Below are 55,632 nucleotides of genomic sequence, written 5' to 3'. Positions count from 1 at the left end.
AGTTGGGGTGGCTATTTCAACCTTCCAATGGACCGAAATCCAACCCCCGCCCAGCTGGATTCATTCAGGGCTCGCCTGTCTTCTCTATCCCCCGGGGCCAAGGTGCTCGTTCATTGCGCTTCCGGAAGCCGCGCGGGAGGAGCCCTTTTCGCTTACTGGGTTCTGGATGGAGGGCTATCCGTCGAGGATGCCCTGCGGCTCGCGCGGAAGGCCGGGCTAAGTCACCCGGAAACGGAAGCGGCGGTGAAGGCCTACATCAGTGCACGGCATCTCCGTGTTGGACACCCCCGATTCAGCACGGAGGACTCGGAATGAACCAAGGACTCACCGGTTTGCAGGGTCCACCCGGACGGATTACGGCTCGCCCAAGGCTGCTCCCTGGCTGCCCGCTTTGAGGAGGATGCCGTGACGGGAAACGAATCATCCACCAACAAGGCTTGGATGGCCCCAGCGCGGGGCCGGCTCTGGTTTGCCTTGTTGCTCGCCGCTTCGATTGCCGCAGCCCTGACCCTCTATGGGATCCAGCCCGTGCGAACCCCAACCTCCGGCACCACCGCCCAGGGCGGATGCGATCACACACCAGGGCCCAATGGTCCTTCTGCCTGTCCCCACGGTGTCAATGCCTCTGGGGGTTGCAACATGTCCGAGCCGGGAACGGATCTCGTCGCCTCCGGACCTCAAACACGATTGAGCTGGACCTTGCCCCGAGGCTGGACCGCCTCTCTCGAGGATGGGGGGCTGAGATATGCAACCTTGAAGCCCACCGTCGTTGGAGATGTCGAGGTTTCCGTCTCGTTCCTGCCTGGGGGTGCAGGCGGTGCATGGGCCAATCTGAATCGCTGGCGAGGACAGGTCGGCCTCCAGCCCATTTCCGAATCTGAAGTTGAATCCCATCGTGCCTGGATGAAGTCCAAAGCGGGCCAAATCGCCGTCTTCGACATCGACAATCCTGATTCACCCAAGGGCCGCATGACAGTGGGCATGGTCGAAGGCGGGACCCACACCTGGTTTCTCAAAGTGACGGGAACTCGAAGGGCTGTTCTACGGGCCCGGCCCGCCTTTCTAGACCTCTTGGGAAGCCTAAGAGCCGAGGACCATTCCTCCCCGGAAAGGTTCGCCGGATGAAAACCTTCATCGCGGCTCATTTCTGGGCACCTGTTCGGGGGCATCCCGCTCTCTCAGTGATCACCCCCTGATTCCGACGGGCCGACATTCCTGATCCGGCCACCGAACCTCCACCATGTTCTCCCCCCCACCCCGTCCCTAGGCGCCTCTGGGCGCATGACCCACCACAGGAGTCCTTTCCATGTCTCAGCACAAAGCCAAACAGGCCCAGTTCGTCCAACCGCAGAAGAAGAAAAACCTGCCGATCATCCTTGGAGCCGCCTTCGGGCTGGTCGTCGTGGCCATGCTGGGCTGGAACATCCTGGGGAGTGGGAACGGCAGCGGGAAGTACCCCACGGTCAAGGCCTCCCAAGGCCAGGTAAGCCTCCAGGCTTCGGGAATCGCCGATGGCAGGGCGCATTTCTTCACCTACCGGAGTGGGGACACGGACGTGAATTTCCTCGTGGTGAAAAGTGTTGATGGGCAGATCCGGGCGGCCATCGATTCCTGCGTGGTCTGCTTCCGCGGCCGCATGGGCTACCGGCAGGAGGGGGACTACATGGTCTGCAACAAGTGCAACCAGCGCTTCCACACCAACCTGATCAACGAGGTCAAGGGCGGATGCAACCCGGTTCCGTTGGCTCGGACTCTCGTGGGGGACCGCCTTCTCATTCCCGAATCGGAACTGATCCAGGGCGCGGCGTACTTCCGCCTTAACTAGGAGCAGGCATGAACCTCCGCACCATTGCATGGAATAACCTCTGGCGACGGAAGTCCCGCATGGCTTTTCTGGTGGCTGGTCTGCTCATCGGGGTCGCCACCGTCGTCACCCTGCTCTCGCTGACCCAGTCATTGACCATGGAAGCCGAGCACAAGCTGGAGAGCTTCGGCGCCAATATCGTGATCACCCCCAAGAGCGATGAACTCGCCCTGTCCTATGGAGGGATCACCCTGGGAGGCTTGTCGCTCGATGCCCAGGAAATCAGGGAGCAAGATCTCGTCCGTCTGAAATCCATCCCCAACCACCAGAACATCGCCGCAGTGGCTCCGAAGGTGCTGGGAGCGGTGACCATCGGCTCCTCCCGTCTGATGCTGATGGGAGTTGACCCCCGGACGGAATTCCGGGTGAAGGGTTGGTGGACTCTCGATGGCAGGCGTTTGGCTTCGGACCATGAGTTGGTGGCCGGACGACGTGCAGCCCAGAAACTCGGCCTGAGCATCGGCTCGCCGGTGACACTTGGGGGCGAGACCTTCACGCTTACCGGGGTCCTTCGCCAAACCGGGTCCCAGGACGACGATCTGTTGATCGCGCCACTCCCGACCGCCCAACGGATTCTGAAGAAAGACGGGGAAGTGTCCCTGGTCGAGGTGGCCGCTCTCTGCAGCGATTGTCCCGTGGAGGACATGGTCTCCCAAATCTCTGAGGCGCTTCCCGGAGCGAAGGTGAGTGCCATCCAGCAGGTGGTGAAGACCCGCCTACATGCCCTGGACCAGTTCAAGTCCTTCTCATTCGGGGTCGCCGTGGTGGTCCTCCTGATCGGCGCGCTGGTGGTTTTCGTTACCATGATGGGATCCGTCAATGAGCGGACCCGGGAAATCGGGATCTTCCGGGCCCTCGGGTTTCGCCGGAGCCATGTGGTCTCTCTGATCCTGATGGAGGCCATCGGCGTCAGTCTGCTGGCCGGAGTCCTTGGCTACCTGGTGGGCATGGGCGTCACGCGTCTTCTCCTCCCTTGGCTGGCGCAGGGCCATCCCCATCTCGCATGGAGCTCGTCTCTGGCCGGCGGCTCCACTCTCCTAGCCGTTCTGGTAGGCACTTCAGCCTCGTTCTACCCGGCGTTGCATGCGAGCAAACTCGACCCCACCGAAGCTTTGCGGGCTATCTGAACAAGGACAGATCCATGGCATTCATCGATATCAAAAATTTGAGAAAAGTCTACAACGGCAGCTTAAACCACCAGGTTACAGCTCTGAAAGGACTCAACCTGGAGGTGGAAGAAGGCGCCTTCCTGGGCATCATGGGGCAGTCCGGCTCAGGTAAGAGCACCCTTCTCTCGATGCTTGGGGGACTTTGCCATCCCACCGCAGGGGCGATCCATGTGGACGGCATCGATCTCTACGCCTTGGGAAGCGAGAAGCTCGCGGATTTCCGGCGGGAGTATCTCGGATTCGTGTTCCAGAGTTTCAACCTGGTCCCCTATCTTTCGGCCCTGGAAAACGTGATGCTGCCCCTGGCGGTCAAGACCATACCGAAGACCGAGAAGCGCGCCCAGGCGGCCAGGATGCTGGCGCGCGTCGGTCTGGAAGATCGCGGCGGACACCTGCCCAACCAGCTTTCAGGAGGCGAGCAGGAGCGGGTTGCCATCGCCCGCGCCTTGGTCAACCAACCGCCTCTGTTGTTGGCGGATGAGCCCACAGGCAGCCTGGACACCACCACCTCGGCAGAAATCATGGCTCTTCTCAAGGAACTCAATGATCAGGGCCAAACCATCGTCATGGTGACCCACAACGTGGAGAATCAGCCGTTCTTTGATCGAACGTTGATTCTGCGAGATGGCAAATCCGTCGATGAAAAGGCAAACCAACACGATTTCAATCTTTTAATGCCAAAAAGTATTGAATGTTGATGCGCGCAGGATTGGATAGAGGCCCTCCCGAAATGTAATTAATTGTAGTCATCATTCAGCTGCAATTAATTGCGACTAGCGTTGTTTATTTAAATTTCTATTTTTGAATTAAAATATTTTAAATTAATAATTAATAAAGAAATAAGTATTTATAAAGTTATTATTATGCCATTTGCATTTTGTCGAGAATTAACCATAACAATAAGCATCACAATCGGAGAGCAACATGAAAAAGATTTCGCATGTTTTCACTCTGGTCACCACCAGCATCGTGTGTGGTAGTGCTTTCGCACAGACTGGCCCGACGATCTACGGTGTAGCCGATCTGACCGTTGAATCCACGAAGGCAGAGGGATCGACCACTGCCCCAGGGACAAACGACATCCCCAGTCGCACCAGGCTTAACGCCAATAGCTCCTTGCTCGGGGTCAAGGGCAAGGTGTCCTTGGTCGGCAACAACGCCCTCATCTATCAGTTCGAGACCTACATCGATCTTGGAAATAACCAAGTCAGTTCCATGAATACTCCCGTGATCAATAACGATACAACCGTGCCTGTTTCTGGCCTTGGTGGGTCTGGAACATCGGTGTTTGGTGCCAGGCGGGATACTTTCCTGGGAGTGACGGGTGACTGGGGAACCTTGAAGGCTGGCTACCTCACCTCAGGATTCCGCGGGGCGACTGCCAAGGTTGATCTGGTTCCGGGTGCGACCGGCATCGACTCCTCCTACACCGTGTTTGGGTTTGCGGGTCCGGGGAAGTCCTACTTCCAGCGAATGCCTTCGATCATGTACACAACTCCGACGTTCAACGGGTTCTCTGCGGCGGTCAACTACATCGTGGATACTGCCAAGGCGAATGCGGCAGGTAATGTCGATCCAGGCGGATGGGATGTCCTGGCCCGCTACGAGACCGAGCTCTTCCATATTTCCTATGTCCACACAGATTTGAAGGATGTGCTCTGGGGGGGATACCGGAAGGAGACCAACAAATCTGATGCTCTCTTCGCTGGCATCAACTTCCCCACGGGCACCACCCTCAGCGCCATGTACAACACGAGCAAATCCACGCTCACGACCACTGCGGCTGTTCCTGTGGATGTGGAGGTGAAGCAGAACTCCTTCTATGTTGGTGTCAAGCAGGCGATCGGTAAGCATGAGTTCCTGGTGAATTTCCAGAAGGCTCCTGACTTCACGGGTACCAACCTTGCCTCGGCCGCGGGTGGTGCGCTCGCGACTACCGATACTGGTGCGACACAATTCGGCGCCCGTTACGCCTACAACATTCTCAAGAGCACCCAGATCTACGGGGTCTACTCCAGGATCACCAACAGTGCCAACGCGGCTTACAATTTCAACATAGGCTCCATCGGCGCATCGACTGGCCAGACGGTTCAGAAAGGGGCCGACCCAACTTCCTTTGGCTTTGGCATGCGCTTCACTTTTTGAACCGCGACTATCTGGAATCACCCGGAACCGATTGCTCCGAAAAAGTGATTCGAGCAAACTGCCTCAGGCCCCACCATTGCGGGGCCTGCTTAGTACATTTTTGCGCCACAAGAAGACACTCTCGACACATCAGGAGAAGCTCCTATTCCAGATGTCTTGACGCGCGACGTCAGGACGATCCGTCTTCCACACGTCCAAAGATTGATTGTGAAGCCCCTCATCGTGATCTCCGACCGGTGCCATATCCCGTGTGGGAAGGACGCGTGTTGTCGTTGGTAACCAAGTGGAGTAGGCCCCCCGCTTCGCGGGGGTGACAGTAGAAGTTTGACAATTACAGGAGTCCACCGCAGAACTCTTAAAGGTGAGCCGGCAAGCGCACATATGAGGAGAACTGAGATGGACCCAACGGAAAGTTTAAGCCACACGAAGTGGGAGTGTAAGTACCACATCATATTCGTGCCAAAGCGAAGAAGAAAAGTAATGTACGGGAAGTTGAGGGAACATCTTGGAGAGGTGTTTAAGGAGTTGGCAGGGCATAAGGAGAGTCGAATTCTCGAGGGACACCTGATGCCAGATCATGTGCATATGCTGGTGATGATTCCACCCAAGTATGCAGTGTCTCAGGTGGTGGGGTACATGAAAGGCAAGAGCGCAATTCATCTGGCGCGAGTGTATGGAGAAACGAAGAGGAATTTCACGGGCCAGCATTTTTGGGCGCGTGGATACCTGGTATCAACGGTGGGAAGTGACGAGCACCAGATACGGACGTATATCCGGAATCAGGAAAAGGAGGACGAGCGATTGGAGAAGCTGGAGCTTTGGCGCTGAAAGCCACCGGGAAGGTGGCCCCAATTAATTCGGGGCCGCGTTAGCGACCCCGCTTAGCCGCTTTGAGCGGCTCACCTAATAAGGCCTCCGGCTCTGCCGGAGGATCGTTACCTGCGAGCAGGACCATCTCCCCACGCCCTTTGGACTGGAATGGACCATGGATTCAGCGATTCCGCCTCTCCTCCGGGGAACACCAACGTCTCCCGTTGGATTGACCGCGTCCTTTTTGCATGGAAGGCTTTCTCCCGGCGTCGGACTATCGGCGAGGCCTCCTGCGTGTCGAACCCTGCCGTCTGCGCCTAGCATGAGATTTGATGCAAGAACCTAACCTGGGGGCCATCGGGCCAATCAACCCTGTCTTGCCCTCGTTTTTCGATCTTTGCGACCTCTTTGTGTGACGGCATGAGCAGCACCAATCCAGATCCCGTGCTTTCGACCCTTCTGGAGGCCAGGGAGCAGTTCGTCCGCTTCTTGACCGCGCAAACGCAGAATCGGGCGGAGGCGGAGGATCTTGTCCAGGCCTCACTCCTGAAGGTAATCCAGACAACCGCGCAACCAGATTCGGCCGATAGCGCGGTGGCCTGGTTCTACCGGGTGCTCCGGAATGCCTTGGCCGACCACCACCGGGCCCGCCAATCCCAGCTTCGCGCTGCGGAACGGCATGCCAGGGAGCTGGATGAAGCGGAAGAGCCTGAACTCGAACAGGTGGCATGTCAGTGCATCAAGGCTCTACTCCCCACCTTGAAACCAGCCGAAGCCAATGCCCTGGAAGCCATCGACTTGGGCGGACAGACCCTTGCTGAAGCCGCGACTCATCTGGGCATCACCCCAAACGCCATGGCGGTACGTCTCCATCGGGCCCGGAAAGCCCTCAGAGAGAAGGTGGAGCGGACCTGCCGCACCTGCGCCGCCCATGGGTGCCTCGACTGCCGCTGCCGGCCGGCCCTGCTAGAACCAAAAAACCTGTAAGCGGATCGGGATATCTCCGTCTTTCTCTGTGAAGGCCGTGGTCACGGCCCCTTCCACAGGAGATCCCATGTCCAGCACCATCACCCTGAGTGTCCCCGCAATGACCTGCGGACACTGCGTTTCGACCATCCGCAAGGCCCTGCAGGGCCTCGGTCTCACGGAGGCCCAGATCGACCTGAAGACCCGGGAGATCCGAATCGAAGCCTCGGCGAGTGCGGTACCCAGCATCCTGGCCGCCCTGTCGGCGGAGGGTTATCCCGCCTCTTCCCGCTGATCAGGACACGTCCGGCCGTGGCCAGAATCTCGAACTGGCCGCGGCCGCCCTCTCGCTACATCCCCGACTCGCCAGCATGAGGGGGGGGGCTTTCTTCGCCGAGCTAGACGCGTGACCCCCGTCACCCAAGGAGAACCAATGGAATCTCGGACCTTCCCCATCGAAGGCATGACGTGCGCTACTTGCGTGTTTCGGGTCGAAAAGGCCTTGAAGGCCGTGTCCGGTGTCGAAACCGTCATGGTAAACCTCGCCCTTAACGAGGCCACCGTGGCCTATGCCCCCGCGACCACGCCCAAGGCCCTGGCCCAGGCAGTGGCCGAGAAGGGCTACACGCTCGTCCTGGATCGCACGAACCAGCCCGAAGGCGCGGAGGCTCGGACCTTGGCCGTGAAGGCCGCCCTGGCTTGGGTCCTATCCATCCCGCTGCTGCTGACGATGGTACCTGGGCTGAACCTTCACCTGAGCTGGGAGATCCAAGCCCTGATCTCCGCTGCGGTGGTATTCGGCGCCGGCCAGTCCTTCTTCGTTCGCGCCTTGAAACTGCTTCGTCAAGGCGAGTCCAGCATGGACACCTTGATCGCCCTGGGTTCAGGCACCGCCTGGGCCTTTGGTATTTCGGAGGGTCTTGCCGGCCGCCACGATTTGTCCTTCGAGACAGCGGGGCTGCTGGTGGCCTTCCTGTTGCTCGGGAAATGGCTGGAAGCCAAGGCCAAGGGCAAGTCCGCCGACAGTCTGAAGGCCTTGCTGAAGCTGGCCCCGAGCACGGCCATGCGGCTCGAAGCGGATGGTTCGGAGCGGGAGGTTCCAGTGGCCGATCTCCATCCAGGCGACCGCATCCGCGTCCGCCCTGGGGCCAAAATCCCAGCCGACGGGTCTGTCCTCACGGGCGAGGCCGATGTGGAAGAGGCTCAGCTGACTGGAGAGCCACTTCCCGTTCCCAAGCGGTCAGGGGACAGAGTCCTCGCCGGCGCCCTGGTGCACGGAGGTGCCCTGGAAGTTGAAGTCCAGGCCGTGGGTGCCCAGAGCTGGCTGGCCCGGTTGGCCGCCCAGATCGCCGAGGCGCAGACCTCCAAGGCAAGTGTCCAAGCTCTGGCGGACCGTATTTCGAGCAGGTTCGTGCCCGCGATTCTGATCCTGGCTGCTCTGACCTTCTTTGGCTGGTACCTCTATACAGGCTCTGTGGCGGAGGCTTGGCGTCCGGCTGTCACCCTCCTCGTGATCGCCTGCCCATGCGCCCTTGGCTTGGCCACACCTGTGGCTATGACCACGGCCTTGGGCACCGCCGCCCGGCACGGGCTGCTGATCAGGGAGGCTCACGCATTCGAGCGCCTGGCAAACCTCACGGACTTGGCCTTCGACAAAACCGGCACCCTGACTGAAGGACGGCCGACCTTGCAAGAGGTGCGTACTTTCGGCGTGAGGACTTCGGACGATCTGGTGCGTCTGAGCGCTTCCTTGGAGCGGGATTCCGAACATCCGTTGGCTCAGGGAATCAGAGAGGCAGCCATAGGACAGGATCTGGAGGCGGTGGAGGGCTTCCGGGCCCACCCTGGAGGCGGCGTCACGGGCACTGTTCGAGGTCTCGCCTATCGCCTGGGCAACGCTGCTTTCCTCGGAGTGGACTTTGCTTGGCCCGACGCGGAAGGCACCCTAGTAGGGCTTCAGGAAGAGGGGCACCTCATTGGCATCTTCAGATTGTCTGACGCCGTTCGACCTGCCTCGATGGGCCTCGTCCGCGAATTGAAAGCCCAGGGCTTGAGGCTGCACCTTTGGAGCGGAGACCGTCCCGAAGCCGCGAGCCGGATGGCGGAATTCCTTGGCCTGTCCGAGAGCGTGGGAGGATGCACGCCTGAAGGGAAGCGTGCCAGAGTGTCAGGCCTCCAGGCCGCTGGCCGGGTGGTTGGGTTCGTCGGCGACGGAGTCAATGACACTGCTGCACTCGCCCAGGCTGACGCGGGCATCGCCATGGCGGGCCTTGAGGCTGCGCAGGCCGCCGCTCCCATCAACCTGCTGCGTCCGGGCCTGGAACCGCTTCGCTTGGGGCTCCGTCTCGCCCGAAGGACTCAAGCCATCGTTCGGCAGAACCTCGCCTGGGCCTTTGCCTACAACCTGGTGCTCATCCCCCTCGCCGCGACCGGAACCCTGGAACGCTTCGGCGGTGCCATGCTCGCAGGTGCGGCCATGGGCCTCAGCAGCGTGACGGTGGTCCTAAACGCGCTCCGCCTTCGGTACGTCCCCAATAGACACTGATGCGTTCCAAAGCGTGGCCGCAGAGGTAGTGACGTCCATCAAACTGCGCGGGAGTTGCTCCGAGATGAAAGAAATTCCTGTATTCTTGATCAATTAGGAGGAGTGCATGTCCCAGATGTGTTGAAGCGTAGCGCCGATCAGGCCCAGCTCGAACACGTCTAGAGGAACTTCCATGCGACATCCTTCAATACTTCTCCAGCCCAGCCCCTCCTCCAGTTTGGAAGCAGGCGGTTGTCGTTGTTGTCGGTCCATGTCTTCCATGGCTGTCAACACCCGACAACTTACGACTGGAGTGAAGTATGGATTCCGTGATTGCTCGCCTGTCCCGCCCGAAGACCGGCGCCCCTCAGTGGATTGATCCTATTCTGTTCGCCGGGAAAGCACTGTCCCGACCGAGAAGGATTGGCGCGGTGCTTCCTAGCGGCGCACCTCTGGCGAAGGTCATGACCCGGATGGTCAACGGGCAGACCGTCGTCGAGCTGGGGCCGGGGTCGGGCAGCATTACCCGGCATTTGCTGAATTCCCTCCCTCCAACAGGACGATTGCTCGCCTTGGAGCTTGATCCGGATCTGGCTCGCCGCCTTCAACATCACGTGAGGGATACACGTCTGGTCATCCGAACGGGGGACGCTGCAGGGCTTGAGGATTGCCTCCAGGCCCTCGGATGGAGTCCCGTGGATGCGGTTGTCTCGGGCATCCCATTCCAAGCCCTCCCGGTTAGCTCTCGGGATCGCATCCTGTCCGCTGCGCGCTCTGGGCTCGCTCCAGGGGGTCGATTCATTGCCTTCCAGTACGGCCTGAGGCTGATACCGCTTTTCCAGAATCACTTCCGACGTGTCCACGTACTCGGACCTGTCTGGCGGAACCTTCCACCTGCCTACGTCATTGTCGGCCTTCCCTGACCCTCGGAGAGCGCCTATGTATCCTTCATCATCGAACTCTGTGCTTGATCTCATTGGCCAAACGCCACTCGTGAAGGTTGGCCGCCTTGACACCGGCCTTTGCGAACTATTCCTAAAGCTGGAGTCCCAAAATCCTGGTGGCTCAATCAAGGATCGGGTGGCTCTGGCGATGATCCTTGAGGCCGAGCGAGAGGGGAGATTGGGCCCTGGAGGAACGCTTGTCGAAGCTACCGCCGGGAACACGGGTCTTGGTCTCGCGCTGGTTGGTCGAGCCAAGGGATATCGAGTTCTCCTGGTGGTCCCTGACAAGATGGCCGAGGAGAAGCTGATTCAACTCAGGGCCCATGGCGCGGAAATCCACCTGACACGCTCGGATGTCGGCAAGGAACACCCTGACTACTATCAGAACGTGGCAGCCCGATTGGCCTCCAGCATCCCTGGGGCCGTCTACACCGACCAGTTCTCCAATGCCGCGAATCCGAAGATCCATGAAGAAACCACAGGCCCCGAAATTCTGGCTCAGATGGGGCATGATGTGAATGCTGTGGTGTGCGGAGTCGGTTCTGGAGGGACCCTCGCAGGGCTCACCCGATGCTTCCGAAAGCAGGGACGCCCTGTTGAGATGATCCTCGCTGATCCCGAAGGGTCGATCCTCGCACCGTGGCTCCAGGATGGAACCATGGGTGAGGCAGGGAGCTGGGCGGTGGAGGGCATCGGTGAAGACTACCTCCCTCCTCAAGCCGATTTTTCTGCGGTGCGGGGTGCCTTCATCATCAGCGATAGAGAGAGTTTCCAGGCCTCGCGCCTGCTCCTGGAGGAAGAAGGCATCCTCGCGGGATCCTCGACGGGCACACTCGTGGCGGCGGCCCTGAAGTACTGCCGCGAACAGAAGGCACCCAAGAGGGTGGTGACCTTTGTTTGCGACACGGGTGCTCGGTACCTATCCAAGGTCTTCAATCCCGCTTGGACTCGCCGAAGGGGTTGGGAGACCTCCCCCTGCTTTGGCGATCTGAGGGATCTGGTGGCACGCCGGTTCGAGGATGGCTCCGCGCCTTCAGTGAGTCCGGAGGATCCTGCCCTCAGCGCGCTGAAGCGCATGGAGGCTGGTGGGTTGAGCATGATTCCCGTCATGGACAAATCCAGCGTGCTTGGCGGGGTGGAAGCCCGAGCCCTGCTCGCCGGTTGGATCTCAGATCCGGAGACCCGTGCTCAGCCCGTCGGCCCATGGATCCAAAGCGACCTCCCCTGGCTGGATTCAGGGGCGGATCCGGAGCAGCTCCACGAGCTGGCTATCCGGCATCCCATGGTCATCATCTTGCATGAAGGCAGACCCTACGGTTTCGTAACGCCTATCGACCTCGCCTTTTCTCACAAGGGTTCATGAGCCACCGCCTTCCCCAGAGGCGGGAATCGCACGACAAATCGGGCCCCTCCCTCGGATCTGTTGGTGGCTCGAATGGAAGCCTGATGCGCTTGGGTGATCCAGTGGACAATGGCTAGGCCAAGCCCCGCTCCGGGCGCCGTAGCGTGCGAGCGCGCACTGTCACACCGGTAGAACCGATCGAAGATACGCCTCAGGTCGGTCTCGGGGATGCCAGGCCCTGTATCCTCAACCATCAATAGTACGTTTTCAGCCTCTGGGAAAACCCCCAACACCACCCGGCCCCCGCGGGGAGTGAACTTCAGGGCGTTGTCCAAAAGATTCGCCATCAGCTGATGAATCCATCGTTCATCCCCGGTAATGATAGCCGGGGATGGCGCTTGGACCTCCAGGCGGATGCCCGCCTCTTCGGCTCGGGAGATAAAAACCTCGGCTTGGTATTGGGCAAGTTCATCAAGCCTTAAGCTCTCCATTCGGATGGGAAGACGGTCAGTGTCGGCGCGAGCCATCAGAAGGAGGTCGTCCACGATCTGACCGAGGCGGGTTACCTCCTCACCGATGCTGGCCATATCCTCTTGACACTCCTCGCGTGAGGGATCGCTTCGTTTTGCAACGTCCACAAGGCTTCGGATGTTCGCCAGTGGACTCCTGAGTTCGTGGGAGGCGTCAGCCGTGAACCGCTTCATCGCCTCGAAGGAGCCTTCGAGCCGGTTCATCATGTGGTTGAGAGTGTCCACCAGCCGACCGATTTCGCAGTCCGCCCCGGGATGTGGGAGCCGAAGCCCGAGATTCTTGGCTTCAATCTCCCTGGCCATCGCAGTGACTCTTTCCACGGGCGCCAGGGCGCGTCCAGCCAGCATGTACCCCCCGACAGCGGATATGGCTAGTCCGAGAGGAAAGAACAGCAGGAGCGTATCTCGAAGAGACGCGAGGATGGGTGAGACCTCCCCCAGATCTTCCACAACGCGGATGACTCCCTTCCGTCCCATCCGGGTTTGGTAGGGGACCGAGAACACGCGCCAAGGCCTTTCATTGTCTTCAAGGGTCTCGAACCAGGGTTCGTCCGCGGAATGCCATGTCGCTTTGCTTAGAAGCGCAACCATGGGATTGACCTGCATCTCGGGTGAAAGGAAGAAGGCGCTCCGCTGTCCCTGGTCTTCGTGGATAAGGAGGAGCCGCCCGACTTGGCCCAATTGGGCCTGCTGTTCCGGCGTGAGATGCTCACAATCGGCCTGCGCGGAGAGGATCTGGAGGGCCTGTGCAGCGATCTCCTTGAGGGATCCGTCATGATGCTGGAGTAGGCGTCGGTGGACCAGCCCATATGTGAGAAGGGTGAAGACCACCATGAAGGAAGCCAGAGCTGCGCTGTACCAGGCGGTCAGGCGGAATCTCAGTGTCTTATGGAACGTGGCCATCAGGATGGTTCCCGAAGGACATAACCGGCGCCCCGCAAGGTGTGGAGCAGTTTCTGATCCCGCCCGGAATCAATTTTCTTGCGGAGTTGCCCAACGTAGACGTCCACCAGGTTTGAGGCGTCCCCATAGTCCATGTCAGAGGCCCACACATGGTTGAGGATCATGCTTCTGGAGAGGACCAGGCCTTTCCTCCGCATGAAGAGTTCCATGAGCGCATATTCCTTTGCCCTCAGCGGGATGAGATGCCCGTCGCGCCGGAGCTCGCGGCTTCCCAGATTCAGTTCAAGGTCCGCGAAGCGAAGGATGAGCTGGGGCTCAGATGCAGGGCGTCGGGTGACGGCTCTGATCCGGGCGAGCAATTCTGGAAATTCAAAGGGCTTTGGGAGGTAGTCGTCCGCGCCAAGGTCTAGACCCTTGACCCGATCGCTTAAGCTGTTCCTCGCAGTGAGGAGAATCACAGGGACCTTGCATCGTTGCTGCCGTACTCGTGAGAGCACCTCGAACCCGTTCAGGTAAGGAAGCATGACGTCCAAAATCATCACATCGTGGTGACAGGTCAATGCCATCTCAAGCCCGCGGAGGCCGTCCACGGCCTTGTCCACGACGAAACCCTCGGCACAAAGCCCCTTCTCCAGGGCTCGAGCCAGTTTCAATTCATCTTCCACCAGCAGGACTTTCATGAGGCCTCCCATCTCGGAGCCTGGTACGCACTGGGGAGCATAAGAGAGGGGGGCCCCGGAAACCAGGGCCCCCGCAACGTGAGGTAGAGGATCAGAAGGCAATGATCAGATCGGCGATGAGCTGATCGTTGTTGGGGGTGATCCCATCCTTGTAGGTGGTGCGAGAGGCCTGTACCGTCCAGCGGCCACCGGCCTTTGCGCTCGAGAAAGCGAAGCCGTTGAGCCCCAGCGTTTTCATGGACTGGTCTTTGGTCGTGTCCGACTTGTCGGGCCGCACAAAGTCGTACCGCCCGAAGATGCCGAAGGTGGGAGCGAGGTTCACGTCGCAGAGCGCGAAATAGCCGGCGTTCTTGGCATCGGTCCCGCTCACATCCACTTGATGCCTTCCTTCGAAGTAGGCGCCCATCAAACGCCAATCGTCACGGATGAACCGGAAGAGAGCCCCGTTCCGGTAAAAGTTGTCGGTGAAGAGCGGCGTGCCGGGGTTGGCCGGATCTAGAACAGGATTCTGTCCATCCAGTCGGAATAGCGCGATGCCCGAAGCGTTGTCATCAAATCGGTAGAGAGCCGACGCATAGGTATCCTTGTGGTTCGTGGGGCTGGGGCCCGACAGGGTCGCTCCTGTCGCGTCCGTCGTGGGCGTCAGCGTGTCCAGGACACCGGCCGCGAGCTCAAGACGGCTCCAGTTCAGTTTCACGTCCACTCCCCGCCCAAAGGCATCCAGGGTGAAAGGGGAGGTGGTCGTCATAGGGGTCGAAAGCACGAGCGGCGCCCCGAGAGCACTGCCCGCTCCGAGGCCGAAGTCCCGGAGGATCTCAGGATTCAGCTGGCCTCCTCGGATCTGGAGAAAGGCCGATTTGCTGATAGGAAGGTTGTACTGGATGAATGCTTCTTCCATGCCGTCAGAGGGGGTGGCGCCCGTGTTGAAGTGGTACATCAGGGTGTAGCTGAACCGCTCCGAGAGAGCCCCTCCAGAGACAATCTGGATATCAGGCTGGGAGGTCTGAGTGGAGGGCTTGGCTCCTTTCACGGCCTGGGCGCTGGCGTCCACCGTGATGGATGCGTAGGTGTCGAGGCGCTGAGTGGCCGCATCGTATGAGGTCGGGTCAAGGCGTGCCCCGTTCCTTTGGAATTCCAGCCCCATAGAAGTGAGTTGAAGCGTGGGCACGGCATGGCAGTCCGCGCAGGACATGCCGGTCAGGCGCGCCCACGCAGGCACAGCGAGCATTGGAAGCCCGCTGCCGAGCAGCAGGAGAAGGGTTCGAACCAGTTTCATGTACGGCTCCAATGAGGGGGGGACCAGGAAGCCTCGGGGTCGCCCCCGAGATTGGTGGCCTGATGGTCATCAAACCGACTTGAAGCCTGGAATCCGAAGATGAAGGCTTGGTGAAAAGCTCTAAGGAATTTGAGTGGTATTGGTCACATCAAGGATTCGAACCTGAAGCGAAGGTGAAATGCCTGCTAGGCAGGCCGAAGGCCGAAGCGCTTTGCCGCACTTCCCATGTGGCTGAGTCATCTTGGTCGCTGAGACCCTATTCGGACCCTATCTAATTGTAATTTCAAGATATGGTTGGTCTTGAGCCCCCTGCGGGTAGCCTCACCGCAGCGTCGGGATCTTAACGGTTTCCGCTGTGTGATCATCCTCGGCAAGAATGACCACGACCCTCATGCCGGGCTTCACCTGGTCGGCGCCTACCATCTCGTTGCCTCGCATGATCATGGTGCTTTTGGCTAGGGGAATAGCCTGCGTCTTCCCGTTCTTGAGGGTCAGTTCGATCCGGGCGTTGTCCATGGCCTTCACGGTGCCCATGAGCGATTTATGGGTATGCGCCTGGAGGAAGGCCGGGATGGTGAGCAGGGTGGTGCAGAGAAGAAGGGATGGCTTCGTCATCGGTGCTCCTTTCGAGCGGTGGGTGTGGGGGTGCCCCCGACAGTGGGAGCCTCCGTCCCATTGAGGAAATCGTCTTCAGCCTTGGCCTCTTGACGCTCCATGGGTGAGATCGGATTCATGGTCCGCATCTGGTCGAGCTCTTCCTGCGTGGCCATGGGCAGGTGCCGAATGAAGAGGACAAGTTTCCAGGACTGCTCGTCCCCGGCACTGGAGTTGTCGCCCCAGGCGGGCATGCCCGTCAGGCGGACCCCGTTCTTGATGATGGAGAACAGTTCCCCGTCGTTTAAACCCTGGGTGGCCGCGGCGGTCATGTCCGGGGCCTTGGGGTAAAGGTTCCGACCGATCTCGGTCATGCCCTTTCCATCATTGCCATGGCATAGGGCACAGTGGTCCGCCCAGTGCATTCGTCCTTCTTCCAGCGCCACCGCGCTAAGGGGAACGGGATTCGCGAGATTACGGGCCGCTCTTGGCGTAGCCGCATGCCGAAGGGCCCTGGCCAAAATCGATTCTGCCGCGGTCGGTTGGTCGCGAGCACTGATCCCGTGAACGACGATCCATGAGAGGCAGCACGCCCCAAGGGCCACGAGCAGCACCAGGGCACCCAGGGCAAATGAGTGTCGACGCAGAAAGGTGGTCAAACGATTCATCGCGAAAACCAAGGACGAGATCCTCCGACGAAGGCGTGGACGCCTCCAGAATTCTGATTGGAGGACAGTATCGTCCCGAAGGATTAGGGGAAGATTAGAGTTGGACTGAAACTTGGGCTGAAGAGCCACCCGGAGACTGGGGAAATCCTGGAGGTAGTGGACCCGATAAGATCCTTGTTGAACGGCAGGTTGCACCATCCGCACCCCCCGGAACTTTTCTTGTCCACGGAGGCAGGGGGTTTTGTTCCGTGGATTGATTTGGGGCCAGTCGGTCCGATGCGCCAGAATCCAGACTGCCTCCGACCCACTTGGGTTCTTGGCGGATTTTCAGGAGGGGGTCCCCTGAGGTTGCTCTGGCCCACATTGGCTGCCGTGCTGACTCTCGCACTAGAACTCTCGGGCTTGCTCACGCCCTGGGAATGGCTGCTTCGTGACACCCTTCTCCGCCTTTCCCCCGAGCGCCCAGCTTCTGGGGTCGCGCTGGTTCTTATCGACGAAACCGCGCTGAGGTCAGAGGGCCCATGGCCCTGGGACCGGACGAAGCTCTCTCGATTGGTTTCAGGGATCTACGCCGCCGGTGCCAAGGGTGTGGCCGTGGATCTGCTCCTGCCCGAAGGCCGGGCGGGCGATGAGGCCCTGGCGCAGGCGCTCGCCGAGGGACCCTCTGTGCTCGCTGCGGGGGTGGATGATTCGGGGCACGGACTCTGGCCAGCCCCGCTTCTTCGGCAGACGGAGACGGGCCATGTCGGATTCGACCTGGACCAGGATGGCGTGGTCCGGCACTTCGCAGCCACCCGAGAGGTGGATGGGCATGCCCTTCTCGCCTTCCCCCTAGCCGCCGCCCGACTCGGCGATCCGGGCCTCCTGGTCCCCGTGGGCCTCACCCTGTTCCCGGCGTTCAAGGCTCGCACCGTTCCTACAGTCTATGCCGGCGCCCTGATGGCCAAGAATCCCTCGCCCCTGCTTCGAGGGCGCATCGTCTTCGTTGGCGTCAGTGCTGCGGGTCTGGGTGACCGAGTCATCACGCCTGTCACGCGTCGGGGGGCCACTGAACCTGGTGTGCTCGTGGAGGCCCAGGCGACGGAAGCCATCCTTTCGAAAGACCTGCTTCGTCCCGCATCTCCGCTTCTCAATGCAGCCCTGGCCTTCAGCCTTGCCTGGTTAGGCGCTCTCCTCGCTTCGGTAGCCAGAAGGGCCCTTCCGGCTCTGGCGCTGGTTTTCATCCTGGCTCCCTTGCCCTTATCCGCAGGCTCGCTCCATGCGCTTCATCTGGAACTAGCGCCTCTGGCCATGGCGGTGGCCCTTGGGATTACGGGTGGTGCCACGGTCTGGGACCACTTCCGAAAAAGCCGCCTGTCTGCGGCCGAGGCGCGTCACCGAATCACCGAACTGGAGGCCCTGCAGAGCCATCTCGCAGAAACTCAGAAGCAGGAGGCGGAGGCCCGAAGGGTGGTGGCCCACGAACTGAAGACCCCCCTCACCTCCGTCCGGGGACTGGCGCAGCTCTTGGCCCAGTTCGACCTCTCCGAGGCCGAACGGGCGCGGGTGGCTGGCATGGTGGTGTCTGAGGCCTCACGCCTCGCGCAGATGGTGGACGCTCTGCTGGATCTGGAACGCCTCCGGCTTCGTGACTACCGCGGTGATGCTCACCGTCTGGATCTTTCATCCCTATGTGAAGCGCGGGTCGCCTATTTGAAGGCGGGAACAGACAGGCCCTTCGAGGCGCACACTGCTCCAGGATTGCAGGTCCTGGGGGACGAGGGTCTGCTGGCGCGGGTGTTGGAGAACCTCGTGTCCAACGCGCTCAAGTTCTCCCCAGAGGGCGCGCCCGTGAGGGTTGGCCTCACGGCCGAGAGGGGACAGGCTCTTCTTGAAGTGGAGGATCAGGGTCCCGGCATTCCTGAGACTGAACGGGAGCGGATCTTCGGGCGCTTCGCCCGTGGGAGCACCCAGGGACTGGCACCTGGTCTGGGCCTTGGATTAGCTCTGGTAGCCGAGGTGGTGGCATGGCACCGTGGCACCGTGGTCGTGGTAGCGGGACGTCAGGGGGGCAGCCGGTTCGAGGTCAGGCTTCCCCTAGCAAGTGCCGATTAAGGGGGACATGGCGGAGATTCTGGTAGTGGACGACGACCTGGCCATCCGCGAGATGGTGGCGATGGCGTTGGAGAAGAGGGGATACCGCGTAATGCGGGCTGAGGGACTGACGCCGGCTGTGGCCGCTCTTCGGGACCGACGGCCGGACCTCGTCGTGAGCGACATCTACATGCCCGGGGGCACCGGGCTGGATCTCCTGAAGGCGCTCCAGGCCTTCGACGATCCCCCGCCCCTGATCCTGATGACCGCCAAAGGTACCATCGAGACCACGGCGCAGGCCCTGAAGGAAGGCGCCTTCGACTACCTGGCCAAGCCCTTCGACCTGGAGGTGATGCTGGCACGGGTGGAGGCCGCCCTCGCCGGGCGGCCAGCGATCCCAGTGCGAATCGAGGAGGATCCCGCCAGCATGATCGTGGGATCCGCCCCTGCCCTTGTCGCGGTCTACAAGGCCATCGGGAAGGTCGCGCCCATGCGGGTTCCCGTCCTCGTCCTCGGCGAGACCGGAACGGGCAAGGAACTGGTGGCCCAGGCGCTGCACCGCTTTGGATCGCACCCGGCGGGTCCCTTCATTCCCGTGCATTGCGGGGCGATCCCCGACACGCTCATCGAGAGCGAGTTGTTCGGCCACCGGCGCGGGGCCTTCACGGACGCTCACCGGGATCGGAAGGGGGTCCTGGCCCAGGCCCACGGCGGCACGGTGTTCCTCGACGAGATCGGAGAAATCTCGCCGGTCTTCCAGGTGAAGCTGCTGCGCTTCCTGGAGGACGGCATCGTCCAACCCCTTGGAGCAGAGAAGGGGGAGCCCGTGCAGGTGCGGGTGGTGGCCGCCACCCACCGCGACCTGAGGGCCATGGTGGAGGCCGGCGCCTTCCGGGAGGATCTCTTCTACCGGCTTGCAGGCTACGAGATCCGCATCCCACCCTTGCGTGAGCGGATCGAGGACCTGCCTGCCCTGGTGGCTCACTTCCAAGACCGGTTCCGCAGGGACCTGGGCCTGCCGGATCCGGGAGTTCCCTCGCCGACCGTGCTGGAGGTCCTGGCCGCCCACCCCTGGCCGGGCAACGTGCGGGAACTGGGCCACGTGGTGCGCCGGGTCCTCATCGAGGCCGGCACCCTGGGGGATCCAGCCCCCGTGCGACGGATCCTGGGGTCCTCGCTTCCCGAGGTTTTCCCGGCGCTGGCGTCTCCGGTCCCCGGCACGCCCCTGCGTTTTCCCGAGCCCTTCCTCCCCCTCGACGAGCTGGAGCGGCTGTACCTCCTGACCGTGCTCACGCGCTGTGGCGGGAACAAGACCGAGGCGGCGCGGATCCTGGGCATCGAACGGAAGACTCTGGCACGGAAGTTGAAACGGCCCGATGCTCCCGAAGTTGAAGATCCTGAAGGCGACGAACCATGAAACTCCTGCTGGCCCCCCTGACCTTCCTCCTGCTCCAGGTTCCCGCCCCGGCGCCCGCAGCTTTCACCTACCGGTTCGAGTCGGTCCAACACACGGTGCTGCGATGGCCCGGGGGCGACTCCCACCGCGAGGTGAAGGCCGCGGCCGGAGATCCGGCCGACGCGGGGGATATGGTGAAGACGGGCTGGTGGGGCCGCGCCGTGATCGCTGTGCCCGAGCGGGCCTCCCGGTTCGAGGTCTCCGGCAGCACCCAGGTCCGACTGGCCAGTGGCGAGCCGGGCGTCCTCATCGTCTTGGACCAGGGCCGACTCAAGGCCGTCTTCGACGCGCTGGCCGGGCCGCCGGTGGAGCGGCAGGTGGCCGTTCCCGGGGCCCTGCTGGCGGTCCGTGGCACACGCTACGGCGTGGAGGTGGACAAGGCCGGGAAGACGGTCCTGGCGGTCTTCAAGGGCGTGGTGGAGGTGATGCCCCGAACCCCGCAGGCGGCGAGTGTCTTCGTGAAGGCGGGTGAGTGGTCCACCTTCGGACCGGGGCTGCTGCCCAAGGTGGCGCCGATGCCCGAACGCGGATTCGACGAGCGGGGATGGGACCATGGCATGGGCATGGATGGGCTCATGGGCACGGGCACCATGCCCGCCGGCGGCATGCGCCCGGGCGCCATGCCCGGACCCATGCACTGAATCCGATCCGGGTCACCCCGACCCGCCCTGGACCAGAACGGCCCGACCCTACCAGCGAGAATCGGGTCAAGACGACCCGGAAGGCATGGAAATCCATAGGAAAACCGTTGGCACGGTCCTTGAGCTGTCCTTCTCCGAGTGGCGCGATCGCTGCGAACCCCTGGAGGATGAAATGGCTTTCCGAAATCTGAACAAAGTGGCCGCGGGCGGACTGGTCCTGGCGGGCGCGCTGGGGTTCGTCGCCTGTGGTGGCGGCAGCAACGCCGGGGGCTCCACCGCCTCCGCGCCCACCCCCTCGGCGACCCCCATGCAGGTGAGCCTTGGCGATGCGCCGGCGGACTGGATCATGGCCTTCGGCATGACGGTGAATTCCATCACCCTCACCAATTCGGCCGGCGCCACCGTGAACGTGATGCCAGCCTCCGCGGCCACGGAGATGATGCAGTTGATGGCCACGGTCCAGCCGGTCTCGACCCTCAGCGTGCCCCAGGGGACCTATACCCAGGCGAAGGTGACGGTCTCTTCCGTTTCCATGGGCTACATGGATCCCGTGTCCCACGCCTACACCCAGAAGACCATGGCCGGCCCCTTCACCGCCACCGTGCCCTTCAGCCCGTCCATGACCGTGGGGACCGCGCCTGCGGCGCTGAACTTCGACATGAACATGGCCTCCTCCGTCACCATCGACGGCTCGGGGAATGTCACCTTCAGCCCCGCCATGACCGCCGCGATGGCCACGGTGTCCGGAACCTCCGCGAACCCCTGGCAGGGTGGCATGCAGCACCAGGTGGGCAGCGTCTCCAGCATCTCCGGATCCACCTTCACCATGGGCTCCATGATGGGATTGCCGTCCGCCACGTTCACCACGAACGGCAACACCCAGTTCCCCGCCACTGGCCTTCCGGGCATGAACATGATGACCTCCGGGATGATGGTGGCCGTGGACGCCAGCCTGCAGGCCGACGGAACCTACCTCGCCCAGCGGGTCGAGTACATGGGCGTGGGATCCACCGGGGGCATGGGCGGGGGCCTGATCACCTCCATCACGGGTAATCCGCCCACCCAGCTCACTCTGGCCGCCAATGCGGGCCAGGGTGGCGGAATGATGGCCTCCTCCATCGCCGGCAATCTCATCATCTCCCTGCCAGCCACCGTGCCCTACAGCATCGACACGGATGGTGTGAACCTCACTGGGCTGCCCTTCGCGCCCTCGTTCGACGCCGGGAGCCTGGTCAAGGGCCAGCGGGTGAATGTGGTGAGCGCCACCGGCATGATGAGTGGCAGCGGTGGCATGGGCGGCGGCATGACGGGCACCCTCGGCACGCTCACCGCCAGCCAGGTGCAGTTGGAGCCTCAGGCTCTCCATGGCACCGTGTCCGCCTACACCGCCGGCGGCTCCCTGACGACCTTCACGCTGAACCTTCCTTCGGATTCCGCCTTCACCACCCTGACGGGTGTCACCACGGTGCAGGTCTACCAACAGGCAGGCACGCAGGCGATGGGAACGACCGCGGTCGCCAATGGCGCCGACGTCCAGGCCCGCGGGCTCCTCTTCTACGATGCCGGCACCTACAAGTTGGTGGTGGGCTGGCTGGCGGCCCACTAACCCCAACGTTCCCATGGATCCAGACCGGCGCGGCCCCGCCCCTTCGGATGGGGCCGCGCTGACCTCCGGGTTTCCCCTTTCCTCCGTCAAGGCGCGCCCCACACTGGACCCACCTCAGGGGCTGCCCAGGTATTTTCCCTCCCAACCATCATCCCTTCTCAACCACCACACACCTAATCCAGGAGGATCTCCATGTCCCGCACCACCCGATTCCTGAGCACCTCCGCCTTCCTGGCCTTCACCACCGGGGCCGCCATGGCCCAGATGGCTGGTGGAGGCATGAACGGTGGCACCTCATCCGGCAGCATGATGACCGGCCAGATGGGTGCCCAGATGATGGGCAGCCAGATGATGACCGCTGAAATGATGCACGGCATGGCCGGCACCATGACCCAGATGCACCAGATCATGGAGACGATGGCCGGTGCCATGGGCCCGGCCATGGACATGAAGACGATGTCGGGGATGTCCACTGTGATGGATGACATGGCCGCGATGATGAAGGACATGGCCGCCCGCATGCGCGCCGGGCAGATGGACGAGGCCATGCTGAAGCGCATGAACACTCGCATGGCCGACATGGCCAAGACCGCGGAGGGCTTCCGGCCCAAGGGAGCCTCGAAGTGATCTCCCATCCAAGCCGTTCGTTCTATCGGCTTCTACTGGCGATAGGGCTGGCCGCTCTGCCGTCGATGGCCCACGCCGGCGATCCCGCTCTATACCTTGAGGGAGGCCTGGGAGCTAAGCAAGGCGACTTCGGTTCCCCAACACTCAGCCGTCTAGGACTCGCCTACGGGACCATCGGCTACGCCAGTGACCGGTTCGATGTGAACCTCAGTGTGCCCTACCTCCGGCTCCAGACAAGCGGCGGGGGTCAGGATGCCACGGCCAATGGGCTGGGGGATGTCCTTGTCCGGGGGATCCGACGCCTCGTTCCTGAGACGGAATCAGGTTTCTCCCTAGATGGCGCCCTTGCCGTCAAGTTCCCCACCGCCGACCAAGCTAAAGGCCTCGGGACCGGCCAGCTCGACGTGGGCGGATTCCTTGGCCTCCACCAGCGGTGGGACCAGATCCAGGCCACCTTAATTGGCGGCTGGATCCAAGGCCAGCCGGGCAGTGCCCTGTCGAACGCCGCGACCGCCAACGGGGTCTACACGGCCGGCTTCGGCCTCACCTACCTGGCGGCGCGGGGACGTTACTCCGTGGCCTACGAGGCCCGCGGGACCCAGTACGCCGGGGTCCCGGCCCCCCGGGAGGTCTCCCTGGGCATATTCCGAATGGTCACGGATCGCTTGGCCATCCGAGGGTCGTTCATCGCGGGCCTCAACGATGGAGGCCCCAGAACGAGCGTTGGAGTCGGCATCGTGTACTGGCCCAAATAGCGTGCGAAACAGGGAGAGTTCTCAGAATGATTGCGTGGAAGGTCAAGGAGGCGGACGACACAATCACCAGAAAGAAGCAGCTTCCCACCGAATGGTTTCAGAAGCGGCGAGCAATGCGATCGAGCACTGTTTGGTCGCTTCCGAACCTGCACAGAGCGTCACAATGGGCCTCAAGATCGGTGAACGTGATGAGCGCCGGTCTATTGGCCAACTGACGGAAAGCGGGGCGCAGCAGTTGGGCCCTGACCTCGCCCTCCCGCCCATCTGGCGCGATGAGAAACAAGCTAGGTCCGAGGTCTGAGAGCGATTGGCTCAAGTCCTGCAAACGGAGGATGCCGGAGTAGATGGATGTGCTCTTCTCCACTTCGAACGCCGAAACCACGCGGCTCTCATGGAGCCAGAGCACGTCGATCAGCTCCACAGTGTTGAGCACCTCCGAACTCAGCCCCAGAGGTGGAAGGGTCGTCAAAGCACCTTCTCCGAGTCTGCCGCCGTCATGGCAATTCGGAGCCTGGCGGTCATTACGTGCGATCCATACCTGGTATCCCAGAGCCTGGCCAACTTTCATGAGATGAGCCTGCATCCGGGCGTGGAGGGAGGACTCCTTGGCGTCATCCAGGACTTCCTGGTGCCGTTTCTCCAGAGTCTTTCGCAGTTTCTTCTCTTCGAAGGCAAGGGCCGTCTCTACATTGGAATCCATGGAGATCTTGCCGATGCCGAGGTCGAACAGAAATCCTGATACGGCACCCAGGTCTTTGGAGAACCGATCAGCAAATCGCCTGTTGAGAGCCTGAATGCCTTCCCGCATGACCAGGTAGTCTCGCCATGAGCCAAGTTTCAAGGTGCTTCCAGTGAGGGCATTGAAACCGTTCAGGATGGCCGTATTGAAGGGAGGCATCAGCGTGGGGTGGAGAAAGTAGAGGAGGTTGGCAGCAGCCGGCCCCATGCCCTTGATCTTCAGCCCATCCAGTCGATGGATGGCGTCCAGGATTTGATCTTCCCGGCCAGCTTTGAAGGCCTCATCCAGGAATCTGGCGAAACCGAGCTGGTTCTCCCGGTGCTCGTAGATGTCCGGGATCCGGAGCTTCGGCTTCCAGTAGAAAGCATGGGCCGCCCCCTGAAAGACCTGTTTCTGCTCCGTCACGGCGGCCATCACGAATTCCAGGCTGGACCCGCGGTAGTCGCAAGGAAACACTCCCCTGAAGATGTCCTCAACCACTGTTTGAATGCCCCGCCGAATGATCCGGAAGGCTTTCAAACGATCCTCGCCCAGAAACCATGTGTGGTAGACAGACTCTGGATCAGCGCGGTACCTGCCAACAACTTCTTCTAGGGCGGAGGCTGTCTCGGCATTGACGAGTTCCATGAATGACCTCTTTCGACCTGTGGACTTTGCTATCTAATCGGTGTTGTAGAGAGGGTCCGTCAACTTGGACGGTGGCCGAATCGAACAGTGAACACGGCGCCTCCCTCCGGTCGGTTTGCCGCAAGGATCTCAGCACCATGAATACTTGAGATCCAGGCCGCGATCGCCAATCCCAGTCCTGTCCCAGGTAACCTGGCGTTGGATCGGGCTGGGTCGGATCTGAAGAATCGATCGAAGACTTTCTCCAGATCCCCTGGGGGGATCCCAGGACCGGAGTCTGAAATGGTCAGGTTGGCTTCTCCATCAGCGATACCAACCCGTGCAATGATTTCTCCGCGAGACGGGGTGAACTTCAGGGCATTTCCCAACAGGTTACCGATCATCAAGTGAAGCCATCGCTCATTCCCTATGATGGTGACTGCCTCGGTGGATCGGACCTGCAAATCGATACCTGAAGCTTCCGCCTGTTCCCAAAAGGCCTCGACTTGGGCAGCCAAAATCTGGTCGAGTCTCACCGGCTCCATGTTTACGACGAGCCGCCCAGAATCTGCTCGGGCCAGAAGAAGAAGGTCTTCAACGATGCCATTCAGGCGGTCGACCTCGATCCCGAGGGTCTTGAGGGTGGCCTCATGCTCCTCTGGGGTGTGGTGCCGCTTCAGAGTGATGTCGATGGCATTTCGCATAGTCGCCAACGGGGTTCTGAGCTCATGAGAGGCATCCGCGGTAAACCTTTTCATGGATTCGAAAGAGGCATCCAGGCGACCAAACATGCGGTTTAGGGTTTCCACCAGGCGCCCGATCTCAGAGTCCTTGCCCGGATGGGGGAGGCGCCGATGGAGGCTGCTGGCCTCAATCTCCTGGGCCAGGTCCGTGATCCGCTCCACAGGCGCGAGTGCCTTCCCGGCAAGCCAATAGCCTCCGAGACTGGACGCGAAAACTCCGATAGGTGCGAGGATCAGGAGGCCCATACGTAAGGCTTTCAGGGTTTCCTTGATGTCGCCCATGTCTTCGACAACGCGGATGACTCCCCTCCGTCCAGAACGGACCTGATAGGGAAGGGAGAGAACCCGCCAGAAGGCGCCGTCTCTTTCCAAAGCTTCAAACTGCAGTGTCGTCGGGTGTTTGAGGGGAAGCTCGGTCAGGACCGGCTCAAGTGGACTTCCGCTGAGTTCTGGCGAGTCAAAAAACACTTGCCGCTCTCCCTGGCTCTCGTGGATGAGGGCCAGCTTCCCGACCTTTCCGAGCTGTTCGATTTGGCGGTCAGTCAGGACATGGCAGTCGTCTGTCTCATCGATGATTTTCAGGATGGTGTATGCGCTGGCACGAAGCGGCTCGTCATGGTGGTGCAGCAGGTGGTGATGAACCACGGCGTAGAGCAGAGCGCCGAACACGAGCAAAACCGTGGCCAGAGCGAGGCTGTACCAGGCGGTCAGTCGAAAGCGGAGTGTGCCGGTCATTTTCACGGGGCGGGCTCCCGGAGCACATATCCCGCCCCACGGATGGTATGGATGAGCTTGACCGGGTGACCATGGTCCACCTTCTTGCGAAGGTAGTTCACATACACATCGACCAGATTGGATCCACCGTCGTAATCGTAATCGGAAGCCCAGACGTGATCCAAGATCATGGCCCTGGTCAGCACCAGGCCCTTCCGACGGGCTAGGAATTCGAGCAGGGCAAACTCCCGGGAGGACAGGTCGATTGCCTTGCCTCCACGGCGGACCTCCCGGGTCCCCAGATCGATTTCCAGATCCGCGATCCGAAGCCGACTCTGAGGTTCCACTGCGGGCCGACGGGTGATCGCCCGCAGACGCGCCATCAGTTCCTTGAAGGCAAACGGTTTCGGGAGGTAGTCATCTGCCCCCAAATCCAATCCCCGGACACGATCGTCCAGCCCGCTCCTGGCTGTGAGCATCAGGACGGGCACCTTGGATCCCTCAGCCCTTATCCGTCGCAGCAGTTCGAACCCGTTCCGCCCGGGTAGCATGACATCGAGAACCACCGCATCGTAACTGCCGGATAGGGCCATCTCCTGGCCACGAAGGCCGTTCTCGGCCCACTCGACAGCAATTCCCTCCTCCCGCAGCCCTCGTCGGAGGACCTCCGCTAGCCTGGATTCGTCTTCCACGATGAGGATCTTCAAAATGGCGCCCTCTCACTTCCATCTCTAAGGATGGTGAGAGCCCAGGGATAGATCGGGCAACTTACAATTAGGTGTGGTGCCGGCTGGGGCGGGGAATCTGGATCCTCGTGGGCGGCAATGGATCGTTCATTCTGAATACCTGCGTTGAGCCGCAAACCTGACGCATTTGTGCGTCTTGATCCGTCCTGGTTCAAACCACGGGTTTTGCTGATGGTTTGCTGATGGTTGCGGATTGAGTCATAGAAACGAAAAGCCCGAACTTTTAAGTTCGGGCATCTCTTGTTTTAGCTGGTTGGCGCGGGCGGTCTCGAACCGCCGACCCCTACCGTGTCAAGGTAGTGCTCTACCCCTGAGCTACGCGCCAGCGCGAAGCTCTATCTTAGCGGAACGGGGGCGGCTGTCGAGCCTCCAGGCGGGGCGGGGGTCAGCTGTTCCAGTACCAGAGCAGCAGGGCGGCCAGGGTGCCGAGGATCACCAGGGTCCATTCGGCGGCGTAGGGATGATCCAAGGTGAACCGGGCGAGGGGCACCTGGGGGTGAAAGTGGGGATGGCCATGAGGATGGGGGTGGGCGTGGGTGGTCATGGGAACCTCCGATCCTGAGGACCACGGTCCATACCCAACATCGGTCGCGAACCAGCCCAGCGCCATCCAAACCCCCGGGAAAGGGTCAATGGTGAACGTGGGTGGCCGGCCAGAAGAGCCAAGCGAACAGGGCCCCGATCAGGATCAGCAGCCAATCGATCGAGGGGTCGTGCGTGAAGTCGTGGCGGCGGAGGAAGTGGGCGGCCATGGCAGCCTCCATCCAGGGGACACCCGTCCACAGTTGAGGATGGGTCCGGGCCTTGGCGGGCGCTGTGACTTTCCTGGAACTTCGGGTCCGGCTATTCGACCGTTACGCTCTTGGCCAGGTTCCTCGGCTGGTCCACGTCGCAGCCGCGCAGCACCGCGATGTGATAGGCCAGGAGCTGGAGGGGCACTGCGTAGACGATGGGTGCCAGCCAGGGGTGGACGGCGGGCAGCTCCAGGACGTCCTCGGCGATGCCGGACAGGCCCGTGTCGCCCTCGGTGACCAGGGCCAGGATGCGGCCGTCGCGGGCGGCGGCCTCCTGGAGGTTGCTGAGGGTCTTCTCCCGGTGGGCGTCGTGGGGCATGAGGGCCACCACGGGCAGGGTCTTGTCGATGAGGGCGATGGGGCCGTGCTTCATCTCGCCGGCCGGGTAGCCCTCGGCGTGGATGTAGGAGATCTCCTTCAGCTTCAACGCTCCTTCCAGGGCGATCGGATAGCAGGGACCGCGGCCCAGGTAGAGGAAGTCCGTGGCGTCCTTCCAGCGCTGGGCCCACTGGATGATCTGGGGCTCCAGGCTGTTGAGGCGCTCCAGGTGGGCGGGCAGCTCCCGCAGGCCCTGGAGCAGCTCCGCCTTGAGCACGGCATCCACGGTGCCCTTGGCTTCGCCCAGTTTCAGGGCCAGCAGGGTGAGCACGGCGAGCTGGGTGGTGAAGGCCTTGGTGGAAGCCACGCCGATCTCCGGGCCCGCATGGGTCAGGATGGTGGCTTCGGCCTGGCGGGTGGCGGTGGAGCCCATGACGTTGCACACCGCCAGGGTGCGGGCGCCGCGGGCGGCGGCCTCCTTCATGGCGGCCAGGGTGTCGGCGGTCTCGCCGCTCTGGGTGATGCCGATGAGGAGCGTGCCCGGCTGGATCACGGGCTCGCGGTAGCGGTACTCGCTGGCGTAGTCCACTTCCACGGCCACGCGGCTCAGCTGCTCGATGAGGAACTTGCCCACCAGGCCCGAGTGCCAGCTGGTGCCGCAGGCCACGATGTGGATGCGGTTGAGGTCCGCCAGCTCCTGGGCGCTGAAGGGCAGGTCCAGGGGGATGGCCTCGGCGTCCAGGGGGAGGCGGTTCAGCAGGGTGTTCGAGAGGGCCTGGGGCTGCTCGAAGATCTCCTTCTGCATGAAGTGCTTGTGTCCGCCCTTCTCGGCGGCGATGGGATCGTAGGGGATGGTGTGGACGGGGCGGTGCGCCTCGCTGCCGTCCAGGCGGAAGATGCGGGCGCCCTCGCGGGTCAGCTCCACCAGATCGCCATCCTCCAGGAAGATCACGCGGCGGGTATGGGGCAGGAGGGGCACCACGTCCGAGGCCAGGAACGTCTCGCCCTCGCCCAGGCCCAGCACCAACGGGGGGCCGCTGCGGGCGGCGAGGATGCGGTCCTGGTCCGAGGCCTGGAGGCAGGCCAGGGCGTAGATGCCCCGCATGCGGCCCACGGCCTCGCGGAAGGCCTCGGGAAAGCTCATGCCGTGCTTCATCAGGTGGGACACCATGACGGGGAAGCACTCGGTATCCGTCTCGGAGCGGAAGGTCTCGCCGGCGGCCTTCAGCTCGGCCCGCAGTTCCAGGAAGTTCTCGAAGATGCCGTTGTGGACGGCCACCACCTGCCCGTCGCCGCTGCGGTGGGGATGGGCGTTCTCCTCCGTGGGCCGGCCGTGGGTGGCCCAGCGGGTGTGGCCGATGCCCAGGGGCGTGGGATCCGACAGATCCACCTTCTGCGCGAGGTTGGCCAGCTTGCCCGAGGCCCGGATGACGCGGAAGCCATCCTTGGGGTCCGACAGGGCCACGCCCGCGCTGTCATAGCCCCGGTATTCCAGGCTCCTCAGGCCGTTCACCAGGATGCCCGCCGCGCCCTGCTGGCCGATGTATCCGACGATGCCGCACATGCCGACCTCCGTTCTTGTCCGCGTTCACCTTAGCGCGCACGGTCACCCGGACCAATGTGGTGGGAGGGCCACGGGCTGCGGTGGGACGGGGACCACAGGCTGTGGCGCCGGCGCCACGCCGGGCGCCGTCACCCCCGGATCTGCTTCTCCAGCAGCTTGCTGCGGAGCTGCAGCATGGCCTTGGTGTGCAGCTGGGAGACCCGGGATTCCGTGATATTCAGGAGGATCCCGATCTCCTTCATGGTCAGCTCATCGAAGTAGTAGAGCTGGACCACGAACTTCTCCTTCTTGGGACGCCCCTCGATGGCCGACTGGAGGATGTCCTTGATCTCCGCGGTCTGGAAGACCTGATGGGGGTCCTCCGCGTCCGGATCCGGCACGAAGCTGATGAGGCTTTCGCCTTCGCCGTCCTCCCCCGCCTCCACGAAGGTGCCGAGGGTGACGCCCTTGAGCTCATCCAGGTTCTTGTGCAACTCGTCGAGAGGGATGCCCAGGTGGCGCGCCACCTCCTCGTCCGAGGCCGCCCGGCCCTTCTGCTGTTCGATGAGCCGGTAGGCGGTCTCGATGTCCTTCTTCTTCCGCCGGAGGCTGCGGGGCACCCAGTCCAGGTCCCGCAGGCCGTCCAGGATGGCGCCCTTGATCCGCAGCTCGGCGTAGGTCTTGAACTTGATGTTGCGGGTGGGCTCGAACTTCTCAATGGCATCCATCAAGCCCAGGATGCCGCTGTTGATGAGGTCGTCCAGCTCCACGTGGGAGGGCAGGCGCGAGGCGATGCGGTGGGCCACGAACTTCACCAGGGGCACGTAGTCCTTGATGATCTGCTCGCGGTTGTTCCGGTCGAAGGGTTCGGATTCGCCGTCGTCCTCGGCGGGGGCGGATTCGGCTTCCTTCGCCCGCTCGCTGGCCGCCAGCAGGGCCGCCCAGGGGCGGAGGGCGGCCGGAGCCGCCGACACGGCATGCGCCAGTTCATCTCCAGTCGATGGACCGGAATCGAAGGGCTCATGGTCAGGACTCACGACCATCCAGGTTCCTAGGGAGCGTCACCGGGCGCGGGCAGCTTCCAGAATGCCGCAAAGTCATCGACCTGCAAGGACGTTTGGCTCAGCAGTTGCCGGACGATGACGGCGAAGGCCCGGGCGGCGGGACAGTCCGGGAAGAGCTCCACCACGCCCCGCTGCTGGCGAACCGCCTGGAGGATGTGGGGATCGTGGGGGATCATGCCCAGCACCTGGAGCCGCTTGCCCAGGAACCGTTCCGTGGCCTCCTGGAGCTGGTCGATGGTCTCCCGGGCCTCGTCGGCGCTGTGGCCGTTGTTCACCAGCAGCCACAGCGGTTTCGAAGGCTCGCGCAGGTGCAGCACCTTCACCATGGCGTAGGCGTCCACCAGGCTGGTGGGCTCGGGCGTGGCCACGAGGATGACCTCCTGGGCCGCCAGGAGCAGCTTGAGGACCGATTCGTGGATGCCGGCGGCCGTGTCGATCAGCAGCCAATCCACCGTCTCCGCCACCCGCTGGAGGCCCTGGACCAGGCGCAGCTCGCTCAGGGTGTCGAGGCGGGTCAGCTCCTGGAGGCCGCTGCCTGTGGGCAGAATCTGCACGCCCATCGGTCCCTCGACGAGGATCTCCTCCAGCACCTTCTCGCCGCGCAACACATGCTCAAGCGTGTATTTAGGTGAGAGGCCCAGGAGGATGTCCAGGTTGGAGAGGCCGAAATTGGCATCCATGACCACCACCCGCTGGCCCTGCCGGGCCAAGGTCATGGCCATGCCGGCGGTGACGTTGCTTTTTCCCACCCCGCCCTTGCCGGAGGTGATGGCCACGACCCGGGCGGCGAACATGGGCGCCTCATTCCCCTGGCCCAGAGGAAGGCTGCGGAGCCGGGGAACCGGGTGGTCGCTCATGCGGACGCCCCGGCCTGCTTCGGCGGGAGGCCGAAGGGGGCTGAGCCCGGCCGACGGGCCGAGCGGGCCCGTGATGGAAGCAGACAGTCCTGGAAGGTCAACATACCGACACCCGGTGGGTGTGGGGCGAGGGTTGTGCCACGCGGAGCCGGCTCCGGGACCGGTCGGCCGGGGACGAGGGTTCCGGGTGGCCTCAGGGGCGGAGCTTGAGGGCGTCCCAGCGTTCCGGGGGATGGAAGCGGCACCGCAGGCCGGCCCAGCTCACCCGCTGGAAGGTGACCCGCCCGGGCCAGGGCACCCGGTCGAGCCAGGCGCGGAAGGCCCGCTGGAGACGGAGGCGCTGCTCGGGCTCCAGGGCCGTGTCGGCGCCCACCCAGGCGCCGGGGCGCCGGGCCTTCACCTCCAGCAGGCGCAGCTCCGGCCCGCGGCTCAGGAGCAGGTCCAGTTCATAGCGGCCGAGCTTCTGCCGCCAGGCCACCAGGTCCCAGCCCCGGGCCCAGAGCAGCCAGAGCGTCAGCCGTTCGGCCCGCAGGCCCAGGCGCCGGGCCGCCTCACCGCGACGCACGGAGGAGGTCCAAGGTGTAGAACACGGTATCCACGGCCATGCGAGGGAAGTCCAGGGGCAGTTCCTCCGGCTCCACGCGCCGGAACCCGTTGCGCTCGTAGAAACGGTGGGCGGCGCCCATGTGGGGGAGGGTGCCCAGCCAGAGGCCCGGGAGGGCGTGGTTCCTGGCGTGGTCGAGCGCGGTGTCGAGGAGGGCCTGGGCCAGCCCGCTGCCGCGATGGTCCCTGCGGAGGAACATCTTCCGCAGGGCGCCTCCGCTTCCGAAATCGATGAGGCCGAGCGTCCCCACCACATGGCCCTCCGCGAGGCCCACCCAGAATCCACCCCGGCCCACTTGGTAGACCTCGGGGATCCGCGCCAGGTCCGGCTGGTCCCGGGCGGTGATGGGCACGCCGAACTCGATCTGCTGGATGGGGAGGATCAGGTCGAGCACCTGGTCCTCGAGGTCCGGCTGGAAGGGCTGGATCAGGAAGGACATGGCGCTGCTACTCGTCCCGACGGGGCAGCAGCAGGCTGCGCTGGACGCGCTCGAGGTTGCCGTGGAGGCGCACGATCTTCCAGGCGAGGATCATGGCGTAGCCCAGCCAGACCCAGAGGATGCGGGGATCCACGGGCGTGCGCTTGAGCACCTCCGTGCCCAGGTCCAGGCGCAGGCCCTGGAGGAACCAGGTGACGGCCCCGAAGGCGATGATGAGGTGCCCCCAGCGGATCCAGAAGGGGCGCAGCCCCTCCTTCACCTTCCAGCGCAGGAGCAGCCAGCGGTCGAAGCGCTCGCTCTTCTCCTCGGCGAAGTGCAGGGCCAGGAGCTGGTCCACCAGGGGCGCGTAGCGGTGGACCTTCAGCTCCTGGACCTCCTCCTCGCCGTTCAGCTTGCGGAGGAAGGCGCTGCGGATCTTCCCGATGCATTCCTCCCAGGGCGCCTCTTCCCGGTGGAGGGAGAGGTGCAGGCGCACCAGCCCCACCCAGAGCAGGGCCTGGGCCAGCAGCACGGCCCACAGGGACCAGCCCTGCCAGCCCTGGGTGCGGACGAGATCGAGGAAGCGGGTGAGATCCATGCGGGGAGTGTACCGCTATCCTTCGGGAGCCGGCCCGGGGGCCGGAGGGAGGCTTCCATGCCGGAGGATCTGAAGACGGCGTCGGCCTGGGCCAAGGATCTGGGCGTGCCCGAGAAGAAGCTCAAGGAGGCCTTCAAGGCCGCCGGCATCGCACCCGACGCCAAGAAGGGGGTCTGCGCCTACTACGCCAAGGCCTCCGCCGAGAAGGCGAAGAAGATCATCCCGTAGCGCGTCAGACCTTGTTCCAGGCCACTTCGCCGGCTGCGAGGAAGGCCTCGCCGTCCATGCCCCGGTCCTCGGCGCGCTGCAGCAGGTGCTGGAGGACTTCGGCGGTGGCCTCGGCGTCCTGGAGGGCGCGGTGGGCGCGGGTGTTGGTGATGCCCAGGAACTCGCAGAGCTCCGCCAGGCTCCGCCGGGGCAGCTCGGGGATGAGCTTCTTGGCCAGCAGGCGCGTGCAGACGAGGCGGTGGCGCCGCCAGATGCCCTCGGGCAGCCAGGCCTTGAGGAAGCTGCCGTCGTAGGGCGCGTGGTGGGCCACCCAGACGCGGCCTTCCAGCCTCGGCGCCAGCTTCAGGGCCACCTGCTCCCAGGGGGGCGCGCCCGCCAGCATGGGCAGGCTGATGCCCGTGAGGCGCTGGATCTCCTCCGGCAGGAAGCCCTGGATGGCGGCCAGGCTGGAGAAGCGGTCCTCCACCACCGGGCCCGAGAGACGCACCATGCCCACCTCGGTGATCTCCGAGGGCTGGATGAACCGCCCGTCCTTACCCCAGCGAGCCTTGGGGCTTCCGCCCGTGGTCTCCAGGTCCAGCACCGCGAAGCGCAGCTCCCGCAGCGCGGGCGAGCTGGTCTCGAGGAGGGCCTCCTGGGTCATGCGCTGACCAGCGTCTTCAGGCCGTCCTTGAAGAGCACGTCCACCTTGCGGCCCATGCGCCGCTGGACGCGCCCCAGGCCGAAGGCGGGATGGTCCATCCAGGCGCCCTCCTCCCAGCGTTCGGCCACCGAGTAGGGCTGGGCCAGGGCGCCGCCCTGTTCGCGGGCCACGGCCTCCTGGAACTGGGCCACCAGCGAGCCGGGCCGGGGTCCGCCGACCTTGGCGGCCGCGGGGATCCGGGGGGCGCGGGGCAGGGGCTCCGGCTTGGCCGCGCGGAACTTGTGCACGGACCGGCAGTTTCCGCAGATGAGCTTGTCGGGGACGCCATTGGTCACGGTCAGGACCTGGTGGCGCGTCTCGCCGCCGCAGCGCCCGCAGGGGGCATCCACATCCTGGCCGGCGTAGTAGATCTTCGTCATGACACAAGACTAGCACCCGGGAAGCGGGACAGAACGAATGGGGCCGGGCCGGTAGGCCCAAGGTGCTAGGTGCGGTTCGATAGTTGTAACTATATAATAATATGTGATTTAAGTCATATGGCGCAGCCGTGACGCAGGTCGTACCGTCGGTCATCCCGGCGTCCGCGGCTTTTCGTTTCCTGGGCGTCCATCCCCATCACGCTCCACCTCTTCCTGGGAGGACCCATGACTCGGACTGCCTTCAAGACCCTCGCCGGCGCCGCGTCGGCCCTGGCGCTCGCAGGCCTCATCGCCGCCTGCGGCGGCTCGAAGCCGGACGCCCCGGCGACCTCCGCCGCGCCGACTCAGGAACAAAGAGCCCTGCCCAACCGGACCGGCTCCTCCGGGTACGTGGTGCTGGCCTGGAACGACCTCGGCATGCACTGCCTGAACCCCAGCTATGACGCCGCGGTGATCCTGCCCCCCTACAACACGGTGGTGGCCCAGGTGGTGAAGCGGGGCAACCCGCCCCAGCCCGTCACCTCCGGCGTCACGGTGAGCTACCGGATCCTCAACAACACCAAGTCCTCGACCAAGGGGAGCTTCGGGCAGTTCTGGACGAACATGCAGAAGCTGTTCGGCGTGTCCCTTCCCGCGGACAAGGGCCTCAACCTCGATGATCCGACCGTGAACAATGGCCTTTCCGGGACCATGCTGGCCAAGGGCGACCACTTCCTGGCCTCGGGCATCCCGCTGACGCCCATCGATGACAAGGGTGTGTGGAACCCCTATCAGGTGGGCGAGATCACGGTGAAGGACACCAGCGGCAAGGTGGTGGCCCAGACCACGACCACGGTGCCCACCTCGGATGAGATCAGCTGTTCGAAGTGCCACGGCAGCGATGCCCTGAACGAGGTGCTCCGGAAGCATGACGCGGCTCACGGCACCCAACTCTTCGCGAGCAAGCCTGTCCTGTGCGCCAGCTGCCACGGCAGTCCGGCCCTCGGCACTTCAGGGCCGGGCTCCTCGGGGATGTACCTCTCGCAGGCCGTGCACGGGTTCCACGCCACCCGCGGCGCCGCCTGCTACGACTGCCATCCCGGCGCCACCACCAAGTGCAACCGGAGCCTGGCCCACACCGCGGCCGACGGGAACTGCACGACCTGCCATGGGGACATGGCCAACGTGGCGAACACCATCAAGAGCGGCGCCCGGGTGCCCTGGGCCAGCGAGCCCAAGTGCGTGACCTGCCACAGCGGCGTCGCCGAGGTGGACACGGGTTCCGCGCTCTACCGGAACGCGCGGGGCCACGGCAATCTCTACTGTTCCGCCTGCCACGGCAGCCCCCACGCGATGGTGCCCACCTCCCAGCCTTCGGATAACGCCCAGGCCATCCAGTACCAGGGCAAGGCCAAGGCCATCGCCAGTTGCGCCGCCTGCCACAGCTCCAACCAGGGGGGCGGGTTCAGCGAATTCGCCCACAAGCACACCGCCGCGGGCGACAACCAGCCTTCCGCCTGCAACGTCTGCCACACAGGATTCCAGGATGTCACCCAGCAGGCCAAGTGGCCTCACCAGTTCCAGTGGAAGGCACGCGGGGGCTCGGGCGGCGGCAACTGAGCCGGTCCCTGGGGTACGTCACCGCCCTCCGGTCGGGAGGCGGTGCCGTGCCTCAGGAATCGTTTCAGCCCAGCAGCGCCTTCACCTGGGCCAGGCGCTGCTCCCTCTCCTCGGCCTGGCCGCGCAGCTTGGCCACGGCGGCCTCGGGGGCCTTGGTGACGAAGCTCTCGTCGGCGAGGCGCGCCCGCAGGGGTTCCAACTCCTTCTCCAGCTTGGCCAGTTCCTTCTCCAGCTTGGCCTTCTCGGCGGCGGGATCCTTGAGGCCCGCCAGCTCCAGGGCCACGGCGCCGCCGGCCACCACGGCCACGGCCCGGGTGGGAGAGGCGAGGTCGCCCTGCGTGAAGGTGACGGACTCCAGCCGGGCGATGGACTTCAGGGCCTCGGTGAAGGGCGCCAGCTCGGAGAGCGAGCAGAAAGCCGCCACCCGCTTCGCGGGATCCACGCCCTGCTCGGCCTTGAGGCGCAGGAAGGCGGAGAGCACCTCCTGGAGGCGGGGGATGAGGGTGACGTCCCCACCCTTCGTCTGGAGGAGCGTCTCACCGATGGGCCAGGACCGCTGGGCCAGCAGCTTCGGCTCCCCGGTGGACAGGCGCTCCACCATCACCGCCTCGTGGATCTCCTCCGTCAGGAAGGGCACGAAGGGGTGCAGGGCCCGCAGCAGGATGTCGAGGAAGTGGAGGATGGCCGCCTTCTGGGCCTTCGTGCCGCTCTGGAGCTGCACCTTGGCCAGCTCGATGTAGGTGGCGCAGAAGTCGTCGTAGACCAGGTGGTAGAGGCGCTCGGCGGCATCGTGGAAGCGGAAGGCCTCGATGGACTCGGTGACCGATGTGAGCTCCTCACGCAGTCTTCCTGCCATCCAGAATTCGGCTTCGCCGAATTCTGGATCCGTCGCCAGCGTGACCTCCGCCCCGAGGTTCATCTGCACGAACCGTGACGCGTTCCAGAGCTTGTTGCAGAAGTTCCTGGAGGCCTCCAGCCGTGCGGGACTCATGGCGATGTCCGTGCCCGGGGCGGCCATGATGGCCAGAGCGAAGCGGAGGGCGTCGGTGCCGTACTCCTCCATGACCTCCAACGGATCGATGACATTGCCCTTGGTCTTGGACATCTTCTGGCCACTGGCGTCGCGCACCAGGCTGTTGAAGTAGACCTTTCGGAAGGGAACGTCGCCCATCCAGGTGAGACCCGCCATGGCCATGCGCGCCACCCAGAAGAACAGGATGTCGTAGCCCGTGATGAGCACGCTGGTGGGGTAGTAGCGCTTCAGCTCCGCAGTCTGCTCCGGCCACCCGAAGACGCTGAAGGGCCAGAGCGCCGAGCTGAACCAGGTGTCCAGCGTGTCCGGATCCTGGATCAGTTCTCCTGCTCCGCATGCGCGGCAGGCGGAGGGTTGCTCCAACTCCACGTGAAGCTCCCCGCACTTGGCGCAGGTCCAGGCGGGGATGCGGTGGCCCCAGACGAGCTGGCGGCTGATGCACCAGTCCTGGATGTTGGTGAGCCAGTGCTCCCAGACGGCGGCGTGGTGCGAGGGCGTGAACTGGATGCGGCCGTCGCGGACGGCCTCCAGGGCCATGGCCGCGGCCTCCTTCACGTCCATGAACCACTGCTCGCTGACCAGCGGTTCCAGCACGGCGCCGCTGCGGTCGCTGAGGCTGATCTTGTGGACGTAGTCCTCCACCTTCAAGAGGAAGCCCTGCTCCTCGAGGTCGGCCACCACGCGCTTGCGGGCCTCGAACCGGTCCAGCCCCGCGTAGGCTCCGGCGGCGGCGGTCATCTTCGCGTCGAAGCCGATGATGGTGATGGAGTCCAGCTTCAGGCGCTGGCCCGCGGCAAAGTCGTTGGGGTCGTGGGCCGGGGTGACTTTCACGCAGCCGGTGCCGAAGGCCGGGTCCACGAAGCTGTCGGCCACCACGGGGATCTGGCGGCCCGTGAGGGGATGGTTCATGAGCTTGCCGATCATGCCCTGGTAGCGCTCGTCGTCCGGATGCACCGCCACGGCCGTATCGCCCAGCATGGTCTCGGGCCGCGTGGTGGCCACCACCACCTCGCCGCTGCCGTCCGCCAGGGGATAGCGTAGGTACCAGAGCTTGCCCTTCCGCTCCTCGTATTTCACTTCGAGGTCGCTGAGGGCCGTCTGGAGGGCGGGATCCCACTGGATCATGCGGGGCCCGCGGTAGATGCGGCCGGCCTTGTAGCTCTCCACGAAGACCTTGCGCACGGCCTTGTTGAGGGCGGGGTCCAGCGTGAAGCGGTTGCGGGTCCAGTCCACGGAGCAGCCCAGGCGCTTGAGCTGGTGCTCGATAGCGCCCTGGTTCTTCTCCTTCCACTCCCAGATGCGCTGCTCGAAGGCGTCGCGACCCAGCTTGTGACGGTCCGTTCCTTCGGCCTTGAGCTGGCGCTCCACCATCATCTGCGTGGCGATGCCCGCGTGGTCCGTGCCCGGAACCCACAGCGCGTCGAAACCCTGGGCCCGCTTGAACCGCGTGAGCACGTCGTGGAGCGTGTTCACCAAGGCATGGCCCATGTGCAGGTTGCCCGTGATGTTGGGCGGCGGGATGACGATGGACCAGGGCTCCTTGCCGCTCTCCGGTGCCGCCTCGAAGGCGCGGGACTCCTCCCACACCTCGTACCAGCGCGTCTGCGCCGTCCTGAAATCGAATGCCTTGTCCATCTCTCGCATTGCCATCTTTGCCTTGCCTTTCCCGGATCCAAATCGACTTCGTCGATTTGGATCGATATGAACGACTGCGTTTGGAGCGGCCAGCCCAATGGATCAGTTTACCCGTGGGGACACGGGCCTTCCAGGCAGGGGGCCGAGGGGGAAGGCCCTTGAATGTAATGCGATATCATGGTCATCATTTGCATCGCGGCATGGATGAGGGGGCTACATGCGTCTTCTTCGGATGGGGATCCTGGGGCTGTCGGGACTGCTGGCGGCCGGGATCGGCTTGGCCCAGGAGCGGCCCCTGCCGGCCCCCCACGTGAAGGCCAAGCTCATCTGCCACGACTGCCATCAGAAGGAGAAGCCCACCACCGCGGCGGTGCCGGACGAGGCCTGCATGGTCTGCCACGGGGACTACCCGGCCATGAAGGCCCTGACGAAGGACGCCAAGCCCAACCCCCACGCCCCTCCCCAGGCCTCGCCCCACGAACCCTACCCCTGCACGGATTGCCACCGCCAGCACAAGACGCCTGCGGTGAAGTGCCTGGAGTGTCACGAAGGGAAGTTCACCTTCAAGATCAAGTGAGCCCCCGGGGCCCGTGGTTGCCGGTACCCTAGGAACATGGGCCCGAGTCTCCGCTTCCTGTCACTGCTCCTGTTCGGCCAGGTGGCGCTTTCCGCCGGAGGGTTGGCCCTGGAGGGCCAGGTGCTCCCCTATCGCCAGGTCGAGGTCAGCGCCCCGGTCTCGAGCCGGATCGTGGACATGCGCGTGAAGGAGGGGGAGGCCGTGAAGGCCGGCCAGCCCCTGGCCCTGCTCTACGGGAAGCTGGAGGAGCTCGAGATGCAGCGGGCCAAGGCGCTGCTGGAGCGGCGGGAGTTCGAGGCCAAGGGCGCCAAGCGCCTCTATGACAGCAAGATCATCCCCGAGGCGCGCGCCCTGGAGTCACGCATCGACCTGGAACTGGCGCGGCTCCAGTACGAGACGGCGGCCGAGCAGGTGCGGCTCCGCACCATCGTGGCCCCCATGGACGGCATCGTGGTCGAGCGGTACCGCGACGAAGGCGAGGCGGTCTCCGGAGCCCAGCCCATGTTCCGCCTCATGGACCTGAGCCGCGTGGTGGTCCAGTGCGCCGCGAGCCCTAGCCTCCTGTCCGCCTTTCCGCCAGGCCGGAAAGTGAAGGTGCTCTTCACCGAGCCCGCCGCCGGAAGCGCCGAGGGGGAGGTCACCCTGGTCGACCCCTGCGCGGACGCCTCGGGGAGGGTCCGTGTGCGGGTCGTGGTGCCCAATCCCGAGGGGCGCTTCCGGGCGGGGCTCAAGGCTCAGGTGCTGGCCCCGGAGTGATCCGGCTGCTTTCGGGAGCCCGGGATCAGAGCTTCTTGTGGGTGCCGTCGCACATGGGCTTGGTGCCGCTGTGCTTGCAGCCGCAGAACCACTTCGTGCCCGTGATGTCGGCGGTGTAGGCCAGGGGCACGAACGGGCCGCCCTTGTGGGAGCCGTCGCAGAACGGCTGCTTCTTGCTGTTGCCGCAGGCGCACCAGTGGTAGGTCTTGCCCGCTTCGACCTCCACCTGGTACGGGCCCTTCTGGGCGATGTGGGGCGTGGGATCCGTCATGGCGTGCCTCCTGTCGGGGTGCCTGTGGATGGAAGACCACTATAGCCCCGTCGTCGAGGAGGGACCCTCAATCGTCCCGGCGCTCCTCCGCCTCCTCCCACTCCAGCTCGGTCCACCACTCGTACTCGAGACCCTCGCAGGTGACGCCGAAGGAGGGGCAGGCGACGCAGCCGTCGCCACGGTGGACCTCGGCATCGTGCATGGGCGGGTAGGCCGCGAGCAAGGCGAGGGCGCCTTCCCGCGCCGCAGCCTCGGAGTCGGTCATGGGACGGGAGGGCAGGTCCCGCACATGGAAGCGGCGCAGGCGTTCCTCGCCCTGGGGGTAGAGCACCGAGTTCTCGGCGTCGATGTGCCGCCACAGGGAGCGGCTGTAGTCCACGGCCAGCGCCTCCACCTGGGTGCGATCCTCGCTTGCGGCCAGGGTGGAGCCCAGCAGGCCTTCCAGGCCATCCAGCAGGCTGGCCATGCGCTGGTGCTCCCCGGTGAGGGCCGCGATGGGGCCCCGGTGGGCGGGTAGCTCGGCGCGCTCCGCCAGGGCCCGGAACAGGATCTCCTCCTCCTTGTGGTGGTGGAAGTCCCCGGCATAGCGTCGGAAGAAGGCCATGAAGCGCACGCCATCCGCCGGATCGCCCAGGCCCGCCAGTCGGACCTTTACGAAGGTCCGCAGGGAGCCCAGTACCTGCTCGATGAGGTCGTGTTCCGCGCGGAGGTCGTCGATGAGCTTCATGATGCCTACAGGATAGAGTGCCTAACAAAACCCCGACAGGGCCGCGAGAAAGCCAGGTGGGATGCACCGCAGATATCAGTTTGTCTCGCGTATCGCCGAAGGCGATACCGAGAAGGAAGGGCCCGCAGGGCGATGTGGTTCATCGTTCAAGGGCGCTGACACGGCGGGGCGCCCACCTGGCTTTCTCCCTCCGGGCGAGGACCGGCGGGGAGGCTCCGGCTCCACGAGCCGCAGGCGAGTGGGAGGCACGCAAAGCGTGCCGTCAGACGGAGGGCGTAGCGGCATCGCCCTCCGTCTGACGGGCCCTGCCCCGCAGGGCCCTCCCGCTCGCAGGCTCGCGGAGGCGGAGCCTCCCTCGCGTTCCTCGCCTCGCTCGCCCGGCGGCCCTCGCGCGGCCCCGTGGGGGTTTTGTTAGGCACTCTTAACGGCGGCGCCCTCCACCCGCATGCCCAGGGCGTTCAGGAGCCAGTGGTCGTGGTTGCCGCCGGGGTTGGGCGTGGTGAGGAGCTTCTCGCCCGTGAAGATGCTGTTGGCGCCCGCGAAGAAGCAGAGGGCCTGCAGTTCGTCGCTCATCTGTGTGCGGCCGGCGCTGAGGCGGATGCGGCTCTTCGGGAAGAGGATGCGGGCGGTGGCGATCATGCGCACGAGTTCGAGCGGGGGCAGGGGGTCCACGTTCGCCAGGGGCGTGCCGTCCACGGCCACGAACTGGTTGATGGGGATGCTCTCGGGGGCGGGTTCCAGCTCCGTCAGCTCCTGGAGGAAGTGGATGCGCTGGTCCACCGTTTCGCCCATGCCCACGATGCCGCCGGAGCACACCTCCAGGCCGGCGGCGCGCACGGCGGCGATGGTCTCCAGGCGCTCGTCGAATTTGCGGGTGTGGATGATGGTCTCGTAGAAGTCGCGGCTGCTGTCGATGTTGTGGTTGTAGACCTGGCAGCCGGCGGCCTTCAGTCGCTTGGCCTGGTCGGTGTTGAGCATGCCGAGGGTGACGCAGACCTCCATGCCCATGCCGGAGACGCCCTGCACCATGTCGAGCACGGCGTCGAAGTTGGCGTCGTCCTTCACCTCGCGCCAGGCGGCGCCCATGCAGTACCGCGTCGAGCCGTTCGCCTTCGCTTCGGCGGCGCCGGCCAGGACCTTCTCCACGTCCTTGAGCGGCTCGACCTTGAGCGCGGTCTGGTAGCGGGCGCTCTGGGGGCAGTAGGCGCAGTCCTCGGGGCAGGCGCCGGTCTTGATGGAATCCAGCGTGCAGAACTGGATCTCCTCGGCGTTCCAGTGGGCCCGGTGGGCCGTGGCCGCCCGGTAGAGCAGCTCGGGCACGGGCAGGTCGTGGATGGCGCGGATCTCGGAGGGGGACAGGGGCATGGGCCACTCGCAAAGGGCCCATTCTATCCATAAGGCTCGGAGGCGCGGTTTATGACCATTGCATCCCTTATTGATCTGCACTGGTCTGTGTCGATGCCTCAAATGACACCAGATTGGCCCGGTGATCCCCCTCGTAGACGGGTGATCTGTAGACGGCTGGCCTCCGTGCTAGATTGAGGGGCCCCAGATGGCTCAGAACCCCTTGTGAGGAGTGCCTTTGGCCGCCCGTTCCGACCTGTCCGCGCCCGCCACGACCCTGACCCGCGAGCAGCGCGTCCGTCTCTTCCGCACGATCTATGCAGCGCGCCGCATCGACGACAAGGAAATCACCGGCAAGCGCCAGAACAAGGTCTTCTTCCAGATCAACGGCGTGGGCCACGAGGCCATCCAGGCCGCCGCCTCCATGGTGTTCAAGCCCGGCCACGACTGGTTCTTCTTCTACTACCGGGACCGCGCGCTGGCCTACGGCCTGGGCTACTCCGCCAAGGAGATGTTCCTGGGTTCGGTGGGCTCCGTGGAGGACCCCGCCAGTGGCGGCCGGCAGATGCCCAGCCACTGGGGGAACCAGCGGCTCAACATCTTCACCACCTCCAGTCCCACGGGCAGCCAGTTCCTCCAGGCCGTGGGGGCCGCGGAGGCGGTGCTGCGCGCCGAGCAGGGGGGACTCCAGGATGTGCTCGGAACGGCGCCGGACCAGCTGGTGCTGGTCACCACCGGGGATGGCACCTGCAGCGAAGGCGAATTCTGGGAGGGCATCAGCAACGCCGTGAACCTGAAGGCGCCGGTGGTCTTCCTGGTGGAGGACAACGGCTACGCCATCAGCGTGCCCAGCGAGGTGCAGTACCCCGGCGGCAACGTGGCGGCCCTCCTCAAGGGCTACGAGCCCCATGGCCTGCTGATCCTGGACGACGTGGACGGCTGCGATCCCCTCGCCAGCTACCAGGCCATGAAGGCCGCGGCGGACCATGTGCGCGCCCGCAAGGGCCCCGCCCTGGTGCGCGCCCGGGTCATCCGGCCCTACAGCCACTCGCTGTCCGATGACGAGCAGCTCTACAAGTCGAAGACTCAGCGGGAGGCGGAAGCGCTGCGGGATCCCGTGGCCATCTACGCCCATCAGCTGGTGGCCTGGGGGGACCTCAGCCCCGAGCAGCTCCAGATGCTGAAGGAGGAAGTCCAGGCGGAGATCGACGCGGCCTGGGAGGAGGCGGACGCGGCCCCGAAGCCCGAGCCCGGAAGCTTCTACCAGCACCTCTACAGCGAGGAGGTGGATCCCACCTCGGCGGCCTTCGACACGGAGGACGCCGCGGGCGACCAGGCCACAGGCACCAAGACGATGATCGACCTCGTCAACGCCACCCTGAAGCACGAGATGGCGCGGGACCCGCGCATCCTCCTCTTCGGCGAGGATGTGGCGGACGCCAGCCGGACGGAGATCCTCGGCGAGGTGAAGGGCAAGGGCGGCGTGTTCAAGGCCACCCACGGCCTCCAGAAGCAGTTCGGCAGCCACCGCGTGTACAACTCGCCCCTGGCGGAGGCCACCATCATCGGCCGCGCCATCGGCCTGGCGGCCCGTGGCTTCAAGCCGGTGGTGGAGATCCAGTTCTTCGACTACATCTGGCCCGCCATGCAGCAGCTGCGCGACGAGCTGGCCACCATCCGGTGGCGCTCCAACGGGGCCTTCAAGGCGCCCGTGGTGGTGCGCGTGCCCATCGCCGGCTACCTCATGGGCGGTGCCACGTACCACAGCCAGTGCGGCGAGAGCACCTTCACGCACATCCCCGGCCTGCGGGTGGTCTGCCCCAGCCGGGCCCTGGACGCCGCGGGCCTGCTGCGCACGGCCATCCGCTGCGACGATCCCGTGCTCTTCCTCGAGCCCAAGCACCTCTACCGGCAGACCCACAACAAGGGCAACGATCCGGGCCCCGACTTCATGATCCCCTTCGGCAAGGCCCGCACCGTGCGCGAGGGCACGAGCCTGTCCGTCATCACCTTCGGCAACACCGTGCACCGCGCGGTCCAGGCCGCCCGGGAGGCGGAGAAGGAGGGGCTCTCCGTGGAGATCATCGACCTCCGCACCCTCAGCCCCTATGACTGGGCAGCCATCGAGCGGACGGTGAAGAAGACCCACCGCGTGCTGGTGGCCCACGAGGACACGCTGAGCTGGGGGTATGGTGCGGAGATCGCCGCCCGCATCGCCGACGAGCTGTTCTTCCACCTGGACGCGCCGGTCCGCCGTCTGGCCGCCAAGGACACCTGGGTGGCCTACCACCCGGCTCTGGAGGACGAGATCCTGCCTCAGCCCAAGGACTTCCTCGAAGCCTTCCGGAAGCTAGCCGCCGTCTGAATCGGGGAAGGAAATCTCCGCGAGAGACCGGTAGGATGGGCCATGACCGGAGGGTCCATGCGCCTGGCTCCAATCCTGCTCTTTCTCCTGGGCGTTCCGGTCTTCGCCCAGCTGGGCCGCGCCGATGGCGGGGCCGGCGCGCCTCTGACGGGCTGGACCTTGGGATTCCAGCGGGTGCAGCCCTCGCTGTCCGCGAGCCTCGATGGAATCCGCGACGGGAAGGCCTCCCTGGTGGACACGGATTCGGATCTCGGGCTGGGGAGGGACGGCACCCCCTTCGGCGCGCTCCTGGAATACCAGGGCGAGGGCCACGGCTTCCAACTCACCTATGATTCCGCGCGCTACCGGGGCGATCGGGTGCTGCCCCGCGCCATCCTCATCGACGGGAGGTACTACGCGGCGGGCACCCCGCTCCAGACGCAGGCGAAGGTCGAGGTCCTGGAGGGCCTCTGGACCTACAAGTTCGTGCGGCGCCCCGATGCGTGGCTGGGCTTCGACCTCGGCGCGCAGGTCTTCCGGGTGGATCTCCAGGCCCTCACCCTCACATCGACCCCCCGAAGCCAGTCGGAACACTCCAGCTGGATCGTCCCCCAGGTGGGTCTCACGGGCTGGTCTTCAGGCGTCGACGGCCTTCTGGAGTCCCGGGTCTTCGCCCGGTACATCACCTACCGGGGGGCCACTTCCTTCCGGTACGGCGTGGACGCCCGGGCCTACCTCTATCCGAAGTTAGGGCTGCGGGTGTTCTTCGAGGATGGCCGCGCTCATATCCCCCGCGGGTCCGTAGAGGGGGACCTGGACCTACGGGCTGACCGACGGATCACGGGTCTGGGCCTGGTGATCCGCTTCTGAGCGCCGAGGGGCGCTCCCCGGGGCGGTGCCCGAAAAGACCAGCCGCAGAAAAAAGCGGTGGACGGCGGCAATCCTGTCATGCTGTTTTGCGTGACCCGCCAGGGGCGGAATTCACATCAACGCAATGACGGCCTTGTCTGGGGAAAGTCATCGCTACATCATCACCAGACGTTCTGCAGGAAACAGTTATGGCTCAAGGCACCGTCAAGTGGTTCAACGCCGAGAAGGGCTTCGGCTTCATCACCCCCGATGAGGGCGGCGCTGATCTCTTCGTCCACCACACCGCCATCCAGGGTGGCGGCTTCCGCACGCTGGACGAAAATCAGCGCGTCAGCTTCGAAGTCGCCCAGGGCCAGAAGGGCCCCCAGGCGACCAACGTCCAGAAGCTCTAGTTCTTTTACCGTTCAACAGGAAAGGCGGCCCCTCGGGCCGCCTTTTCTCATTCAGGTTCCAAGCCGGCGGCGCGGCTCAGTGGTGCCCGTGTTCGTCCATGACCGTGGGCTTGCCGATGAACTCGGCCTTGCGGCCCAGGAAGACCACCCAGAAGGCGAACAGGATCAGGACGCCGAGGCCCAGGTAGAACAGGGGCTGGAGGAGGGCCGCCAGGCCGGTCCAGCTGAAGCTCGCCAGGCCGACCAGCGTGCCCAGGAGGCCCAGTCCGATGAGCAGGATGCCCCACCGGGCGGAGGCCACGGGGGTTTGACCCACTTCTTCGGGCACAGTGCCGAGGGGGTTCTTCACCTCGCCGGCCACATGGGTGCCCTGGAAGAGGAGGATGGCGAACAGGATGAAATAGAAGACCAGGAAGAGCATGGGCGTACCTCGTCTTTCTTCCTATCACGATTTCCCGGCCCCCGGGCGGAATTCGGTGCATGGGTCACAACCTGCGCGGGTTGCTCCGATGGCCTTCAGCCTTCGTCCAGGATGGTCCGGCCGGCCCGGATGGCTGCCTCCTTCTGGCTCAGCCACTGGTGTTCACGCTGGTAGAGCCGCAGGTAGACGGTCAGCCCCATCCCGGCCAGAAGCAGGAAGAGGACCGCCAGGCCCAGCAGGATGGGCGCGGCTCCCCTCGGCGCTTCGGGCCAGAGGGTGGGAAGGCCGGTGGTCCCGGCCAGGCAGGCCAGGCCGAGGATCGTGGCCTGGATGGCCCGCAGGCGCCAGGGGCGGATCCGCTTTTCCACGGCGACTCGGGAGAGATCCCGGACGAAGTCGATCTGCTCGTCGGGGTCGGGGGCCCCGTGGGCCGCCTCGAGCTCGAGTTTGGCCAGCGAGAGGGCGAGTTCTCCCGAGGCATCGTCCAGCCGCGCGGTCCGGCTCCGGATGGTCATGGTGGGGCTCCTTTCGAAGAGAAGTGGAGGACCGGCCTCAGTGCAGGGAGAGGCCGCCTCCTTGGGGATTGCGGAGGGTCAGGACGAAGGGAAGGGCCAGGAGGAAGACCACGACGAGAAAGCCGAAGACGTCCACGAAGCTCATGAGGAAGGACTGGCGCGTCACCTCGGCGCCGATGATGCCCTGGCTGAGGCTCCGCACGGACACGGGATCCAGGCCCGCCCGGGGGAAGAGCCCCTGGTTGAGGCTCACGTAGCTGGCCTGGAGCGTCCCGTTGAACGGGGTGATGTGCTCGGCGAGCCGCGCGTGGTGGAACTGGGCGCGCTGGGCCAGGAGCGTGCTGGCGAGGGCGATCCCGACGCTGCCGCCCTCGTTCCGCATGAGATTGAACATGCCCGAGGCCGTGCCCACGAGCGCGGGCGGGATGCGCTGGACCGCGGCCGTGGCGATGGGGACGAACACGAAGCCCAGCCCCAGGCCATGGAAGATCCAGGCGGTGACCAGGTAGGCCATGCCCGTCTGGAGGTTCACGTGCGTGAGGAGCCAGGCTGAGTAGGCCATGGAGGCGGCCCCGGCGGCGACGATGAGGCGTACGTCCACCTTCCCCATGGCCAGGCCCACCGCGATCATGGCCACCACGGACGCGACGCCGCCCGGGCTCAAGATGAGGCCCGCCCAGGTGGGGGTGAACCCCAGCAGGTTCTGGACGAACAGCGGCAGCAGGATGAACGCCGCGTAGAGGCCGACGCTGATGATGAAGATGATGGCCATGCCGCCCGCGAACTCCGGCAGCCGGAACATGCGCAGGTCCACCAGCGGATTCTCCGCGGTGAGGGAGCGCCAGATGAAGAGCGTGATCCCCAGGGCGGCGAGGCCCGCGCAGACCTTCATGGCGTTCGACGCGAACCAGTCCAGGCGCTCGCCGCGGCTGAGGAAGAGCTCCAGGCAGCCAAGTCCCACGGCCACGAAGATCAGGCTCCAGTAGTCCACCGCGCCTTCGGGCCGCCGGAGGTAGTCCGGGTCCTCCACGAAGGTGAAGGCCAGGTAGTACGCCACGACGCCCACGGGGATGTTGATCCAGAAGATCCAGGGCCAGGTCCAGTTGTCCGTGATCCAGCCGCCCACCAGGGGCCCGAGGATGGGGCCGAAGATCACGCCGATGCCGAAGATCGCCGAGGCCATGCCGTGCTCTTCCTGGGGGAAGGCCTCCAGCGTGATGGCCTGGGACATGGGCACCATGGCGCCTCCCGCGAGCCCTTGGACCACACGCATGAGGATCAGCCACGTCAGGCTGGGCGCCGCGCCGGCCCCGAAGCTCGCCAGCGTGAAGATCGCCAGGCAGAGCAGGTAGAGGCGCTTGCGGCCGAAGGCGGCGCCCAGCCAGCCCGTGATGGGCAGGATGATGGCGTTGGCCACGAGGTAGCTGGTGATGACCCAGGTGATCTCGTCCGTGCCTGCGGCGAAGGTGCCCTTCATGTGCGGCAGGGCCACGTTGGCCACGGAGGTGTCCAGCACCTCCATGAAGGTCCCCAGCATGGTCGTCAGGGCGACGATCCACTTGTGGGCGGTTTCCCGCGGCGCGTCCATGGCGGTCTCAGCGGCTCCGGGTGTCGATCTCGGCCTCCACGCTCAACCCCAGGCGCAGCCTGCGCTCGGGGTCGGCGCCGGGGTCGAGGGCGATCTTCACGGGGAGGCGCTGGACGACCTTCACCCAGTTACCCGTGGCGTTCTCCGCCGGCAGCAGGCTGAAGGCCGCGCCGGTGCCGGCCGAGAGGCTCTCCACGGTGCCCGTGAACATCCGGCCGTCGAGGTCCGTCCTCATCCGCACGCGCTGGCCGGGCCGCACGCGCCGGAGCTGGGTCTCCTTGAAGTTGGCCTCCACCCAGAGGTCCTCCTGGCCGAGGGGCACCACCGCCAGCAGGGGCTGGCCCGCGGCCACCACCATGCCCGGCTCCGCCAGCTTGCGGCTCACGGTGCCGTCGCAGGGGGCGGCGATCGCGCAGTAGGAGCGCTGGAGCCGGGCCTGGTCCAGGGTCGCCTGGGCCACCTGAACCTTGCTCCGGCTCACGCCCAGCAGGCCCTGGGCGGCGGCCACCTGCTTCCGGGCCGCCGCCACCTGGGCCGTGGCCACCTCCTCGGCGGTGCAGGCCTGGTCGTGCTTCTGGCGGGGGATGGACTGCCGGGCGAGGAGGGCATCCATGCGCCGCTTCTCGAGGCCCGCCAGGGTCCGCTGGCTCTCGGCGGCCTGGACCTGGGCCCGGGCCTGGGCGATCTGGGCCTCGTTCAGGGCGAGGGCGCTCCGGGCCTCCGCGAGGGAGGCCTCGGCCCGGGCCACGCCGGCGTCGTAGTCCCGGGGATCCAGAGTGGCTAGCGTCTGCCCCATCCGGACCACCTGGTTCTCCTGGACCGCCACCTGGAGCAGCGGCCCGGGGATGTGGCTCGATACCGCCACCACATGGCCCTTCACGTAGGCATTGTCCGTGGCCACGAACACCTGGCCGTGGCGCCACCGCACCAGGGCCCAGACGGTGCCCACGGCGGCCAGGGCGAGGATGATCGCCAGTGAGACCCACTTCTTCGTCTTCGCATCCATCTCATCGCTCCCGGGACGTGTTCGCCTCGAAGAAGGCCGGCAGGTCCTCGCCCAGCGCCGCGAGCAGGCCAGCCTGCTGGGCATAGGCCCGGTAGCGCCGGTCCTCCAGGGCGCTGCGGCTCTCCGCCAGCACCGATTCCGCGTCCAGCACGTCCGTGTTGCGCACCAGCCCCTCCTGGTACTGATCGCCCGCCATGCGGAGGTTCTCCTCGGCGGCGACCACGTTCAGGCGCGCGGTGTCCACCTCCCGCAGGGACTGGCGGAAGGCCCGCAGGGCCGCCGCGGCGGTGGTCTCGGCCTGGCGCTCCGCCTCCTGCAGGTCCCGGCGGGCCCGGCCGGTCTCCGCCTCCGCCTGGCGCACCCGCGCGGCGCGGACGCCTCCGTCGAAGAGCTTCCAGGAGAGGCCCACGAACAGGCTCGTCTCATGCTCGTGGGTCAGGAAGGAATTCTGGCCATAGCTGTGGCTGGCCTCGGCGGCCAGCGTGGGCAGGAAGTCCTTCCGCCGATACGCCGCCTGGTCCGACAGGGCCTGGGCCTTGGCGCGGGCGGCGCGCACGGTCGGGTTCGCCTCCCGCGCCATGATCCGGCAATGCGCCTCGTCCCAGGGCAGGGCGGGTGGGCCGGCCAGGGCCTCCGGCAACTCCTGGGCGGCGCCGGGGGGCAGGCCCATGGCCACGTTCAGGCCCTCCAGGGCTGAGGTGTAGGCCTGGTCGAGGGCGTGCTCCGCGTCCCCCACCGCCCGCAGGGCCACCTCCGTGCGCAGGAGGTCGTTGCGCGCCACGACGCCTTGCTCGAAGAGGGCCCGGGCGTGGCCCAGGTGGGTCTCCAGGGCCTCCCGTCGCTGGACCAGGACGCGCTTCTGGGCCTTCAGGTTCAGGAGCGTGAAGTAGCGGGCGGCCACCTCGCTCTGCGCCTTGAGGAGGTCGGCATCCCCGGAGCCCGCGACGGCCTCCTCCCGGGCCCGGGAGGCCGAGAGGGCCCCGCTCCGCCGACCGAAATCCCACAGCAGGTACTGGACCGAAGCCTTGTAGCGCCAAGCCTGGCTGTCTGAGGTGGGGAAGACCTGGGCGGGCACCGTGAGGGGGCCGATCCGCATGGGCTGGCTCAGCAGCTCTGGCCGGTGGTCCGTGGTCCAGTAGCCGCCCTGGATCTGGATCTCGGGCCAGTAGAGGCCCTGCACCTGGGCCGTCTCCTCCCGGGCCCCGGCCAGGCTGGAGCGGGCCGCCTCGGCCGATTGGGACTGCTCGCCGGCCAGGCGCAGGGCCCGGGCGAGGCTGAGCGGCTCCCCGCTCCGCAGGGTGCAGGCCAGTGACACGCAGGCCAGGAGCATGGCCGCCGGTCTCATGGCCGGACTCCCGCGCCGCGCAGCAGGCAGGCCATGGCACGCTCCACGCAGGCACCGGGGTCCTCTTCCTTTCCCGTCCGGTGGCTCCGGTGCAGGGAGGCCTCCAGTACGCCGAAGCAGAGCTGGATGAGGAAGTCGGGATCCAGGTCCTGGAGGTCCCCGGCCTCCACCGCCCGGTGGAGGATGCCCTTCAGCCGCGCCCGCTCGGCCTCGTAGATCTCCCGGAGGCGGGGCAGGAACCGGGACTCGAAGCCCCAGTCGTAGTGCACCCGCTCGAGGATGAACATCGGCAGCCAGATGAGCCGCCCCCGGAAGTGATCCGCGTAGGCCTGGAACATGGACCGAAGCTGCTCCAGGGGTGGCCGGGGGGTCCGGAGGACCTCCTCGGCCCGGGCGGAGAAGGCCTCGGCCCGGTGGATCATCACCTGCTCGTAGAGGTCCTGCTTGGACGCGAAGTGCTCGTAGAGCCCCTGCATGCCGATCTGGGCCTCCGCGGCGATCTCCTGCATCGTGGCCTCGTCGAAGGGCTTCCGGCCGAACACCCGGCCCGCGGCCTCGAGGAGGAGATCCCGTCTCTGCTGCCGTTCAAGGCCCTTCCGATCCAGCACCGGAGCCTCCGAATCCGCATTCCAGATTCCGAATCTAGAATTTTAATTACGACCGTCAAGTCATCAATTAAGGCACCTCCAGGGCGATTTTTCCCCTTGACTGGCTCAAACGATTGATTAATTCTTGGAACCTGTTGTTCAACCGTTTGATTGGTTGATTGGAAACGAGGGGTCATGAACGCACAGCCGACCGACGCATCTCTTGATACGCGCCTGCGCCTGATCGAGGCCGCGATCCTGACCTTCGCCGAAAAGGGCTTCGACGGGGCCGGCATCCGCGAGATCGCCCTGCGGGCCAAGGCCAACTCGGCCCTCGTGACCTACCACTTCAGCGGCAAGGAGGGGCTGTACCTGGAGGCCCTCCGGTACATCTTCGCCCGCAAGGCCTGCCGCGTGGCCGAGCTGGCCACTGCCCCCGCCCTCGAGGGGCCGGGGGCTCGGAAGGATGCGATCCAGCGGCTCAAGGACCACATCCGGGCCTTCATGCAGGACCTGATGGCCTGCGATCCCCTTGATCCCCAGGATCCCCTGGGCGAGGCGGCCATGGCGCTCATGGCCCGCGAGATGCAGGCGCCGCGGGCGACCTCCTCGGCCCTGCTCATGGAGCAGATCCGGCCCCACGTGGACCACCTGATGCAGTGCCTCCAGGTGCTGCGGCCGGACCTCTCCTGGGGCGAGCTCCTGAACATGGGCATGAGCATCCAGGGCCAGATGCTCTATTTCCGCAACTCCCTGGGCATTTCCCGGCTCATCCGCGGGGACCCGAACTTTCCGGAGGATCTCGAGGAGGTCATCCGGCACTTCACCGACTTCAGCCTGCGTGGGCTCGGCATCCCCGAAGCCTTCCCCCAGCCGAGGAACTGATCATGCTTTTGTTCGCCCCTCCCGCCCTCCAGGCGCCGGCCCCGACTCCGGCTCCGGTTCAGACTCCAGCCCAGGCTTCGACGGCGGCCACAGAATCCGCGGCCCGCGCTCCCCTGAGCCTGGATCTGGCCGGCGCCTTGGCCCGGGCCCGGAACGAGAACCCCATGCTCCGCGCGGCCAAGGCCCGCGTGGAGGAGCGCCGCGGCCTCATCACCAGCACCCGCGCCGATGCCCTGCCGCAGCTCACCCTCATCGGCGACTTCACCCGGGCGCGGGATGTCTCCATCCTCAACAGCGGCTTCGCGGACAGCGCCGCCCAGTTCGGACTGTCGCCGTCATCCCTGGTGGGCGCCCGCAGCATCTACACCAGCCAGGCCAACCTCACCCAGCCGCTCTTCTACTGGGGCAAGCTGGGCACGGCCATCGACATCGCCAGGATGGGCGAGAAGGAGGCCGGCTACGGCTTCACCACCGCCGAGCTGGATACCCTCCACGGCGTGGCCAAGGCCTACCTGGCGGTGCTGGAGGCCCAGGCGGAGCAGGAGGTCGTGGAGACCCGCCGCAAGACCGCCGAGCAGTTCGTGTCGGACGTGAAGGCCAAGCTGGAGGCCCAGACCGCCACGGAGCTCGACCGCCTGCGGGCCGAGAGTGAGCTGCTGGCCGTGATCCCCGAGGCGCTCCAGGCCGACGCCAACGTGAAGCGGGCCCTGGAGGTGCTGAACGGGCAGCTGGGCCTGGATCCCAAGACGCCGCTGACGCTGGCGGACCTGGGCCATCCCGAGCTCTCGGCCCGGCCCGCGGGCACCGAGCGCAGCGAGCTGGCCCAGCTGAAGCAGCAGGAGGCCATGTACCGGGCCAACGAGAAGATCATCACCTCGGACCTGCGCCCCAAGTTCGACCTCAGCGCCAGCTACGGCTACCAGGCGGGCAAGAGCGACAACCTCTTCAAGGAGCCGTACGACACCTGGAAGGTGAGCGTCACCATGAAGTTTCCCATCTTCGACGGGCTGCGCAGCTCCGGCAAGCGCGCCCAGAACACGGCCCAGCTCGAGCAGGTGAAGCAGGCGCGCATCGACCGCGAGCGGTCCATCGCCATTGAGCAGAGCACGGCGGACCGCGAGCTGGAGAAGGCCGCGGCCCTGGACGAGGCCGCCCGCAAGGCCCACGACGCCACCGTGGAGGCCCTGCGCATGAGCCGCGAGTCCTTCGACCAGGGCCTCATCACCTCCCTCGATCTTCTCCAGGCGGAGCGGTCCGAACGCCAGGCCGAGAGCCAGCGCCGCCGCGCGGAACTGGGCCTCTGGTCCGCCCGCTTCGACCAGCGCCGCGCCCTGGGCCTCCCTCCTTTGTAACGAACCTGACGATTCCTGGAGTCGACCATGAACCGCAAAACCCTCATCCTCACCACCGGACTCGCCGCCGCCATCATCGCCGGGGCCGCCACCTTCCACCGCGGCAAGCGCAACGCCGAGCTGGACCACCAGGCCGCCGTGAAGGCCGAAGGCTCCGTGGCCGTCACCCTGGTGCCGGTCCAGGAGCGCAGCTTCCGGCCCGCCGTGGCCTTCACCGGCACGCTGCTGGCCGTGAACCGCGCGGAGCTGAAGGCTGAAGTGACCGGCCGCGTGACCCGCGTGCTGGTGCAGGAGGGCGACAGCGTCGCCGCCGGCGCGCTCCTGGGCGCCCAGGACGAGGACGACTACCAGCTGGGCGTCCAGGCCGCGGAGGCCCAGGCCGCGCAGGCCAAGGCCCAGGCCCTCCAGGCCCAGCGCGACAACGACCGCTCCGTGGCCCTGCTGGAAAAGCGCAGCATCACCCGCCAGGCGGCCCAGCAGGCGGAGACCGCCTTCCACGCCACCCAGGCCGCCGCCCAGGCCGCCGACAGCAACCTGGGCCTGGCCCGCCTGCGCCTCAAGAAGGCCCGCCTCGTGGCGCCCTTCGCAGGGCAGGTGGCGCGCCGCGCCGTGCAGCCCGGCGAGATGCTGAATCCCGGCCAGACCGCCTTCGAGATCGTGGACAACCGCAAGCTGGAGATCCGCGCGGACCTGCCCGCCGAGGCCATGGCCCAGGTGAAGGTGGGCCAGCGGGCCACCTTCCGCAGCATCGGCGTGGACCGCCTCGTGGAAGGCCGCGTGGCCCAGGTGAGCCCGAGCCTCTCCCAGGACGGCCGCACCCTGCGCGTCCGCGTCGAAGTGCCCAACGCGGACGGCACGCTGAAGGGCGGCCTCTTCGTGGAGGGTGTCATCCTCGGCGAGGGCGAGACCAAGGCGCCGGCCCTGCCGGCCACGCTGGTGAAGGCGCAGGACCGCGATGCTGAAGTCTACGTGGCCGAGCAGGACGTGGCCCGCCGCCACAAGGTGGTGCTGGGCCCCGAGCAGGATGGCTTCCGTCCCGTGAGCGGCCTGGGCCTCGGCGCCCAGGTGGTGGACAACGGCAAGGACCTGGTGGGCGAAGGCAGCCGCCTGCGGGTGATCAGCGGCGCCGCTCCGGCCAATGCGGATGGCGGCTCTGCGCCGAGCAACGCGAATGGCGGCTCCGCCGCGAGAGGGAAGTGACCCATGTTCCTGTCCGATTTCTCCATCCGCCGGCCCGTCTTCACGGTCTGCATCATGCTGGCGCTGGTGGTGCTGGGCCTCTTCTCCGTGAAGACCCTTGGCATCGACCAGTATCCCAACACCGACATCCCCACCGTCACCGTCTCCGTCGTCTACCCCGGCGCCAGCCCCGAGTCCGTCAAGCAGGACGTGGTCCGGAAGATCGAGGAGGCCGTCAATCCCATCGAGAAGATCAAGGAGATCAGCTCCACCAGCCAGGAGGGCCTGGGCACGCTCGTGATCCAGTTCCACCTGGGCCGCAACGTGGACAACGCCCTCAACGACGTGCGTACCAAGATCGGCCAGATCCGGCGCGACCTCCCCAGCAACATCGAGGAGCCCGTCATCTCCAAGTTCGATCCGGCCCAGCTTCCGGTGCTCTCCCTGGTGGTGAAGCCGGACGCGAAGCATCCGGACATGAATGACCGGGAGCTGACCCGCATCGCCGAGGACTTCCTCAAGCGCCGCATCGAGAACATCCCCGGCGTGGGCAAGGTGGATCCCGTGGGCGGCAGCACCCGCGAAATCCTCATCCAGGT

The 55,632-nt window shown here is 65.1% G+C and carries 55 protein-coding genes and 1 tRNA gene (1 of these 56 running past the window's edge); 27 read left to right on the top strand and 29 right to left on the bottom strand.

Annotation, left to right across the window (positions count from 1 at the left end; genetic code table 11):
- Window positions 1-1,306: 1,306 nt before the first annotated feature.
- From MLE64_RS07380 to MLE64_RS07340, 10 genes are all read left to right on the top strand, one after another.
- Window positions 1,307-1,825, top strand: coding sequence for a DUF2318 domain-containing protein (locus MLE64_RS07380; protein WP_243317129.1), 519 nt, complete (start codon window positions 1,307-1,309; stop codon window positions 1,823-1,825).
- 8 nt (window positions 1,826-1,833) lie between these two features.
- Complete coding sequence (locus MLE64_RS07375; protein ID WP_243317128.1) at window positions 1,834-2,991, top strand: ABC transporter permease; 1,158 nt, start codon at window positions 1,834-1,836, stop codon at window positions 2,989-2,991.
- 14 nt (window positions 2,992-3,005) lie between these two features.
- Window positions 3,006-3,731 carry an ABC transporter ATP-binding protein gene (locus tag MLE64_RS07370; RefSeq protein WP_243317127.1) on the top strand — a complete coding sequence of 242 codons (726 nt, stop codon included), beginning with the start codon at window positions 3,006-3,008 and terminating at the stop codon, window positions 3,729-3,731.
- Window positions 3,732-3,957: 226 nt separating this feature from the next.
- On the top strand, window positions 3,958-5,178 hold the full coding sequence (locus tag MLE64_RS07365; RefSeq protein WP_243317126.1) for a porin: 1,221 nt from the start codon (window positions 3,958-3,960) through the stop codon (window positions 5,176-5,178).
- 396 nt (window positions 5,179-5,574) lie between these two features.
- Window positions 5,575-6,006 (top strand): IS200/IS605 family transposase, encoded by a 432-nt coding sequence (tnpA, locus tag MLE64_RS07360; protein WP_243317125.1) that lies wholly within the window; start codon window positions 5,575-5,577, stop codon window positions 6,004-6,006.
- A gap of 402 nt (window positions 6,007-6,408) precedes the next feature.
- Window positions 6,409-6,975 carry an RNA polymerase sigma factor gene (locus MLE64_RS07355; protein WP_243317124.1) on the top strand — a complete coding sequence of 189 codons (567 nt, stop codon included), beginning with the start codon at window positions 6,409-6,411 and terminating at the stop codon, window positions 6,973-6,975.
- A gap of 67 nt (window positions 6,976-7,042) precedes the next feature.
- Window positions 7,043-7,249, top strand: a complete 207-nt coding sequence (locus tag MLE64_RS07350; protein ID WP_243317123.1) for a heavy-metal-associated domain-containing protein — start codon at window positions 7,043-7,045, stop codon at window positions 7,247-7,249.
- 111 nt (window positions 7,250-7,360) lie between these two features.
- The gene (locus MLE64_RS07345; protein WP_243317122.1) at window positions 7,361-9,499 is read left to right on the top strand and encodes a heavy metal translocating P-type ATPase; all 2,139 of its coding nucleotides are present in this window, start codon (window positions 7,361-7,363) and stop codon (window positions 9,497-9,499) included.
- Window positions 9,500-9,798: 299 nt separating this feature from the next.
- Entirely contained in the window at window positions 9,799-10,401 is a 603-nt protein-coding gene (locus tag MLE64_RS16025) for a class I SAM-dependent methyltransferase (protein WP_423748243.1), read from the top strand.
- Between the two features lie 16 nt (window positions 10,402-10,417).
- Window positions 10,418-11,785 (top strand): pyridoxal-phosphate dependent enzyme, encoded by a 1,368-nt coding sequence (locus MLE64_RS07340; RefSeq protein ID WP_243317121.1) that lies wholly within the window; start codon window positions 10,418-10,420, stop codon window positions 11,783-11,785.
- Here the strand turns inward: MLE64_RS07340 and MLE64_RS07335 are convergent.
- From MLE64_RS07335 to MLE64_RS15740, 5 genes are all read right to left on the bottom strand, one after another.
- On the bottom strand, window positions 11,770-13,197 hold the full coding sequence (locus MLE64_RS07335) for a sensor histidine kinase (protein ID WP_243317119.1): 1,428 nt from the start codon (window positions 13,195-13,197) through the stop codon (window positions 11,770-11,772). The genes MLE64_RS07340 and MLE64_RS07335 overlap by 16 nt on opposite strands.
- A complete protein-coding gene (locus tag MLE64_RS07330) occupies window positions 13,197-13,877 on the bottom strand; it encodes a response regulator (protein WP_243317118.1) in 681 nt (226 codons plus the stop codon). The genes MLE64_RS07335 and MLE64_RS07330 overlap by 1 nt, the downstream gene beginning before the upstream one ends.
- 91 nt (window positions 13,878-13,968) lie before the next feature.
- On the bottom strand, window positions 13,969-15,153 hold the full coding sequence (locus tag MLE64_RS07325) for a hypothetical protein (protein ID WP_243317117.1): 1,185 nt from the start codon (window positions 15,151-15,153) through the stop codon (window positions 13,969-13,971).
- Between the two features lie 321 nt (window positions 15,154-15,474).
- Complete coding sequence (locus MLE64_RS07320) at window positions 15,475-15,768, bottom strand: hypothetical protein (RefSeq protein WP_243317116.1); 294 nt, start codon at window positions 15,766-15,768, stop codon at window positions 15,475-15,477.
- A complete protein-coding gene (locus MLE64_RS15740; protein WP_279342965.1) occupies window positions 15,765-16,415 on the bottom strand; it encodes a c-type cytochrome in 651 nt (216 codons plus the stop codon). Before MLE64_RS15740 ends, MLE64_RS07320 begins: the two co-directional genes overlap by 4 nt.
- A 276-nt stretch (window positions 16,416-16,691) precedes the next feature.
- Between MLE64_RS15740 and MLE64_RS07310 the strand changes: the two genes are divergently transcribed.
- From MLE64_RS07310 to MLE64_RS07285, 6 genes are all read left to right on the top strand, one after another.
- Window positions 16,692-18,509 carry a CHASE2 domain-containing protein gene (locus tag MLE64_RS07310; RefSeq protein WP_243317115.1) on the top strand — a complete coding sequence of 606 codons (1,818 nt, stop codon included), beginning with the start codon at window positions 16,692-16,694 and terminating at the stop codon, window positions 18,507-18,509.
- A gap of 7 nt (window positions 18,510-18,516) precedes the next feature.
- Window positions 18,517-19,905, top strand: coding sequence for a sigma-54-dependent transcriptional regulator (locus MLE64_RS07305; protein ID WP_243317113.1), 1,389 nt, complete (start codon window positions 18,517-18,519; stop codon window positions 19,903-19,905).
- Window positions 19,902-20,585 carry a FecR domain-containing protein gene (locus tag MLE64_RS07300; RefSeq protein WP_243317112.1) on the top strand — a complete coding sequence of 228 codons (684 nt, stop codon included), beginning with the start codon at window positions 19,902-19,904 and terminating at the stop codon, window positions 20,583-20,585. The genes MLE64_RS07305 and MLE64_RS07300 overlap by 4 nt, the downstream gene beginning before the upstream one ends.
- 172 nt (window positions 20,586-20,757) lie before the next feature.
- Window positions 20,758-22,191 carry a DUF5666 domain-containing protein gene (locus MLE64_RS07295; protein WP_243317111.1) on the top strand — a complete coding sequence of 478 codons (1,434 nt, stop codon included), beginning with the start codon at window positions 20,758-20,760 and terminating at the stop codon, window positions 22,189-22,191.
- Window positions 22,192-22,383: 192 nt separating this feature from the next.
- Window positions 22,384-22,818 carry a hypothetical protein gene (locus tag MLE64_RS07290; RefSeq protein WP_243317110.1) on the top strand — a complete coding sequence of 145 codons (435 nt, stop codon included), beginning with the start codon at window positions 22,384-22,386 and terminating at the stop codon, window positions 22,816-22,818.
- A 404-nt stretch (window positions 22,819-23,222) separates the two neighbouring features.
- Window positions 23,223-23,573 (top strand): hypothetical protein, encoded by a 351-nt coding sequence (locus MLE64_RS07285; protein ID WP_243317109.1) that lies wholly within the window; start codon window positions 23,223-23,225, stop codon window positions 23,571-23,573.
- Window positions 23,574-23,670: 97 nt separating this feature from the next.
- Here the strand turns inward: MLE64_RS07285 and MLE64_RS07280 are convergent, their stop codons facing one another.
- From MLE64_RS07280 to MLE64_RS07230, 12 genes are all read right to left on the bottom strand, one after another.
- Window positions 23,671-24,939: a type II restriction endonuclease gene (locus MLE64_RS07280; RefSeq protein ID WP_243317108.1), complete on the bottom strand. Its 1,269-nt coding sequence runs from the start codon at window positions 24,937-24,939 to the stop codon at window positions 23,671-23,673.
- A 59-nt stretch (window positions 24,940-24,998) separates the two neighbouring features.
- Window positions 24,999-26,396, bottom strand: a complete 1,398-nt coding sequence (locus MLE64_RS07275; RefSeq protein ID WP_243317107.1) for a sensor histidine kinase — start codon at window positions 26,394-26,396, stop codon at window positions 24,999-25,001.
- A gap of 2 nt (window positions 26,397-26,398) precedes the next feature.
- Window positions 26,399-27,082, bottom strand: coding sequence for a response regulator transcription factor (locus tag MLE64_RS07270; RefSeq protein WP_243317106.1), 684 nt, complete (start codon window positions 27,080-27,082; stop codon window positions 26,399-26,401).
- Between the two features lie 289 nt (window positions 27,083-27,371).
- Window positions 27,372-27,446: transfer RNA gene (locus MLE64_RS07265), tRNA-Val, on the bottom strand.
- A gap of 60 nt (window positions 27,447-27,506) precedes the next feature.
- A complete protein-coding gene (locus tag MLE64_RS07260) occupies window positions 27,507-27,665 on the bottom strand; it encodes a hypothetical protein (protein ID WP_243287699.1) in 159 nt (52 codons plus the stop codon).
- Between the two features lie 85 nt (window positions 27,666-27,750).
- Window positions 27,751-27,873, bottom strand: coding sequence for a hypothetical protein (locus MLE64_RS15735; RefSeq protein WP_279341194.1), 123 nt, complete (start codon window positions 27,871-27,873; stop codon window positions 27,751-27,753).
- A 91-nt stretch (window positions 27,874-27,964) separates the two neighbouring features.
- Window positions 27,965-29,797, bottom strand: a complete 1,833-nt coding sequence (glmS, locus tag MLE64_RS07255; protein WP_243317105.1) for a glutamine--fructose-6-phosphate transaminase (isomerizing) — start codon at window positions 29,795-29,797, stop codon at window positions 27,965-27,967.
- A gap of 128 nt (window positions 29,798-29,925) precedes the next feature.
- A complete protein-coding gene (locus MLE64_RS07250) occupies window positions 29,926-30,813 on the bottom strand; it encodes a FliA/WhiG family RNA polymerase sigma factor (RefSeq protein ID WP_243317103.1) in 888 nt (295 codons plus the stop codon).
- A gap of 14 nt (window positions 30,814-30,827) precedes the next feature.
- The gene (locus MLE64_RS07245; protein ID WP_243317102.1) at window positions 30,828-31,697 is read right to left on the bottom strand and encodes a MinD/ParA family protein; all 870 of its coding nucleotides are present in this window, start codon (window positions 31,695-31,697) and stop codon (window positions 30,828-30,830) included.
- 193 nt (window positions 31,698-31,890) lie between these two features.
- Complete coding sequence (locus tag MLE64_RS07240) at window positions 31,891-32,262, bottom strand: YraN family protein (RefSeq protein ID WP_243317101.1); 372 nt, start codon at window positions 32,260-32,262, stop codon at window positions 31,891-31,893.
- Window positions 32,249-32,740, bottom strand: a complete 492-nt coding sequence (locus MLE64_RS07235) for a GNAT family N-acetyltransferase (RefSeq protein ID WP_243317100.1) — start codon at window positions 32,738-32,740, stop codon at window positions 32,249-32,251. The genes MLE64_RS07240 and MLE64_RS07235 overlap by 14 nt, the downstream gene beginning before the upstream one ends.
- Window positions 32,741-32,747: 7 nt before the next feature.
- The gene (locus MLE64_RS07230) at window positions 32,748-33,317 is read right to left on the bottom strand and encodes a hypothetical protein (protein WP_243317099.1); all 570 of its coding nucleotides are present in this window, start codon (window positions 33,315-33,317) and stop codon (window positions 32,748-32,750) included.
- A 57-nt stretch (window positions 33,318-33,374) separates the two neighbouring features.
- Here MLE64_RS07230 and MLE64_RS07225 point away from each other — a divergent pair, with 57 nt between their 5' ends.
- Entirely contained in the window at window positions 33,375-33,545 is a 171-nt protein-coding gene (locus MLE64_RS07225; protein WP_243317098.1) for a hypothetical protein, read from the top strand.
- Between the two features lie 4 nt (window positions 33,546-33,549).
- Here MLE64_RS07225 and MLE64_RS07220 read toward each other — a convergent pair whose 3' ends face one another.
- Together MLE64_RS07220 and MLE64_RS07215 are read right to left on the bottom strand one after the other, a co-directional pair.
- Window positions 33,550-34,188: a 3'-5' exonuclease gene (locus MLE64_RS07220; protein ID WP_243317097.1), complete on the bottom strand. Its 639-nt coding sequence runs from the start codon at window positions 34,186-34,188 to the stop codon at window positions 33,550-33,552.
- Window positions 34,185-34,607, bottom strand: coding sequence for a hypothetical protein (locus MLE64_RS07215; protein ID WP_243317096.1), 423 nt, complete (start codon window positions 34,605-34,607; stop codon window positions 34,185-34,187). The genes MLE64_RS07220 and MLE64_RS07215 overlap by 4 nt, the downstream gene beginning before the upstream one ends.
- A 225-nt stretch (window positions 34,608-34,832) precedes the next feature.
- Between MLE64_RS07215 and MLE64_RS07210 the strand changes: the two genes are divergently transcribed.
- Window positions 34,833-36,206 carry a cytochrome c3 family protein gene (locus MLE64_RS07210; protein ID WP_243317095.1) on the top strand — a complete coding sequence of 458 codons (1,374 nt, stop codon included), beginning with the start codon at window positions 34,833-34,835 and terminating at the stop codon, window positions 36,204-36,206.
- Between the two features lie 64 nt (window positions 36,207-36,270).
- Here the strand turns inward: MLE64_RS07210 and MLE64_RS07205 are convergent, their stop codons facing one another.
- Window positions 36,271-38,874, bottom strand: coding sequence for a valine--tRNA ligase (locus MLE64_RS07205; protein WP_243317094.1), 2,604 nt, complete (start codon window positions 38,872-38,874; stop codon window positions 36,271-36,273).
- A gap of 217 nt (window positions 38,875-39,091) precedes the next feature.
- On the opposite strand from MLE64_RS07205, the gene MLE64_RS07200 reads away from it, so the two are divergent.
- Window positions 39,092-39,451 carry a cytochrome c3 family protein gene (locus MLE64_RS07200; RefSeq protein WP_243317092.1) on the top strand — a complete coding sequence of 120 codons (360 nt, stop codon included), beginning with the start codon at window positions 39,092-39,094 and terminating at the stop codon, window positions 39,449-39,451.
- 36 nt (window positions 39,452-39,487) lie between these two features.
- Window positions 39,488-40,207 (top strand): efflux RND transporter periplasmic adaptor subunit, encoded by a 720-nt coding sequence (locus MLE64_RS07195; protein WP_243317091.1) that lies wholly within the window; start codon window positions 39,488-39,490, stop codon window positions 40,205-40,207.
- Between the two features lie 25 nt (window positions 40,208-40,232).
- Here MLE64_RS07195 and MLE64_RS07190 read toward each other — a convergent pair whose 3' ends face one another.
- The 3 genes from MLE64_RS07190 to bioB form a co-directional block, all read right to left on the bottom strand.
- Window positions 40,233-40,478, bottom strand: a complete 246-nt coding sequence (locus tag MLE64_RS07190; protein ID WP_243287683.1) for a CDGSH iron-sulfur domain-containing protein — start codon at window positions 40,476-40,478, stop codon at window positions 40,233-40,235.
- Window positions 40,479-40,545: 67 nt separating this feature from the next.
- Entirely contained in the window at window positions 40,546-41,205 is a 660-nt protein-coding gene (locus MLE64_RS07185) for a hemerythrin domain-containing protein (protein WP_243317090.1), read from the bottom strand.
- Between the two features lie 411 nt (window positions 41,206-41,616).
- The gene (gene bioB / locus MLE64_RS07180) at window positions 41,617-42,570 is read right to left on the bottom strand and encodes a biotin synthase BioB (RefSeq protein ID WP_243317088.1); all 954 of its coding nucleotides are present in this window, start codon (window positions 42,568-42,570) and stop codon (window positions 41,617-41,619) included.
- A gap of 217 nt (window positions 42,571-42,787) precedes the next feature.
- On the opposite strand from bioB, the gene MLE64_RS07175 reads away from it, so the two are divergent.
- The 3 genes from MLE64_RS07175 (at window position 42,788) to MLE64_RS07165 (ending at window position 46,155) form a co-directional block, all read left to right on the top strand.
- A complete protein-coding gene (locus MLE64_RS07175; RefSeq protein ID WP_243317087.1) occupies window positions 42,788-44,914 on the top strand; it encodes an alpha-ketoacid dehydrogenase subunit alpha/beta in 2,127 nt (708 codons plus the stop codon).
- 57 nt (window positions 44,915-44,971) lie between these two features.
- A complete protein-coding gene (locus MLE64_RS07170; protein ID WP_243317086.1) occupies window positions 44,972-45,763 on the top strand; it encodes a hypothetical protein in 792 nt (263 codons plus the stop codon).
- Window positions 45,764-45,951: 188 nt separating this feature from the next.
- Entirely contained in the window at window positions 45,952-46,155 is a 204-nt protein-coding gene (locus tag MLE64_RS07165) for a cold-shock protein (protein WP_243287678.1), read from the top strand.
- Between the two features lie 76 nt (window positions 46,156-46,231).
- On the opposite strand, the gene MLE64_RS07160 is transcribed toward MLE64_RS07165, so the two are convergent.
- The 6 genes from MLE64_RS07160 to MLE64_RS07135 all read right to left on the bottom strand — a co-directional run bounded on the left by MLE64_RS07160 (window position 46,232) and on the right by MLE64_RS07135 (window position 51,638).
- Window positions 46,232-46,576, bottom strand: coding sequence for a hypothetical protein (locus tag MLE64_RS07160; protein ID WP_243317085.1), 345 nt, complete (start codon window positions 46,574-46,576; stop codon window positions 46,232-46,234).
- Window positions 46,577-46,671: 95 nt separating this feature from the next.
- Window positions 46,672-47,091, bottom strand: coding sequence for a hypothetical protein (locus MLE64_RS07155; protein ID WP_243317084.1), 420 nt, complete (start codon window positions 47,089-47,091; stop codon window positions 46,672-46,674).
- A gap of 37 nt (window positions 47,092-47,128) precedes the next feature.
- Window positions 47,129-48,679 carry a DHA2 family efflux MFS transporter permease subunit gene (locus tag MLE64_RS07150; RefSeq protein WP_243317083.1) on the bottom strand — a complete coding sequence of 517 codons (1,551 nt, stop codon included), beginning with the start codon at window positions 48,677-48,679 and terminating at the stop codon, window positions 47,129-47,131.
- A gap of 7 nt (window positions 48,680-48,686) precedes the next feature.
- Window positions 48,687-49,685, bottom strand: coding sequence for an HlyD family secretion protein (locus MLE64_RS07145; RefSeq protein ID WP_243317082.1), 999 nt, complete (start codon window positions 49,683-49,685; stop codon window positions 48,687-48,689).
- A 1-nt stretch (window position 49,686) separates the two neighbouring features.
- Window positions 49,687-51,030: a TolC family protein gene (locus MLE64_RS07140; RefSeq protein ID WP_243317080.1), complete on the bottom strand. Its 1,344-nt coding sequence runs from the start codon at window positions 51,028-51,030 to the stop codon at window positions 49,687-49,689.
- Entirely contained in the window at window positions 51,027-51,638 is a 612-nt protein-coding gene (locus MLE64_RS07135; RefSeq protein WP_243317079.1) for a TetR/AcrR family transcriptional regulator, read from the bottom strand. Before MLE64_RS07135 ends, MLE64_RS07140 begins: the two co-directional genes overlap by 4 nt.
- Before the next feature lie 174 nt (window positions 51,639-51,812).
- On the opposite strand from MLE64_RS07135, the gene MLE64_RS07130 reads away from it, so the two are divergent.
- The 4 genes in view from MLE64_RS07130 to MLE64_RS07115 are tightly spaced (at most 27 nt apart) and all read left to right on the top strand, a layout consistent with a single transcriptional unit that may run on beyond the window.
- Complete coding sequence (locus MLE64_RS07130) at window positions 51,813-52,502, top strand: CerR family C-terminal domain-containing protein (RefSeq protein WP_243317077.1); 690 nt, start codon at window positions 51,813-51,815, stop codon at window positions 52,500-52,502.
- A gap of 2 nt (window positions 52,503-52,504) precedes the next feature.
- A complete protein-coding gene (locus tag MLE64_RS07125) occupies window positions 52,505-53,854 on the top strand; it encodes a TolC family protein (protein WP_243317076.1) in 1,350 nt (449 codons plus the stop codon).
- A 27-nt stretch (window positions 53,855-53,881) separates the two neighbouring features.
- Window positions 53,882-55,054 (top strand): efflux RND transporter periplasmic adaptor subunit, encoded by a 1,173-nt coding sequence (locus tag MLE64_RS07120; protein WP_243317075.1) that lies wholly within the window; start codon window positions 53,882-53,884, stop codon window positions 55,052-55,054.
- Between the two features lie 3 nt (window positions 55,055-55,057).
- Window positions 55,058-55,632, top strand: the start of a protein-coding gene (locus MLE64_RS07115; RefSeq protein WP_243294959.1) for an efflux RND transporter permease subunit. Its footprint extends 2,626 nt past the window's final position; 575 of the gene's 3,201 nt are visible here — the first part of the coding sequence; its start codon is at window positions 55,058-55,060; its stop codon lies beyond the right edge, outside the window.

Source organism: Geothrix paludis, from assembly GCF_022808815.1.
Classification (GTDB): domain Bacteria; phylum Acidobacteriota; class Holophagae; order Holophagales; family Holophagaceae; genus Geothrix; species Geothrix paludis.
This window is presented reverse-complemented; position numbering and strand designations above follow the sequence as displayed.

Bases quoted from the DNA above. Each gene is read 5' to 3' on its own strand.
- tnpA (WP_243317125.1), top strand. From the start codon at position 5,575: ATGGACCCAACGGAAAGTTTAAGCCACACGAAGTGGGAGTGTAAGTAC.
- MLE64_RS07320 (WP_243317116.1), bottom strand. From the start codon at position 15,768: ATGACGAAGCCATCCCTTCTTCTCTGCACCACCCTGCTCACCATCCCG.
- MLE64_RS15735 (WP_279341194.1), bottom strand. From the start codon at position 27,873: ATGGCCGCCCACTTCCTCCGCCGCCACGACTTCACGCACGACCCCTCG.
- MLE64_RS07215 (WP_243317096.1), bottom strand. From the start codon at position 34,607: ATGACGAAGATCTACTACGCCGGCCAGGATGTGGATGCCCCCTGCGGG.
- MLE64_RS07330 (WP_243317118.1), bottom strand. From the start codon at position 13,877: ATGAAAGTCCTGCTGGTGGAAGATGAATTGAAACTGGCTCGAGCCCTG.
- MLE64_RS07230 (WP_243317099.1), bottom strand. From the start codon at position 33,317: ATGGATCTCACCCGCTTCCTCGATCTCGTCCGCACCCAGGGCTGGCAG.
- MLE64_RS07190 (WP_243287683.1), bottom strand. From the start codon at position 40,478: ATGACGGATCCCACGCCCCACATCGCCCAGAAGGGCCCGTACCAGGTG.
- MLE64_RS07365 (WP_243317126.1), top strand. From the start codon at position 3,958: ATGAAAAAGATTTCGCATGTTTTCACTCTGGTCACCACCAGCATCGTG.
- glmS (WP_243317105.1), bottom strand. From the start codon at position 29,797: ATGTGCGGCATCGTCGGATACATCGGCCAGCAGGGCGCGGCGGGCATC.
- MLE64_RS07275 (WP_243317107.1), bottom strand. From the start codon at position 26,396: ATGACCGGCACACTCCGCTTTCGACTGACCGCCTGGTACAGCCTCGCT.
- MLE64_RS07125 (WP_243317076.1), top strand. From the start codon at position 52,505: ATGCTTTTGTTCGCCCCTCCCGCCCTCCAGGCGCCGGCCCCGACTCCG.
- MLE64_RS07130 (WP_243317077.1), top strand. From the start codon at position 51,813: ATGAACGCACAGCCGACCGACGCATCTCTTGATACGCGCCTGCGCCTG.
- MLE64_RS16025 (WP_423748243.1), top strand. From the start codon at position 9,799: ATGGATTCCGTGATTGCTCGCCTGTCCCGCCCGAAGACCGGCGCCCCT.
- MLE64_RS07220 (WP_243317097.1), bottom strand. From the start codon at position 34,188: ATGACCCAGGAGGCCCTCCTCGAGACCAGCTCGCCCGCGCTGCGGGAG.
- MLE64_RS07140 (WP_243317080.1), bottom strand. From the start codon at position 51,030: ATGAGACCGGCGGCCATGCTCCTGGCCTGCGTGTCACTGGCCTGCACC.
- MLE64_RS07370 (WP_243317127.1), top strand. From the start codon at position 3,006: ATGGCATTCATCGATATCAAAAATTTGAGAAAAGTCTACAACGGCAGC.
- MLE64_RS07185 (WP_243317090.1), bottom strand. From the start codon at position 41,205: ATGAAGCTCATCGACGACCTCCGCGCGGAACACGACCTCATCGAGCAG.
- MLE64_RS07380 (WP_243317129.1), top strand. From the start codon at position 1,307: ATGTCTCAGCACAAAGCCAAACAGGCCCAGTTCGTCCAACCGCAGAAG.
- MLE64_RS07325 (WP_243317117.1), bottom strand. From the start codon at position 15,153: ATGAAACTGGTTCGAACCCTTCTCCTGCTGCTCGGCAGCGGGCTTCCA.
- bioB (WP_243317088.1), bottom strand. From the start codon at position 42,570: ATGCCCCTGTCCCCCTCCGAGATCCGCGCCATCCACGACCTGCCCGTG.
- MLE64_RS07260 (WP_243287699.1), bottom strand. From the start codon at position 27,665: ATGACCACCCACGCCCACCCCCATCCTCATGGCCATCCCCACTTTCAC.
- MLE64_RS07290 (WP_243317110.1), top strand. From the start codon at position 22,384: ATGTCCCGCACCACCCGATTCCTGAGCACCTCCGCCTTCCTGGCCTTC.
- MLE64_RS07165 (WP_243287678.1), top strand. From the start codon at position 45,952: ATGGCTCAAGGCACCGTCAAGTGGTTCAACGCCGAGAAGGGCTTCGGC.
- MLE64_RS07305 (WP_243317113.1), top strand. From the start codon at position 18,517: ATGGCGGAGATTCTGGTAGTGGACGACGACCTGGCCATCCGCGAGATG.
- MLE64_RS07295 (WP_243317111.1), top strand. From the start codon at position 20,758: ATGGCTTTCCGAAATCTGAACAAAGTGGCCGCGGGCGGACTGGTCCTG.
- MLE64_RS07245 (WP_243317102.1), bottom strand. From the start codon at position 31,697: ATGAGCGACCACCCGGTTCCCCGGCTCCGCAGCCTTCCTCTGGGCCAG.
- MLE64_RS07375 (WP_243317128.1), top strand. From the start codon at position 1,834: ATGAACCTCCGCACCATTGCATGGAATAACCTCTGGCGACGGAAGTCC.
- MLE64_RS07155 (WP_243317084.1), bottom strand. From the start codon at position 47,091: ATGACCATCCGGAGCCGGACCGCGCGGCTGGACGATGCCTCGGGAGAA.
- MLE64_RS07280 (WP_243317108.1), bottom strand. From the start codon at position 24,939: ATGGAACTCGTCAATGCCGAGACAGCCTCCGCCCTAGAAGAAGTTGTT.
- MLE64_RS07195 (WP_243317091.1), top strand. From the start codon at position 39,488: ATGGGCCCGAGTCTCCGCTTCCTGTCACTGCTCCTGTTCGGCCAGGTG.
- MLE64_RS07150 (WP_243317083.1), bottom strand. From the start codon at position 48,679: ATGGACGCGCCGCGGGAAACCGCCCACAAGTGGATCGTCGCCCTGACG.
- MLE64_RS07235 (WP_243317100.1), bottom strand. From the start codon at position 32,740: ATGTCCTTCCTGATCCAGCCCTTCCAGCCGGACCTCGAGGACCAGGTG.
- MLE64_RS07160 (WP_243317085.1), bottom strand. From the start codon at position 46,576: ATGCTCTTCCTGGTCTTCTATTTCATCCTGTTCGCCATCCTCCTCTTC.
- MLE64_RS07225 (WP_243317098.1), top strand. From the start codon at position 33,375: ATGCCGGAGGATCTGAAGACGGCGTCGGCCTGGGCCAAGGATCTGGGC.
- MLE64_RS07340 (WP_243317121.1), top strand. From the start codon at position 10,418: ATGTATCCTTCATCATCGAACTCTGTGCTTGATCTCATTGGCCAAACG.
- MLE64_RS07350 (WP_243317123.1), top strand. From the start codon at position 7,043: ATGTCCAGCACCATCACCCTGAGTGTCCCCGCAATGACCTGCGGACAC.
- MLE64_RS07120 (WP_243317075.1), top strand. From the start codon at position 53,882: ATGAACCGCAAAACCCTCATCCTCACCACCGGACTCGCCGCCGCCATC.
- MLE64_RS07300 (WP_243317112.1), top strand. From the start codon at position 19,902: ATGAAACTCCTGCTGGCCCCCCTGACCTTCCTCCTGCTCCAGGTTCCC.
- MLE64_RS07310 (WP_243317115.1), top strand. From the start codon at position 16,692: ATGCGCCAGAATCCAGACTGCCTCCGACCCACTTGGGTTCTTGGCGGA.
- MLE64_RS07335 (WP_243317119.1), bottom strand. From the start codon at position 13,197: ATGGCCACGTTCCATAAGACACTGAGATTCCGCCTGACCGCCTGGTAC.
- MLE64_RS07355 (WP_243317124.1), top strand. From the start codon at position 6,409: ATGAGCAGCACCAATCCAGATCCCGTGCTTTCGACCCTTCTGGAGGCC.
- MLE64_RS07205 (WP_243317094.1), bottom strand. From the start codon at position 38,874: ATGGACAAGGCATTCGATTTCAGGACGGCGCAGACGCGCTGGTACGAG.
- MLE64_RS07210 (WP_243317095.1), top strand. From the start codon at position 34,833: ATGACTCGGACTGCCTTCAAGACCCTCGCCGGCGCCGCGTCGGCCCTG.
- MLE64_RS07145 (WP_243317082.1), bottom strand. From the start codon at position 49,685: ATGGATGCGAAGACGAAGAAGTGGGTCTCACTGGCGATCATCCTCGCC.
- MLE64_RS07200 (WP_243317092.1), top strand. From the start codon at position 39,092: ATGCGTCTTCTTCGGATGGGGATCCTGGGGCTGTCGGGACTGCTGGCG.
- MLE64_RS15740 (WP_279342965.1), bottom strand. From the start codon at position 16,415: ATGAATCGTTTGACCACCTTTCTGCGTCGACACTCATTTGCCCTGGGT.
- MLE64_RS07170 (WP_243317086.1), top strand. From the start codon at position 44,972: ATGCGCCTGGCTCCAATCCTGCTCTTTCTCCTGGGCGTTCCGGTCTTC.